The organism is Seleniivibrio woodruffii, from assembly GCF_029267515.1.
Taxonomy (GTDB): Bacteria; Chrysiogenota; Deferribacteres; order Deferribacterales; family Geovibrionaceae; genus Seleniivibrio; species Seleniivibrio woodruffii_A.
Window position 1 is genome coordinate 1 of the sequence record NZ_JAJUIS010000002.1, and the last position, 57,671, is coordinate 57,671.

Sequence of the window (57,671 nt, forward strand, 5' to 3'; positions counted from 1 at the left end):
TCTTGCTTGATTTATAACCAACGAAATAAAGACGTCCTGTCATTATTTCGTCAACGCTCCGGTCGGCAAGCCTCCCGTTGCTCACGCAAGCGGGTTTCTTCCTGAAACCTCAGATGTCTGCGCATATGGCAAACTGACTGTTTTTTTGTTATTAAATAGTCAAGTAAGATGTCTTGCTTGACATCTGTCTATCGGGTATATTAATTTTAGGCTTCGCATACGGGAAAGCCAATTTGGAGTATCTGCATGGCATCAAAAAAAGTCAAAAATTTCATTATCGACACAAACGTTATCCTCTATTCACCCAACTGTCTCGAAACTTTCGACAACAACAACATAATTCTCCCCGCCGTTGTTCTTGAGGAGGTTGATTCATTTAAGAAGAACGTTGACCTGAACGGATATAACGCACGCAGCTTTATCCGCATCGTTGAGAAGTACCGTGAAGAGAAAGAGGGCGATCTCCTGAAAGGAGTTAAACTGGATTCCGGCGGAAAGCTGACAATCCGCTTTCAGGATGAGAAGACAAGAAGCCTGATACCTGCCGGCTTTGACCTCAGCAAAAATGATAACATCATCCTTGCCACAGCTCTTCAGGTGAAGCAGGAGTCCAAACTTGAGACAATCATCGTTACAAAAGACGTTAACCTGCGCATCAAGGCAAACGCCGTCGGGCTGGATGCCGAAGATTACTATCATGAAAAGACCACGTCATTCATAGATCAGGCGGACGACACTCTTTTCGTTCCCGATGAATACATAAACACGCTCTATCAGGAGAAGGAACTGCCCGTTCCCGAAGGAGTGCACAGGCAGGACGGAGAAAATTTCGGTCCCCGTGTAAATGAGTATTTCATACTCAAAGGCGAGCTTAACCCCCAGAAAAGCGCACTTGTGCGCTACATCGGCAACGGAAACCCCATGGATGGAGCTTTCAGACTGCTCCACCAGAATGAACCGATACTCGGCGTTACCCCTGCCAACCGCAAACAGATATATCTGATGGATTCGCTCCTTGACCCCGACATTGACGTCGTTTTCGCTATCGGTATTGCCGGTACCGGAAAAACGCTTCTCGCGCTCTGCGCAGGGCTTCATTCCGTTCTTAACGACAAATACAAAAGACTGATAGTCACCCGCTCGCCCATTCCCATGGGCAGAGACCTCGGCTATCTGCCCGGAAATATCAACGAAAAGCTCGACCCGTGGCTCAAGCCCATCTATGACAATATGGAGTTCATTGTCTACATGATGGACAAGGGCAGGATTGAGGTGAAGGACGAATATCTGTCCAAAAACCAGATGCACGAGGCGACCATAGACTATCTGAAAGCATCAAAAATGCTTGAGATAGAGGCTCTTACATACATAAGAGGGCGTACGCTGATGGAGACCTATCTTGTTGTTGACGAGGCGCAGAACCTCAGCCCTCACGAGATAAAGACCATCATAACAAGAGCCGGCGTCAATGCCAAAATGGTGTTCACTGGTGACCTTAAACAGATCGATAACCCTTATCTGAACGAAAGGGACAACGGGCTTGTCAACGCATCGGAAAAATTCACCTATGCAAGATTTAAACACGCGTCTACCATATACCTTGATAAGGGCGAAAGAAGCAGACTGGCAACCATCGCTGCCGAGATACTGTAAAAAGAACATTATCACATGTTGCCAGAATCGGGAGCATGTGATAAAACTATTAAAATTGCGGCTTGAAGCGGATTTAGAGTCCGCCGGTTTTGGGGCTTACAAACAGTTTAATTTACGGAGTCGGAAATGGAAATCAAGGTTATCGACAACCACACGGTTGAAATTCTTGGGAATATCAAGTCCCTTGATCATTACAATGAGATCAAGATGACAATTCAGCAGCTTATCAGCAATGGGACTAAAAATCTTACTGTCAACGTTAAAGATTCTCTTTCCATGGTTTCATCCGTCATCGGCTTTTTTATTAAAATAATCAATGTGGACGGCGTTTCGCTTAATGTGAACGTTTGGGACGAAAGGCTCTATGCCCTGCTTGATCAGCTCAGCCTTATCGAACTTTTCCACGTCAGACAGATTAAATAAATCCCAAAGGGGAGGGCGACCTCCCCTTTTCTTTTTCATTTCTTAGACATAATCAGAGGTAAAAGTGTTAAGTGTTGAAAATTTGTCCAAAAGCTACGGAGCAAGGACATTATTTAAGGATATCAGTTTCAGAGTAAATTCCGGCGAGCGTGTGGGACTTGTCGGACGCAACGGACACGGAAAGACGACGCTTATGCGTATTCTGACCGGAGAACAGGAACAGGACGACGGTATAATCAATGTGCCGAGGAACTATACCCTCGGATATCTGCAACAGGTCATTGATTTTAAACATAAAACCGCGCGGGAAGAGGCTGCTTCCGGTCTTAAAGAGGCGGAGCGCGACGATGTCTGGAAGGCTGAAAAAATACTTTCAGGTCTTGGTTTTTCCGACGAGGACATGGATAAATCCCCCAACGAGTTTTCCGGCGGATATCAGGTGCGCCTTAATCTGGCGAAACTCCTTCTTTCCGAACCGGATATGCTGCTGCTCGACGAACCGACAAACTATCTGGACATCACATCTATCCGCTGGCTTGAGCAGTTTCTCATAAAGTGGAAGGGAGAGCTGATGCTTATCACCCACGACAGGGCTTTTATGGACAGGGTTGTGACACATACTCTCGGTATCCATCGTTTGCAGGTGCGCAAGATAAAGGGTGATACAGGTAAATTTTACGAGCAGATAGCCGCCGACGAGGAGATTTACGAAAAGACCCGCCAGAATGAAGAGTTGAAACGCAAAGAGGTTGAGCGCTTTGTTGAGCGTTTCAAGTCAAAGGCGAGCCTCGCCAGCCGTGTTCAATCCCGTGTTAAGATGCTTGAGAAAATGTCAAAAAAGGACAAACTGGACGAGATTGAAGACCTTGAATTCTGTTTCAACTACAGCGATATCCGTGCAAAAGAGCTTATAAACGTCAGGGACATCACATTTGGATATGACAAATCAAATCCTCTGATTAAAAATTTCAGCATTACGATAGGTTCCGGCGAAAAGATATGTATAATAGGTAAGAACGGCAAGGGTAAAACCACGCTTCTGAAAATGCTCTGCGGGATATCGGAGCCTGACAGCGGTGTAATATCGAACCATGCGCAGTTGAAACCTGCTGTATATGAACAGACGAACGTGCAGAGGCTGGGGCTTAATAACACCATAGAGCAGGAACTGATACAGGTTGACCCGTCCATAGACAGGCAGAGGGCGCGGGATGCCGCCGGAACCATGATGTTTTCCGGAGACGATGCGCTGAAAAAGATATCGGTGCTTTCCGGAGGGGAAAAGAGCCGCGTTATGCTTGCAAAGGCGATACTTGAGCCTGCGAACATACTGTTTCTGGACGAACCGACCAACCACCTTGATATGCAGTCGTGTGATTCGCTGCTGGAAGCCGTTGATCAGTTTAAGGGAACGGTGGTCATGGTTACCCACAACGAAATGTTTCTTAACGCCATTGCCGAGCGACTGATAGTGTTCCGCAACGACACTGTGGAGGTGTTCGAAGGCGGATACGAAGAGTTTCTTGAGAAAGTTGGCTGGGGCGAAGAGTTTTCTGATAAAACCTCGGCACAGGTTTCAGCCAACAGTAAAAAAGAACAAAGAAAACTCCGCTCGGAAATCATTGCGGAGAAAGGTAAAGTTCTGAAGCCTATTCAGGAGCGCCACGACAGTTTGGAAAAAGATATTGCATTTATTGAGAACAGGATAGAGATTTTAAACAGGGAGCTTATCGATGCTTCGTCAAATGGCGAACCGATGGAGATAGCGAGGCTTTCAAAGGAACTGGACGAGGCGAAAAAAAGCGCCGACGATATGGTTGAAAAGTTTCTGGAGACTGCCGAACAGCTTGAGACCCTTACCGCTCAATATGAGGAAAAATTAAATCAGCTTGGCTGAAACGGAGGATAAAATGGCTGACATTAAAGACCTTTTTTATCTGGGACTTGGTTCCGCACTTATTGCCAAAGAGAAGATTGAAGACGAAATAAAAGCGCTTGCCGAAAAGGGCAAGATAACAAAAGAACAGCAGGTTGAGTTCCTCGCAGAGGCAAGGAAAAGAGCGAAAGAGGAAGAGAAAGATTTCAGCGAGAAATTTAAAAAGGTTGTTAAGGAGGCTCTTTCCGAAATGGGGCTTGCCACCAAAGAGGATATCGAAGAACTCAAAAAGATGATAAACGAAAAATAAGTTGCGAAACTTTATCAGATACTATTCGCCGGTCAGGATATACCATGTTTTCAGAGTTATCCTGACCGTTTTCATGATTATCAGGGGAAACAAAAGTTTTATGTTCATAAAGCCTTTGTCACCTGAGAAACTCAAAACAAAGATAAACAGTCTCGGTGCGAGCTTTATAAAACTGGCTCAGGTGCTTGCCACGCGTGCTGATTTCTTTCCTGATAATTATCTTTTTTATCTCCGACAGCTTCATGACGAAATTCCTCCAATGTCCAAGGATGATTTTGAAAAGATATACGAACGTGCTTTCGGCGGGCGTGTGTGTTTCAGGGAGTTTGAAAAAAAGCCCATTGCAAGTGCATCCATAGGTCAGGTGCACAGAGCTATCCTTGTTGACGGTACGGAAGTTGCCGTAAAACTGCGCAGATACGATATCGAAAACGTTATCCGCGCAGATATCAATATCCTTGCGTTTTTCCAGAAACTGTTTAAACCCATGTTTTCAGAAAATACAAAAAACTCTCTGGAATCTGTGATTGCTGAGTTCAGCAGAATGATAATGAAAGAGGTTGATCTCAATATTGAGATGCTGAACCTTCAGAAATTTCATGAGCTTTACCCCGACAACGGGGTGAAATTCCCGATAGGGTATCCTGAGTGTTCATGCGCCGACGCCATGGTTATGTCGTTTGAGCGCGGTTACAGGTTTGACGATAAGGAGAATTTGAAAAAGCTGAATATCAGCTTCGAAAAACTTATGACGAAGCTGGTGAACTTCTATGTTGATCAGTCGTTTATCAAAGGCTTCTTCCATGCCGATCCTCACCCCGGAAACCTCCTTGTAACGGAGGAGGGCGAGCTTATACTGCTGGATTTCGGTATGGTTCAGAGGATACCTTCAAAGACGAGACAGAATATTATTTCGCTGGTGAAAGCCGCAAACGAAAGGGATTTTGAGGAATATATAAAGTGCGCCAAAAAACTGGGCATCATATCGGTTGACGCGGCGGAATTCGGTTTGCAGGATCTTGCGGAGCAGGTTTTCGACATACTTGACAATAACGCTCTCTCCGCACAGAGTATGCAGTCACTTGCCTATGCCCTTATGGACTCACTGAAATCAGTCCCCTATAAGCTGCCGCAGGAGGCGGTTTATCTTATGCGCATGAGTTCCATTATTGAGGGGCTTGGTACCAACTACATACATAATTTCAATGGTATCAAGGATATTCTGCCTATTCTGAAAGATCGTATGCCGGAGGCGCTTGGATTTACCGACGGGCTCTGGGAAACTGCGAAGCGGGAGACTCTGGAACTGCCGCTCACTCTGAAAAAGGTTAAAAAGGTTGTCAACGACCTCAGCGGGAACAACCTTGAGGTGCGTATATCTCCCGACGACAAAGAGGCTTTGAAGCTGGCGCTGAAAAAATATCTGCGTCCAATCTTTACAGGGGTACTTGTTATCATCACTGCATTTTTCGTTCAGGGTTCGGAAATCCACCACCACGAATACGTTTCGTATGTGTTGTACGGTGCTGGTGTTCTTAAAATTATCTTTTCTCTTTAATATACTATTTTCATTCCAGCTTTTGTGAACAATACCTTCTCGCCCAGTGCCGCTTTGATGGCAAATGAAGCGTCCAGCCCTGTGCAGTGTCCGGTTGCTATGATTTTTATGTCCTCGCAACGCAGAACGTTTATTACCTTTTGAGTGTAGCTGCCGTCTGAGCGGAAAAGGTGCAGTCCGCCGGTCAGAGACAGTATCTTTTTATCAGGGAACAGCTTCTTAGCAAAATTTATCAGGTTTTCCGGTCCGCAGTGGGTGCATCCCGTCACTATGTGTATGCCCTCGTCCTCACGGATTATCAGAAACTGCTCGTCGCGGAATCTGTCTTTTGCTGTTATGCCGTCAACTTCCGCGAACAATTTGCCGTCTGCGTCAAACTCTATGCTTCTTTCTATTACGCCTGAAAGAAATATATCAGGATAGATTTCAGTGATTTCCTTGTTGAGGTGAAGTCTGAATCTGCGTTCAATGTCGCCGCGGGTGCCGCCGAAGCCGATGAAATCATATTCGGTTTTACCGTTATCCAGTTTCAGGTGGTTTTCAAAGATGTATTTTGACGCGTAGATGTCACCTGAGATTGATGCGCACTCCGCAAGGTGTTTCGAAAGCCCGCCTGTGTGATCATAATGCCCGTGGGAAAGGACTATGCAGTCGGCGTAAGTGATATTCATCCTGCGGATGTTATTTATGAAGCCGTCTCCCTGTCCCGTGTCAAAGAGGATTGTCTTTCCTTTTGCCGTTATCAGACATGAGAAGCCGTGTTCCGCTAAAAGCCCTGTACTGTCAACGTAGTTGTCTGCAATAATTTTTATTTCCATTGGATATGATAGCACATGAAACCAAAATTATAACAGAAAAAATTTTTGATGATATGAAAAAAGGCGCCCGAAAGCGCCTTTTTAATATCTGTTTCGATTGGCTTATTAAGCGTCGAAGTAGAGTTTGAACTCGTAGGGGTGAGGTCTGCTGTCGATAGCAGATATCTCATTTGCTCTCTTGTACTCGATCCAACTGGAGATAACGTCCTCAGTGAAAACGTCGCCTTTAAGAAGGAAGTCGTGGTCTTTCTCAAGAGCGTTGATAGACTGAGAAAGTGAAGAGGGCATCTGGGGAATTGCAGACAGCTCGATAGGATCGAGGTCATACAGGTTTTTGTCCATAGGCTCGCCCGGATCGATTTTGTTCTGGATACCGTCAAGACCTGCAAGAAGCATAACGGAGAACGCAAGATAGGGGTTGCAAAGAGGATCGGGGAATCTGATCTCGATACGTTTAGCCTTGGGAGAGGGAGAGTACATGGGGATTCTGATTGAAGCTGATCTGTTTCTGGAAGAGTAAGCCAGAGAAACGGGTGCTTCGAATCCGGGTACAAGTCTTTTGTATGAGTTAGTTGTGGGGTTTGTAAAAGCAGCGATAGTATTAGCGTGTTTGATGATACCACCGATGTAGTACAGAGCCATTTCGCTCATTCCCGCATACTGCTCGCCTGCGAAAAGGGGTTTGCCGTCTTTCCAGAGTGACTGGTGAACGTGCATACCGGAACCGTTGTCGCCGTGGAGAGGTTTGGGCATGAATGTAGCAGTTCTGCCGTGAGCTTTTGCAACGTTTCTTACAACATATTTGTAAGTCATAAGCTGGTCAGCCATTTTAAGCATTTCTTCGAACTTCATGTCGATTTCGCACTGACCGCCTGTTGCAACTTCGTGGTGAGAGTTTTCGATAACGAGACCGAGTGACTCCATAGTCATAACCATTTCGTTACGAATGTCCCAAAGAGAGTCAACGGGAGGAGCGGGGAAATAGCCGCCTTTGTTGGCAACTTTGTATCCGAGGTTTTTGCCTTCTGCGCCTGTGTTCCAGTCGCCTTCTTCAGAATCGATGAAGAAGTATCCGGTGTTTCTTGTATAGTCGAACTGGATGTTGTCGAACAGGAAGAATTCAGCTTCGGGTCCGAAATATGCAGTGTCAGCGATACCTGTAGACTGAAGGTATTTAACGGCTTTTTTAGCTATGTTTCTGGGGTCTCTTGAGTAAGGCTCTTTGCTTATCGGGTCGAAAATGTTGCAGATCATATAAAGAATGGGAAGCTCTGCAAAGGGATCAATCTTAGCTGTTGAGGGATCCGGAACCATGATCATGTCGGAATTGTTGATAGCCTGCCATCCGCGGATGGAAGAACCATCAAAGCCCATTCCGTTTTCGAAGAAATCCTCGTCAACCATGTGAGCGGGGATAGTGGTATGCTGCCATGTGCCGAGGAAGTCAACAAACTTCATATCGACCATTTTGATACCGTTGTCTTTAATCATCTTGAGAACATCTTTCGGTGTCATATTGCCTCCTGGGAATATATATATGCTTGGGATTAAAGTGCGTTTTCGCCGGTTTCACCGGTACGGATACGGATAACTTCATCAATGGAGAAGATGAAAATCTTACCGTCGCCGATGCGACCTGTTTTTGCAGCTTCCTGAATAACTTCAACAGCCTGTGCCACAAGTTCGTCGGACACGACAACTTCTACCTTGATTTTGGGGATGAAGTCGATAACGTACTCGGCGCCTCTGTAAAGTTCTGTGTGACCTTTCTGTCTTCCGAAGCCTTTCACTTCGCTTATTGTAATACCTCTGATGCCGATCTCAGTTAATTTTTCTTTGACATCGTCCAGTTTAAAGGGTTTGATGACAGCTTCAATCTTTTTCACCTTATACCTCCGTTGTGAGCACATCAATAGAGAGCAATCGTTATGCCAAAGTATGAACCCTGCAAGGAAAGGGCTTTCATAGATATGACATTTCTCTGAATGGTCAATAAATAGGCGACTGCTGCCTAATTCTTAACCATGACAGACTTGATCAGCTCAATTCTGGTTGCTATATCATCTGTATTTTTGCCCTGTTTAATACGGGCATTTTTGATAATTATAAGGTCTCTCAGTAAATTAAGGCTCCAGCCGTGATATTTGTCTATAGCGAGAGCCTGTTCTGCAAGCTCTTCCGAACGTACAGGGCTGTCTATTATATAGCCAATGGCTGCATTTCTCAACAATCTTGTTTTTGTGATATCATCAAATTCAGATCTGTCTGCCAGATCCGCTATCTTTTCCCTGTCGGCTCCCTGAATACTTCTAAAAGGTTCGGGCAGTTTGTCTTTGTCGTATTTCTGACCGCTGAGGAAAAGCACGCTCTGCTGTTCTTCCGTGCACGCGGCGAGATCCGCATATTTTTTAGCCGTTTCCAGAACGGCAGGGTCGCCGTCCCCTTCTTCAAGAACGTATCTGCCTATATATATTCTTGAGAGGTTGCAGAGCGAGTCTACTTTTCTGAACTGCGCCTCAGCTTTATAAAAATAGCTTTCCGCCACCTTCGGTTCGCCTTTAAGATAGTTTTCCATATATACGTTAAAGAATCTGCTGCCGTAAAGGAAGTCGGGGGAGCTTTCGGGCTTCCCTGCACATGAATAAATCAGCGCTGAAAGTGTTAGTATGATGATAAGGTTTCTCACGGCAGTTTCACCTTTTCTTCCGCTTTTCTTGAGGTGGAACTGTTGAAAGGCCATTTCTCCTCAAGGTTCAGCAATATCCTGTTTGAGGTGTTCATGATATCGTCCGTCTGCTGACGAAGATCTTTAAGATTTGTTGTGGTTTCGGACACGTCGGTTGATATCTTGTTCGCGTTTTCAACAGTTTTCTGGAGTTTTGTAACAGTACTGTCTATATTGCGCGCCAGCTTTCCTATATCCTCCGCGCCCTCTTTAATGGCAATTATCCCCTGATCAAGGTGCTGGATTGCGGGTTGTGTCTCATCCACTCTGTTGTTTACGCCTGCCACCGCCGTGTCAACCTTGTTGGTTATCTCTATCAGGTTTTCCTGGGTGATGGCGAGCCTGTCCATTATGTCCTGAACTTCGTTTTTGAGATAGTCGGAGCGGGTGAGAAATCCCACCGAACCCTGTTTTTTGGAAACGTCACCGCCGAGGTCTCCAAGACCCTGCATGAGTTCCTCTATACTCTGTCGCTTGCTGGAAACGGAGGCGGTCACGTCGTCCACGTTGACAAGGATATTGCGCACGTTGTCCAGCATCGGTTCGAATTTTTTTATAATGTCGGCTATAGCCTGATCTCTGGTGAGTTTGTACGTCTGTCCGTCGTCTATCTCGTTTTTCGAGTCGATGCCGCCGGAAAGCACTATCGCGTTGGCGCCTATCACGCCCTGTGCCTGTATTTTCGCCTGTGATTCGGGTTTTACCCATTTTTTATAGCGTACCGGAATTTTTGCGCGCAGTTCAACAAGACCGTCGTCTCTGAGCTCGACGCTGTAAATTTTTGCTATCTGGAATCCGGAGTACATGACGGGCATACTTTTTGTAAGCCCTTCACCGGATTCGGAAATGAATACGATCTTGACCTTTGGTGTGAAAAAGTTCTGCGTTATAAGGAAACCTATGAGGAAAGCGAAAGACATTATAAGGGCTACGAAAATGAAAAGCCCTACTTTAAATTCGATATTTTTAAATCGAGGGTCACCCATGTGTCAAAATCCTTTTCTGTATAATCCTGCATGTCGTCAAACAGGTGTCTGTGGTTCTCATGGTCTATGATAACCGATTTTTTTAAATCTTCACAGCGCAAAAATTGATGAAATTTCTCTTCATATTCTGCGATGTACATTCTTCTGGGGCTGAAAAAAACAGTCCATTCCGCGCGCAGGTATTTCACCTGTAAGTACTTGACAATCATCTTCTGGAAATCGTTCAGCTGGTTGCTGCGGTAATGCATGATGTCCATTATTTCAAACTTTTCCATGTCTTTCCGGACTATGTCAAGAGCGGCATGATACGTTATCTTGTGGTGATATGTCAGCGGCAGGAGTATGTTTTCTATCACCGAAAGGTTGCCTATTATGGGGAAGAAGGAGGATACCAGACCAACCCGCTGGGTCTTTACGACTTCCATGAGCACGGACATCCATTCCTGCATCTTGTCTTCGTTGTCATAATATATGAGATAGTTGCTCATATGAACGTTCCTATCAGTTCAATAACGATTATTGCATAAAACAGCCGCTGCATACCTCTCAAAAGTGATATAGGTATTTCTGTGACTGCGTTTCCCGTTTCCAGAGCTGTGTATACCGGAATTGACATGAGAAAATAGCCTCCGAGAGCTATCTTTATAAAAAATGCCAATAGCGTGTCGATCGTGAAGGCGTCGAAGATTGTTCCTATCAGGAAATCGAATGATATATTAAGATTAAAACTTAGTATAAGGTATCCGCCTATAATCGATATATATATAAAAATCACAGACAGTGCGGACAGGCAGACTATGCCTGAGACTATCCTTGGAATGTAGAGATATACGAACGGGTTAATTGATAAAGACCTGAGCGTTTCTATCTCTCTATTCATCTTCATAAGCGAGATTTCGGCGGTTACCGCGGTGGATGTTCTGAGTGTCAGAAGTACCATTGTAACAAGGGGTGCAAGGTGCTTTATTGTGATGCTTACAAGTACCGACCCCACTGCATCCTGTGCTCCGAACTGCACCATGAACTGAGTGAGTCCGCCCACAAGCGCAAGACCTATCGCTACGGATACGATGGAGAACATAGGAAGTATCTGAACGCCTGTGAAATATATCTGACGAAGAAACACAAGCTGCACAGAGGGATAGAAGATATGAGGATTAAAACACCCTTTGAAAAAAGAGATTGTGAACCAGAAGTATCCGTAAAAAAAATGCATGGATGCGATAGCCTTCTGTCCCAGCGCTGTTATGAGTTTTTTCATAAAACAGATTATATATCATTCTTTTGCAGATTGGAATAAGAAATCTAGTTGACGGGGATATTGAAAAAATGTATAGTAAAACGGTCTTTTAACTTTTAATTACATCGAATAAGTTCAAAACTTATTTTTAATTATTACAGGAGTGAATGGTATGGCTGAAAACAAGAAAGTTATTATCGACGGCAACACCGCCGCAGCCCATGTCGCACATGCGACCAACGAGGTCATCGCTATCTATCCTATCACACCATCTTCGGTTATGGGAGAGATTTCTGATGAAAAGTCCGCAGTGGGGGAAAAGAACATCTGGGGTTCTGTACCCAGAGTTGTTGAACTTCAGTCTGAAGGCGGAGCATCCGGCGCTGTTCACGGTGCTCTTTCCGCAGGTGCTCTGACAACGACGTTCACCGCTTCACAGGGTCTTCTGCTGATGATCCCCAACATGTACAAAATAGCGGGCGAGCTTACACCCACTGTTTTCCATGTGTCCGCGCGTGCCCTTGCGACACACGCCCTTTCCATTTTCGGCGACCATTCAGACGTTATGGCCTGCCGTCAGACAGGCTGGGCAATGCTGGCGTCCAACAACCCTCAGGAGGTTATGGACTTCGCTCTCATTTCACAGGCTGCAGCGCTTGAGGGCAGAGTTCCTGTCCTGCACTTTTTCGACGGTTTCAGAACTTCACACGAACTTCGCACTACCATCGAGCTTACTCATGACGAAATGAAGCAGATGATCTGTGACGATCTTGTTATCGCACACAGAAAACGTGCCCTTAACCCCGATATGCCCACGATCAAAGGTACTTCACAAAACCCCGACGTTTTCTTCCAGGCGAAGGAAACCGTTAACAAATACTATCAGGATTTTTCAGCAGTAATGCAGAAACAGATGGACAAGTTTGCAAAAATGACCGGACGTGCATATAAACTTGTTGACTATTTCGGCGCTCCCGATGCCGAAAAAGTTCTGGTCATCATGGGTTCCGGTGCAGATGTTGCCGAAGAGGCGATTGAGTACATGAACGCTTGCGGCGAAAAAGTAGGTCTTGTTAAGATAAGACTTTACAGACCTTTCCCTCTGGAGCAGTTCATCGCTGCCCTCCCCAAAAAGGTTAAAAAGATAGCTGTTCTCGACAGAACAAAAGAACCCGGTTCAATCGGCGAGCCTATGTACCTTGACGTTCGTACAGCAATAGGCGAGGCTATGCAGAGAAAACTGTTCGTATTCGACGGATATCCCACAATCGTCGGCGGACGCTACGGTCTCGGTTCGAAAGAGTTTACCCCTGCAATGGTCAAGGCTGTTTTCGACAACCTTGACGCTAAAGAACCCGTCAACGGTTTCACAGTGGGCATCGTGGACGACGTTACCAATCTCAGCCTGAAACACGACGAAAACTGGCTTACTCCTCAGGACGATGTTTTCAACGCTATGTTCTTCGGTCTCGGTTCAGACGGTACTGTCGGCGCAAATAAAAACTCCGCTAAAATTATCGGTGACCTGACAGACAACACTGTTCAGGCTTACTTCGTATACGACTCAAAGAAAGCAGGTTCAATGACGACTTCACACCTGCGTTTCGGCAAGAGAAACATAAAAAGCTCCTATCTGGTTCAGAAGGCAGATTTTGTTGCTTGCCACAACTTCTCTTTCCTTGAGAAATACGACATGCTGAAATATCTGAAACCCGGCGGCACTTTCCTGCTTAACAGCCAGTATTCCGCCGAAGAGATATGGGCGCATATCCCCGAAGTCGTTCAGAAACAGATAGTCGCCAAACAGGCAAAAGTATACACCATCAACGCAGTTGATATCGCAGAGAAGATAGGTCTCGGCTCACGTTACAACGTTATCCTGCAGACTGCTTTCTTTAAAATATCCAACATCGTTGATTTCAACACCGTTACGGAAGCTATCAAAGGCGCCAACAAAAAAACTTACGGAAGATACGGCGATAAAGTTGTTAAGATGAACAACGACTCCGTTGACGCGGGTTCAACTGAACTGTTCGAAGTGAAATACCCAGGACAGGGCGGTTCTGCATCTGATGCGGCAATTGAGTTCCCCCTCATCAACAACTGTGTGACAGATTCTTCCGCCAGCGACTTTGTTAAAGGCACAACAAGTATGCTCGTTGCCATGAGAGGCGATGAAGTGACTGTCGGTCAGCTTCCTCAGGACGGTACGTTCCCCACAGGAACAGCGAAGTTCGAAAAACGCAACATCGCGGTACACATCCCTGAGTGGGACAGCGAGCTTTGCATCCAGTGCGGAATATGCTCATTCGTATGTCCTCACGCTGCCATCCGTACCATGGTATACCCCGCAGCTGAGCTTTCAAAAGCTCCCGCAGCGTTCAAATCCATGGATGCCAAAGGTAAAGAATTTGAAGGAATGAAATTCACAGTTCAGGTTGCTCCTGAGGACTGTACAGGCTGCGGCGCATGTGTTTACAACTGCCCCGCAAAAAGCAAGACAGATCCCGAACACAAAGCCATCAACATGAAACCTCAGCTTGCTTTGCGCGAACAGGAGATGAAAAACTTCGATTTCTTCCTGTCTCTGCCTGAGCTCCCCAATGAGAAATACAACAAAGCTACCCTTAAAGGTTCTCAGCTTTCTCCCCACATGTTTGAATTCTCCGGTGCATGTGCGGGCTGCGGCGAAACACCTTATATTAAACTGCTTGCACAGCTTTTCGGTGACAGAGCGCTCATCGCCAACGCCACAGGCTGTTCGTCAATATACGGCGGTAACCTGCCCACCACGCCTTATACTACAAGATGTGACGGAAGAGGTCCCGCATGGTCAAACTCTCTGTTTGAAGACAACGCAGAGTTCGGTTACGGTATGAGACTGACGGTTGACAAGTTCAACTCCATGGCTCTTGAGCTTCTGGACAGGCTTGCCGACAAACTTGACGCTAAACTTGTAGAGGCAATCAAAACTGCCGAGCAGAAAGACCAGCTCCAGATCGAAGCACAGAGAGCAAGAGTTGCCGAGCTTAAAGCGGCTCTTGAAAAAGTAGGCGGCGACGATGCGAAAAACCTTGCGTCAATAGCTGACTATCTGGTTAAAAAGTCCGTCTGGATAGTGGGCGGCGACGGCTGGGCGTATGACATCGGTTACGGCGGTCTTGACCACGTTCTCGCATCAACAGAGAACATCAACGTTCTGGTTCTGGATACTGAAGTGTATTCAAACACAGGCGGTCAGGCTTCCAAATCAACACCTATCGGTGCACAGGCTAAGTTCGCATTCTCCGGTAAAGCCGCTGAGAAGAAAGACCTTTCAATGATATGTATGACATACGGACACATTTACGTCGCAAGAGTGTCTCTGGCAAACCCCGCTCAGGTTATCAAGGCGTTTGTTGAGGCAGAGGCGCACGATGGTCCTTCTATAATCATCGCATACTCACACTGTATCGCCCACGGTATCGATATGACATCCGGTGTTGAGGCACAGAAAAAAGCGGTGGCTTCCGGCTACTGGCCTCTGTTCCGCTTTAACCCCGCTATGCGCGAAGAGGGCAAAAATCCTCTGTCAATCGACAGCAAAGAGCCTTCCATGGCGCTTAAAGACTTCATGGCGACAGAGAACAGATTCCGTGTCGTTCAGAAGATGTTCCCCGATAAGGCAGACGCCATCATTAAGTTTGCTGACAGAAAGTCACGCCAGAGACTTAAACTGTATCATGAACTTGCGAAGGTCGATTGCTCAATCGAAGAGAAATAATTTCATAATAATGTGAGACTGCCGCTGGCTTCCCCTCGCAGAGACGTTTATTCGTCTTTGCGGGGAGCGACGCGGCGGTCTCTTTTTCATTTCATTCTTAACCTGTCTTAATCATATCATCTTATCGTTTGCGCTATAATTCCCGCTATGAAGACAACGCTATGTTAATATAGTTATAGACAGGCGGATGCCTCGCGCACCGCCACTGTCTTCATAGAGGTGAAAGATGGAAAAAATCATAGAACGTATTAAAGAATATGAAGGATTCAGTGTAAAACCTTACCAGTGTCCGGCAAAAAAATGGACTGTCGGCTATGGCTATAACTACGAAGACCGCGGGTTCTCTGCAGCCGATATCACAGAGATACTTAAAAACGGTTTTACGGCGGAGTTTGCTGAAAAGCTGCTGAAACGGGATGTTGAAAAATGCCTGAAAGACGCGGAAGCACTGCCGTTTTACAGTGCTCTTAACGATGTACGACGTGCTGTGGTTGTGGATATGATATATCAGCTCGGCATCGGCGGTTTCAAAAAATTTAAAAAGATGCAGGAGAGGCTTTCCGCAGGCGATTATGCCGGAGCGGCAAGGGAGATGGCGAACAGCAAATGGTATGCGCAGTCGGGGCGCAGAAGCCGTACCAATGTGAAACAGATGGAAGAGGGTACTTGGCAGGAGGTGAAATAGATGACGGGAGTATTAACAAAGGCGGTTGTTGCCGCACTCAGCAGAGTGTTTTATGCTTTCATGACAGAGAGGATGCTTTCGATGGTTATCATTGAAGTGCTGAAAAAACTGTCGGATAAAACCACGAATACGCTGGACGATGAGATAGTTATGAAACTGGAGATGAATCTGAACGTTTAAACTCAATGAGACTGCCGCGGGCTGTGCCCTCGCAGAGACACTTATATGTCATCGCGAGGAGCGCAAGCGACGCGGCGATCTCATTAAAAACTTAGCTTTCTATATACTTTTCGGTCATTTCGTACATTGTCCATACACCGCAAGGACATACCCCTGCGCATATTCCGCAGCCGATACATTTTGCGGGATTGGATAAGTATTCAAATTTACCGTCAACCTCTTTACGGGTTATTGCCTGTTCGGGACAGACCTCAAGGCAGAATGAGCAGTCGCGGCAGAAACCGCAGCTCATACATCTTCCTGTTTCGTCTTCCGTTTCAAGCTCTTCTACCCTCTGGGGATTCATGGGGTGATAGTATGCGTCCTTCACCTTGTCCTGAGGAATGACGGGAGCTTTTTCGAATTTATCCAGTTTGCGTCCGTTGAGCAGTTTGTCCACGTTGATGGCGGCTTTTCGTCCGTCGCCGAGAGCGTGTGTGAACAGTCCCTGTTTGATGGCGTCTCCGGTGATGAACACTTTTTCGTCCGCTTCGCACTGGAAGTATTCGTTCATCTTAACAAGCCCTTTCTCGTTCAGCCATGACTTGTCTATGAATGAGAAATCCGGTCTGTCGCCCACAGCGATTATAACGGTGTCGGCAGGGATGAGCTTGCCGTCCTTTGTAACGACACCATCGTCAGTAACTTTCTGGGTGAAAACAGGCCAGAGTATCTTTGCGCCGAGGTGTCTTGCGTGTTCCATTTCCGCTTCAAAAGCGGCGGGTTTCTGGATATCGATGGCTGTAACCTCTTTCGCGCCCATTTCGTAAGCGCCGATAACAACGTCCATAGCCGCGTTGCCTGCACCTATGACGACCACCTTTTCACCCACAGCGGGTTTCTGTCCCTTGTTTATCTCTTTCAGGAAGTCCAGTCCCTTAACGAGTTTTTCGTGTCCTTCAAACGGGATAACAACGGGAATATGTGCTCCGACAGCGACTATTACCGCGCTGTAGTCTTTGCACAGTTTATCGAAGAGGTCTTTATCGACCTTTGAGTTTGTTTTAACGTTTACGCCTTTGTCGAGGATGCGTTTAAGCTCCGCGGCAAGTATCTCCTGTGCAAGACGTTCGTTGGGGATAACCTGTTTCAGCTTACCGCCGACAACGCTGTCCTGCTCGTATACGTCCACCTGATATCCTAGTTTGCGCAGGTGCCATGCGGCGGAAAGACCTGCGGAACCGGAACCGATTATGGCGACTTTCTCAGCTCTTTCGGGGGCATCGAAAACGATATCCGCCTCTTTACTGAGCTGTCCGAGCTGTTTTATCTTAACGGGGATATCCACTTTTTTGCGTGAACATATGTCCTGACAAAGGTTGGGGCATACCTGTCCGCAGACGGAAGCGGGGAAGGGGCTGTATTCCAGCACCAGTTCCAGAGCTTCTTTCACTTTCCCCTGACGCAGCAGAGCGATGCGCTTTTGCGTAGGTATGAATACGGGGCAGTTGTATTCACAGGGAGCTGAATATCTGGCGTTCTGCCATTCGGGATATTTCAGTCTCAGATCGCCTGTTTCAACATAGTTTGCCACATAGTAGTCTTCCTGCAGAAGGTCGCCGAAAATGCCGCCCTCAACCCACTGACCGAGACGGAAATCTCTAATGGACATGAGTGACTTGACCTTTTTCTCTTCAAAGGTCTTGGCGATTATCTTTTTCCATCCGCTCATGTCGGAGATGATGGAGAGAGCGTCTTTTCTGTCTATCTTTTCGAGGAACTCAGGGATACCTGCGAGCAGGAAATCCTTATCGCTTTCGTCCAGATCCATGAGCCATACGTCGTTGGAGAGTCCTTTTACGTTTCCTCTGAAATAGACGGTACCGCCAACCATACCGACGCAGCTTCTGTCGCCGAGAACGGATGCGGAATCTTCTGCGCCGAGACCGCAGACAACGGCAACGCCGCCGCCCATGAACTCGAAACTGAATGAGCCGACGGTTTTAAGTACCCAGAACTCCGGAGAGGGGAATTTTGGGTCGTGTTTCATAAGAGCGCCGGAACGTGTTCCGGTTCTGCCTGCGACATAAATTTTTCCTGATGCCGCGCAGTGTGCGGTTGTGTCGCCGCCGTCACCGTTAAGGATGATGGTTGCGCCCGCGTTCAGCCAGCCCACGTCTGCGGGTGCGGAACCGTTGATGATTATCTCTGTTCCGGGCATACCCATGGAGCCGACGCGCTGACCGGGGTTTTTAACTGTGAATTTCAGTGGTTTACCGTCTGATGTCCAGAGAGGACCGCCGATGTTGTGCTGACCGGAAGCGTCCACTTCAAATTCGGTGTAGCCGTCTTCCAGCTTTGCGTATACGTTTTTAAGAAGGTTCTGGGTGGAAACCCTTTTACCGTCTATTATTCCTTGAATTTTAACTGTTTCTTTGCTCATCTTCTCCCCTCCTTAACACGAATACTGGATGTTAAGTCTGTCAGCCACGGCTCTGTCAACCGAGATGAGGCAGTCGGAGCGTCCTACGGGCAGCGAGCTGTTGCCTATGGGGGCGAGCATCTTTTTAAGCTCGTTGTCGGTGGCTATGAAATAGTTGACTATCTGCTCAGCCGTCTTATCGATGTCGAGACGTTTGACCAGAGTGGGGTTCTGCGTACAGATACCGACGGGGCAGAGACCTGTGTTGCAGGCATTGCACTTGCCGTGGTCGTTTCCGACGCATCCGGCTATCTGGAGCATAAGTTTGCCTGTGAACACGCCGTTAGCACCCAGCGCCATCATTTTGAACGCGTCAGCGGCGAGGTTCCAGTTGGCACCAAGTCCGCCAGCCGCCCAAAGAGGTATCTGACCCTGTTTGCCCTGATGCACGGCGGCGTTGTAACAGTCGCGCAGTTTGGACACTATGGGGTGACCTGTGTGGTCGAGAGATATTTCGTTTGCCGCACCGGTTCCGCCTGCAAGACCGTCAACGAAGAAACCGCCGACGATGTTGTATGGGTCACGGAGCAGGTTGTTGTAGACAGATACGGAGGTGGCGCTTGCGGCAACCTTAATCGCCACGGGAACCTGAAACTTGAACGCGGAGTTCAGAGACAGGAACATTTTCTGAACGCTCTCCTCGATTGAGTAAAGCCCCTGATGGTTGGGGGGGCTGAGCAGGTCGGCTTTCGGAACGCCTCTGATCTCAGAGATGTGTGAAGCCACCTTTTTCGCTTGCAGCAGACCGCCGTCACCTGGTTTTGCACCCTGACCGATTTTGATAAGGATACCGCCGGGAAGCTCCTGCATATGGGGCATAGCGTTTATGATACGGTTCCAGCCGAAGTGACCGGAAGCTATCTGCAGTATTACATATTTAAGGTATCTGGATTTCAGCAGACGCACGGGCACGCCGCCTTCTCCGGAGCACATGCGCACTGGCAGTCCTACCTGTTCGTTGAGGTACGCAACGGCAATCGCCATCGCTTCCCACATACGCCATGAAAGAGCACCGATGGACATATCGCCCACGATGATGGGGTATATCCAGTTCACTTTCGGGGTGGCGCTGTTCATAACAAGTTTACCGTCAACTACGTCAAAAGGCATCTCGTCTGCGGGCAGTATGCGCCCGAAGGGTGCGAGCATGTCGAATGTGTGTCTGGAAGCATCCAGAGAGGGGTCGGTCATCTGAGAGATACGTCCGACCTTGATTTTATCCAGAGTGCGTTTCTCTGTGGCGAGGTTTGCACGTCCGCCTCTTTTATAGGGGTCGGCAAGTGTTGCACGGTATTTAACGCCGAATCTGGAATCTTCGTTGCGAACGGGTTTGATAGCCTCGTTTGGGCAGACCCTTTCGCAGATACCGCAGCCGCGGCAGAAGTTGTATTCGCCGACGCACTGTTTGATAACAGGCACGGTTTTGAACTGAACCTTGGGTTCCGGTGTGAAATGGTCGCTTATTACCTTTCTGCGTTTTTCAACGCCCGCCTCGATAGCTCTGAAGGGGCAGGCTGCGACGCATTTTCCGCAGAATGTGCATCTGTCGGTGTTATATTGTATCTGCCAGTCAAGATCGTCTCTTGAAATCTGGTTTACTTTCATTGTTGCCATCTTTCCACCTCCAGATTGTTGTTGATAACAACCATCTCCCTTTCGTTAGTGTAGATGTCCTGTGTCCAGTCGCGTTCTGGAAGGATTTCGTTCAGACCTGTCACCTCGGAGGATATAACCGCCGTGTCTGCCGTATGTCCTATAACAACGGGGCGCAGCTTTTTCGCATCGCAGGTGTTGAACATTGTTCCGTCCGGCAGCACCGCAATGATTGTGTTGGGACCGTTCAGCTCAAGGTTTCCGAGAACCGCACGGATGTTTTGCAGTATAGCGTGGTCTTCACGTTTTTCAGCATCATCATATGCAAGGGGCGTAATGGTGTGTTTGTAATACTGCAGAGGCCATTTCAGAATCTTGTGGATGTAGTGCAGTGTGTAAAGAAAACACTGTGAATCCGATTCGAAGCCGATATAGCCTTTGTAAAGGTTTTTCTGGAAGTTTTTATTCTTCTCATAAAAGGTGTTTTCGCCGTTTGCCAGTGCTGTATAGCCTTCAAGGAAGAAGGGGTGTGCGGCATAGCGTACGATGTCATAGTTTGTGTTCTGGCGGCACTGAGCGGTTATTATCTTCGCTGTGAAGTCCTCGTCGGGCTGCCAGAGGTTGAAATAGGTTCCGATGTCCGTGGGATCGCCTATTTCTTTAAGAGTAAGGACGTCCGGCCAGAACGAATAGACGTATCCGTCGTTCGTTTGTTCCAGAGCCTCCCTTATCTGCAGGCGGATATCCACGAGAAGTTCTTCCTTCTCGTGCGCCGGTGCGTACTTATAGCTTTTGGGATAGTGAAGAACCTGAAAGACATAATTAGGCATCGGTTCAATCTTCAGTCCCGCCTGTTCATTAATCTCCGGACTCCACTGCATGACACGGCTGAATCCCGCCTCATGCAGAATATCCTCTGCGATTTTAACACCCTCGTCAGTGCACGCCATAGAGAGGATGGGCAGTTCTTTGTAGTTGGCAAATCTGCCTCCGAGGTCCTGCATAACCATGGCGAAGCCTGAATTGTCATGCCCTTTCTGCTGAGATCTCATAAGATGAAGGGCTTTTGAGGGGTGTATGTAGTTTTTGGATTTAATTGCTCCTATTCTGCACATACTTTTCCTCCTTTATAACCTTATAAAATGAATAAAAATAAAAGTCAATAATTCTATAATTAGGAAACAGCTATCAAAAGACTAATAAAATAAGGTTGATATGCAAACGTGAGTATATGTTTGATTCGGGTTGTGCTGAATTGCTTATATATAAAGGTTTTTTTTAAGAGGGGCTAAACTTAGTTTAGAAGGCGTAAAAATGGAAATAGTTTGTTCTGATATAAATTTTTTTAATTTTGACTTTCAGATTTCCAATATACAGGCTAAAATAATACACATTCAACGAGGGATTATTTATGGAGAAGAAGAAGCCCGGATTCTCTCTGAAGGTAAATCAGGAGATAACAAACCTGTTTAAAAATTTCGGTAAACTGAAAAGATTTGCCGCAGGTGAATGTGTCATCCGTCAGGGTGAATACGCGAATCATGTGTATATTCTTTTGAGCGGAGAGGCTGAAGTTGTCCGCGTTGACAGGTTCGGCAACGAGAACAGGCTTGCTGTGCTCAGCGGAGGAGATATCGTCGGTGAGATGGGCGCTTTTCTGGAAAATAACCAGCGTTCCGCCACTGTTAAGGCTAAAAGCCAGACACTGATAGCCCTTGAATGTCCTAATCAAATGTTTATCCGCGGATTGTTCAGTACACATGAGCTGACATACCGTGTCATAAAAAATTATGCTGAAAGGCTTAATGACCTTAATATCTTAACCTCAGGTCATTTTCAATCACGCGTTATGCTTGTTGTCGGGCATCATATCGAACCTCTTATAGACTGGAACAGCAAGATTTGCGATGTTGTGCTGAATCTCAAAGAGCTTTTCGAGCGTTCAGGGCTGGAAACATGGAAAATAACCGATGCGGTATATAATTTCAAAACGCTGAGGGTATTTAATAAACTTGTTTTTCCCGCTGAAGTTAATATCGTGGAGGTGGATCCTGAAGGCTCCGGGCGCGATAACCTTGAAAAGACGGTGGACGTTCAGCAGACTGAACCGGGCAGGGTTATCATTGAAGTGGATACGGCACGCTTTAAGGAACAGATGAAAAGGCTTTCCTACTGCTGATGCCGTATTATGTTGACAAAAACTATCCTATCATCTACCTTTGCTTTCCCAAAGAGCATTTCCAGAGGAATAATGGTCACAGTTGAATTTCCGGACGGTACTGTCCGTCAGTCGGAAAAGAACAGAATTAAAGATATACTGAGAGATATCGGTCAGAACGAACACGCCGTGCTGGTTGTTATAGACGGCTGTCTTGTCACTCCGGATGTGTGCGTTAAGAACGGTACGGAGATAAAACTTATTTCAGTGGTGAGCGGCGGCTGATGAAGTGCATCAAGTGCGAGGAGAACGCTGTCATAAGCCTTTCCAGGCACAATGCGGGGTTCTGTAAAGAGCATTTCACTGAGTATTTCCACAGACAGGTGGAGGCGGCTATAAAGGAATATGCCATGCTGAAAACGTCTGACCGCATCATGGTCTGCGTTTCCGGCGGGAAGGACAGTCTTGTCCTCTGGCATATCCTCAACCTTATGGGCTATAAGACCGCAGGAATGTACGTCAGCCTCGGCATCGGTGAATATTCGCTGAAATCCAAGGCAAAAGTTGTCGCTTTTGCTGAAAAACACGGACTTGAAGCAATAATCATTGATCTCGACGAAGAGGGCTGCCCAATACCTCTTCTTGCGGCGAGGACAAGGCGCAACGCTTGCTCCGTTTGCGGGCAGGTGAAGAGACACTATTTTAACAAGGTTGCTCTGGACGGAGGTTTTACCGTCGCAGCCACAGGACATAACCTCGACGACGAGGCAGCGCGCCTGTTTGGAAACGTTCTGCGTTGGGACACCAAACACCTTGCGAAGATGAGCCCTGTTTTGCCGGAAGAGGGCGAGACCATAAAACGTAAAGTCAAACCGCTGATACGCCTCCCTGAAAGAGAGGTGGCGGCATACGCTTTTCTGAATGGAATAGACTATATACCTGATGAATGTCCCAAAAGCCGCGGTGCGTCTTCGCTTAAATATAAAGAGGTGCTGAACGAACTGGAGGCAAGCTCCCCCGGAACGAAACACTTTTTTTACGGCGAGTTTTTCAGGGCGGCAGCTGACAAATTCCCCTATGTTACCAATGAAGAAGATAAAGATAATTTAAAAAAATGTATAAAATGCGGAGCGGAGTCATACCTTGATGTGTGTTCCTTTTGCAGATTAACGGAGAAACTTAATGGCTAAGATAGGATTTGGCTCACTTGCATTTGTTATTGACGAAGTGAGAGGCAAGCGCCACCTGCTGAGGATGAAAGAGGGCGTGCGTTTCAGCACCCAGTTCGGCTATATCGACCACGAAGACATCATCGCTGCTGGTGACGGCGGAGTTGCATATACCCAGAAGGGAGTTGCATACCGCGTATTTTACCCGACATACAGCGATTATGTTATGAACATCAAACGCCGCGCGCAGATAATTTATCCCAAAGACAGCGCCGCAATCATTATGTCAGGCGACATCCACGGTGACCAGCGTGTTCTGGAATCCGGTATCGGTCAGGGTGCTATGTCAATCGCATTGCTCCATGCCCTCGGCGGCAAAGGACAGCTCACAAGCTATGAACTGCGTGAGGATTTCGCCATGGACGCGGCAAAATTCATAGGCGAATATTACGGTGAGGCTCCGAACCATTCAATAGAGATAAGAAGCGTTTACGACGGCATAGACGGCGAGTTCGACCGGATAGTCCTTGACCTGCCTGAACCCTGGCACGTTGTTAAACATTGCGACAAAGGGCTTGTTAACGGCGGACTTATCGTGTGCTATCTGCCGACGATATTGCAGGCTGTCAACCTTGTGGAACATCTGAAAGCCAGCGGATATTTCGAAGAGATTGAGACATTTGAGATAACCAAGCGCCCTTGGAAAATAGACGGACGTTCTGTTCGCCCTGAGATGTGGACATACAACCACAGCGCGTTTCTTATTAAGGCGCGTAAGGTTGTTCCAATGCCCGTCCGCGAAATAAACAGAGACGAAGTCAGCGATAAATATACAGAGCATTCAGAACCTATGGAGTATACTGACCTGAACTGAGAAAAAAGTCGGTGAAATCATAGTATAATTGACTGCTGCTGCTGTAGTAATTGCTGGTTGTGAATCCGTATCTGAAATAGTCCAGAGTACCTGCGTAGGTCGTATTGTCTGGGAAACAATCCTTCAGCAGAGGGTCTCCCGTGGGGTATGCTGTACCGTTTATCAGTTTGTCATAAACGTAGTGGGCTGTTTGGTCTGTCATAGCCGCTTTCAGTATACTGTTACTGTTCAGTTCCGTCATATTGTATTTCCACACATAAACACAGGTGTAGTTGCTGCTTCCCGAAAGTCCTGTGCATGCTGTGCCGCTGCTGTTGCATCCTCCTATGGCTTCAAGTCTGACGCCCATCTTTTCTCCTTTGTCGTAGCTGTTTACGATAGGAGCGTCTGAATTGTTATAATAACATCCGAAACCCTTCACTCCTGAATTTATGCCATTAGAGCCGCATCTGTCATTGTAGGTCGTAGCATAGATTCTGGTTCCCGACAGTGTGTCGTGAACGTTATCTCCGTAAGCGGTGAACGTGTCGTTGTTATTGAAATTGCCTTTGTTGTCCCACGTTCCGTCATAATTATTTATGTTAGCGTATGAAACAATAGCCATGTGGTTATTGTTGATGTCGTTTTTACCGTCATTCTGGAGATCGAACTCGATGGCGAAGCTGTTGCCCGCTTTAATCCCTTTATGGTCACCGCCGCTTCCTCCGTACCCCAGCCCTGCATCGCCGGAACCGGTCATTTTAACTGTCGAAGTATAGGATGTGCCTGCAACGTAACTTTTTATTATTGTGAATGTGAACCCTAGGGCCTGCTGCCATGCGGACGGGTTTCTGTAATATTCCACGGTGAAATAAGTAGAGATAAGTCCCTTATTGCCGAACTTGGGACAAGCCGAAGCTGATGTCGGGTTAGCACTGCAATTGTACAGAACGCTTATCACACGCGTGTTGGAGTTCTGAACCAGTTTTATCTGGTCTGAATTAACAATTGCCGTGTTGGAGTCTGCAACACCGCCGCTTGTTGTGTCGTTTGCAACGAAGCTGTTGCCGCCTGTTGAAACTACGTCGACATAATTGTTGCTGCCGTTGCCGCCACTTTCGGGCGCTGCCATGGCAACCTCGAATTCCCTGAGTATTTGCAGGTTATAATTTTTTGTAATTGTTATTCCGTTTGCGTCTTCAAGCCGAACTTTTATCAGTGCGGAACCGCTGTCTGATTCAGCTATTTCGAGCGGGTCGGCGGCAGAATGAAGAGTAATTGTGTTGTTAGTGACTCCGTTTGCGGATGTGCAGTCTCCAATATTCTTTATTTCGTGTGATGTATCGCCTGTGCCTGTTCCGAAATACATCTGGTCTTTGACGGTTTCAGAGTTGTCTGACTCAACACACCATTTGTAAGGGCTTGTGCCTCCTTTGGGGGTGAGTTTGAAACTGTAGGTGTTTGACACTATCGCGTCGGGCAGTTTATTCTGCTCTATACTCAGCGAACCGTCGCAGCCTGCCATAGCCTGTAACGTGCCCAGATTCATCCAGCCCACAACATCGTCGTTGCCGTTATTGAATGTGTATGTGTTGTCCGACTCGGTGTATTGCTGCTGTCCGTCCTCTCCGGTGCTGATAACAAGGAACGCTATGTTGTTTTCCGTGACCGCACCGTTTATGCTCATATCTGTGGTTTGCACGGAGCAAATATCTGTGTCTTCAAGGTTTTCGGCTGCTTCGTATACAAGAGCTCTTCCGAACGTATCGCTTGTTTGAGAAGTTGCTCTGTCAAGTGTTGCAGGCAATCGCCTCCCTTTTACGGTATACGCCGCAATATCCTTAACTATCAGAGCTATATTGTTTCTTGTGGCTGTTTGTTTGTTATTGTTGAAAGCGCCGAAAAGGATTTTCATTGCTCCGGCGGAGAGCACGCCGACAATGATAAGCACGATGGCAAGTTCAAGCAGTGTAAATCCTTTTTTGTTCATGTGTGTTCCAAATACCTTATATGTATTGAATTATATACCAAGTCAGGCTTTTTTTTAAGAGAAAATTATATTATTATATTGTTATGAAGATAAACGATAAAGGTTTTTCACTTATAGAGATGGCTATTGTGCTTGTGATATTCGGACTTGTTCTTGCGTCCGCATCATCTATCCTTACGCTTTTCGTCAACCGAGGCGGCGCGGAAAAAACAAGGCAGATGATGGTATCGGATAAAAACGCACTGGTTAGCTATGCGCAGACAAATAAAGAATTGCCTGATGATAATGACGCATTAACTGATAATGATTTCAGCGACGCTGTTTCTTATCCCGCCGACAGCAACAATCAGAACTTTTTTTATTATTCCGACCCTAATCTTTTGAAGTCCACATGGGGTCTGACTAATGCTGCTTTTGCCAATATAAGCATAATTTGCGGTTTAAGCTCCACCAATACTTCCGTCAAATTGTGTGAAAACAAAGCCTGTACTTCCCCTACTTCAACAATAAGCAATGTTGCTTTCGTAATCGTCAGCAACGGAGAGAATAAAATCAGACAGACAGCCGTCAGCGGTAACGTGATAAACGTATACCCGCAGGGGACAGACCTTGTAGGGACTAATGATAGCGATGTTTCCACCACAAAAATGAAATACGACGACATTGTTGACTGGATATCCCTTGATGAATTGCGTTCAAAGGTCGGCTGCGACGGGGAGAGCATCAAATTTATGACTCAGACTCTTCCCTATGCGAAAAAAGGAACTGCCTACTCCGTGCGTCTTTATGTTGACGGCGGTATTCCGTATGCAGGAACAGGCAACGTAGCCCAATACGGGTTCAAAATAACAGATGTTGATGATAACGCCGAACTCAGGACGGATGGGCTGAAATTTTACTTTTCTGACAGTGATGCAAACGAGTTGCTTACCACCGCTTCAACATTCAGTCAGGGTTCTTTTGTGCGAATTGCAGGAAACAGCTCGAATTTTTCTCAGCAAGTGTATAAAATAACTATAGAGGTGCAGGACAGAACAATGGCAGCTAGTAGCACTCACTACACCAGAACATTTATAATAAACGCGACAAACTGACATGATAGAAAAAATAACACCTTCAAACGTAACATCAATATCCGCAGGCAGAAAGCAGAACATACAGAATACCGCTGTGTCCGACGTGCGCACGGAAGAAACCGAAACGTCCTCTTCCGAAACACAGCAGACAGCTGCACAGATCAGAAACAGGCTGGATTCTCCATATTTGCAGGCGCGTGACGTTCAGGCGAATATCAGTTTTCAGCAGTCAAGAAACTATGCTCTGCTGGACGTTAACAGCAAGCTGCACGACCTGCGCAGCCTTGCTTTGCAGTATACTAACAACAATCTTTCACTCCCGGAGCAGGACGCGATTGTTGCGAAAGCCGAACAGGCGCTCTATGCCATTGATCAGACTGCCGCATCTTCCCAGTTTCTCGGAACAAAAGTGATAAGTGACGCTGATTCACGGGAACTTGGGCTTGAAGTGATAAACCTTGAAACTGGCGACCCGGTGGGGCAGATTAACAGCGCAATGAAAAAAGTGGCGGCAAAACTAGCCATGAACAGTGCCCAGAGCGACACGGCGGATATCCGGCTTGAAAATATTAAAAAGTCTGCCGCAGATATTATCTCCGAGTTTCAGGCGGAACAAACGGCGAGAAGCATTATGAACGCCATACAAAACGCCTCGCCGGACGATATGTATTCCGGTCTTGAATCCTCTAAAACTGCTGAACTCCTTGGAATCTGACAAATATCAAATTAATCTGACATTTCTCCGCCCGTTCTGTTGTTTCCGCTTTGTCCCATGATATAATTGATATATCGCATCCGACATTTCAGGAGGGTGACCTATGGACATTCGAAAAATACGGAACATCGCTTTTATTTCTCACGGAGGTGCGGGCAAGACGAGTCTGGTTGAGGCCATTCTTTTCAACGCCAAGGCAACGAACAGAATAGGAAGTGTGGAAAACGGTACCAGTGTCATGGACTTTGACCCTGTTGAGATCGAAAGACACCTTTCCCTGCACGCAAAAGTCTGCTCAATCGAGTGGATGGAAACCCTTATCAACATCGTGGACACACCCGGATATGCAAACTTCCTGCACGAAACAAGGGCAGGTCTGTCCGCTGTTGGCGGCGCAGTGGTGATAGCTTCCGCTATCACCGGCGTTAAAGCTGAAACCCAGAGAGTATGGAAATTCGCAGAGGAGTTTGACCTCGCTAAACTTATATTTGTCAATAAAATGGACAAAGATCGTGCGGATTTCTTCCGCGCGCTTGGTGATATCGAGAAATCATTCAAGATAGACCCGCTGCCTCTTTTCCTGCCCATCGGAAAAGAAGCGGATTTCAAGGGTATAATCGACCTTGTTAAAATGAAAGCATACATCTATCCTGCGGAACCAACTGCGGCTTATCAGATTGAGGAAATTCCCGCAGACCTGCTGCCGGAAGCTGAAAAGTACAGAGTGAAGCTCCTTGAAGCGGTGAGTGAAACCGACGACGACCTCATAGAAAAATATCTGGAAGAAGGCGACCTCTCCGAGGAAGAGATTACCAGAGGGTTGCGCGAAGGTACAATTGCCAAAAGATTTATTCCCGTAATATGCGGTTCCGCTGTTAAAAATATCGGCAGCAAACTGCTTCTGGAAGCTATCATAAAATACCTGCCGTCTCCCGTTGAGCGCGAACACAGGATTGCCACCATGGAAGAGACAGGCGAAGAAATATTCGTTGACCCAGCAAGCAAGGAGTTTTCTGCATACGTCTTCAAGACGTTCATAGACCCTTTTGCCGGCAAGCTCACTATCTTCCGCGTATATTCCGGCGAGATAGTTAACGACAGTGAAGTTTATAATACCAATGCAGGAAAAAAAGAGAAAATAACCCAACTCTATCTTCTTCAGGGCAAAAACCACGTTAAAGTGGATAAGCTCACCGCAGGCCAGATAGGCATGGTGAACAAGCTGAAATATACGGAAACTTTCGATACTCTGTGCGACCCGAAACGCAAACTGGCTTTCCCGAAATATCAGCTTGCCGAACCTGTTCTGGCATATTCCATCAAACCTAAGTCGAAAGACGACGAGGACAAGGTTTCAATGGGCGTTCACAGGCTCATGGAAGAGGACGTTGGGCTGCGTGTGGACAGGGACGAGCGCACTGGCGACCTGCTTGTTAAGGGTATGGGACAGATGCACATCGAGGTAGTTGTTGAAAAGCTGAAAGACAAGTTCGGAGTAAGCGTGGAGCTTAAATCTCCTAAGGTGCCCTATATGGAGACAATACGCAAACCTGCCAAGGGACAGGGAAAATATAAGAAACAGTCCGGCGGTCGCGGGCAGTACGGCGACGTATTTATCGAACTGCACCCAAACAGCGGCAACGGATTTGAATTTGTTAACAATATAGTTGGCGGTTCCGTTCCGCGACAGTACATCCCCGCGGTTGAGAAAGGTATCATAGAAGCGGCGGAAGAGGGCGTTCTCGGCGGTTTCCCGATGATAGATTTCAAGGCGGTTCTCTACGACGGATCATACCATACGGTGGATTCTTCTGAGATGGCATTTGCAATAGCTGGCTCGATGGCATTTAAAAAGGTTGCATTGGATGCCAAACCTGTGTTACTTGAACCTATTATGAATCTGGACGTTTTCGTGCCCGATGATATGACGGGTGCTGTGATAGGTGATCTGAACTCAAGACGCGGACGCATTGTCAACGTTGAGCCGGAGACAAACGGTCAGCACATCAGATCGCAGGTGCCTATGTCTGAGGTATTGAAATATGCTCCGGATTTGCGTAGTATGACAGGCGGACATGGTATGTTCACCATGGAGTTCTCTCATTATGAAGAACTGCCGTCCCACCTTGTTGACAAGGTGGTCACAGAAAATAAAGGGGCTTAATCCGGTTAGATGAATGAAATAAACCTGCTGAAATATCACAACAGGAGCGCCAGAGAGATACACATGCTCCTGAAAGGGGAGCTGAGAGACGATTTTTTCAGCCGTGTGGTCTTCAGCGGAAAGGATAAGGCGGGCGGCAGACGTCAGGGTCTGTCCCTGCCTTTTATAATCCTCGCAGCATTCATATGCTCGCTTTCCCCGTCTTTTGTCATATATACCAAATATATCAAACAGCAGGAAATAACAGTCCCCGCCATAGACAAAACATTGAAGAATATAATGCCTTCACACGATATTCCCCAAAAAACCGAGAAACCTGACCCCATGGTTCTCGAAGGGTATTCGAAAATAGGCGTACTGGAAGAGGGAGTACAGGAAGGGCAGCAGGGCGTTTTGATCGTTTCCGATTATGTCCCGCCACAGGAAGAGAAAGAAGACAAACCGGAAGAAAAAATTTCACCGATAACGAACATGGGCGAACCTCCGAAACGTATCCCGCAGAGAAACGTTGAACTTCTGCCCATCTATTCCGGTAACTATAAGATTCTGTTCACAGGTATCGACGCCCAGGCGACAAAGGACGTTAAAATACTTGCCGATAATAACGACCTCAATATGACAAGGATAGGTTCCGAGCGGAGAGAAAACAAAAAATGGCATGTATATAAATTTGATAGCCGTTCATCACTCGTTATTTCGGGTAGGAAGGTCAGATATATAAAAAGCTATGACGACAGCGGTTCCGCTATGGTTTTTCTGCAGGCGAATAATATAAAAGGTCTAATAGCACCAGAAACTTCCAAAACCGATCTGTATGACATTGAAGTGTGCTGCACCAGCCAGGAACTGGCGCAGAAACTGGCAAATGCAAGCGGTATCGGACCCACAAAATATAAAATCTTAAATGAGAACGATAAAAACCGTTGACGACAGGAATTTAAGCAGATACACTCAATAGTAGCGTGGAGGTTTATATGACTAAAGCTGATATTGTTGAGTTGATTCACGAGCGCCTCGGACTTACTAAAAAAGATATCGCAAAGGTTGTCGATGAACTTTTTACTGAGGTCCGCACAAAAATCCTCGAAAAAACTAACGTTAAAATTTCCGGTTTCGGCAACTTCGAAGTTAAAAAAAGAGGACGCAGAATAGGTCGTAACCCCAAGACTGGTATCGAAACTGTTATCGAGCCCAGAACTGTTGTTGTCTTTCGCCCCAGCCAGATATTTAAAGACGAGGTAAATGACTAAGCTCTATTACAAAATAGGCGAAGTCTGCGAAATTACCGGTCTCAGACCATCTGTTTTACGTTTTTGGGAAAAAGAGTTTAAACAGCTTCGACCTTCAAAATCAGGCGGCGGTCAGCGGTTTTATACCGAGAAGCACGTTGAGCTTGTGCGTATGCTCATGAAGATGCTGTATGAAGAAAAATACACCATCGAAGGGGCAAAGAAAAAGCTCAAAGGCTTAGGCGGTGAAGATGAACCGTGCGACAAAACAGAAAGTGAAGCTGTTAAAGCCGAACTCATTGATATACTTAAATTTTTAAACTCCTGACAAGTTCAGGAGTTTTTTGTTTTTTTCCTTTCTTGCTTTTATCCCGTTTTTCTGTATAGTCCTATCTCCGGAGATTAAAGATGAAATTTGATAAAAAAAGCGAAATCCTTATTACATGCCCTAAAGAGATACCGCAGTATCTTGAAAAAGAACTGAAAGCGCTCGGTTTTCCCGTGCTTTACACCAGAAAGGCTGCCGTTGCAACTGAGGGAACACTCAACGACTGCATCTATCTGAATATGCACATCCGCACCGGGCACCGCGTTCTCTGGTGTCTGGACAAATACAGAATACAAAACCCTGACGTTCTCTATAAAAACGGGCGTAAACTGCCATGGGAAGAGATTATTCCTCAGAAGGGATATTTCAGCGTTTCCGCATCCGTTCTGAACGATACTATTAAAGATACGCGATTTGCATCTTATAAACTTAAAGATGCCATAGTTGACCGTATGCGCGAGAAAACTGGCAACAGACCTGATTCGGGACCAATGGAGGACAGGACTGTAATCTTTCTTTACTGGAAAGAAAACGACTGTGCCGTTTATCTTGATACGTCAGGCGAACCGCTTTCTAAGAGGGGATACAGAACAAATCCCAACAAAGCGCCCATGCAGGAGACTTTGGCAGCGGCTGTGCTTATGGCTACCGGATACGACGGCTCCACGCCGTTCGTCAATCCAATGTGCGGAAGCGGCACCATAAGCATTGAAGCGGCGATGATAGCCACAAATACGCCAGCAGGCGCATACAGAAAGAACTTCGGTTTCATGCACATCGTCGGATATGACCCGCAAGAATATGAAAAGGTACGCACGAAAGCCATGGATGGAGTGCGCAAAAAACCGGATATCAAGATTCAGGCATCAGACATCAGCCGCGACGCTATTATAGCTGCGCAGACCAATATAAAAAACGCTGGTTTTGACAACATAATACACGTCCAGCGCTGTGATTTCAGAGAAAGCCACCTGCCCAAAAGCGGTAACTTCATTCTTGTGGTAAACCCTGAATACGGTATGCGCCTTGGCGACCAGCAGGCGCTTGAACCTATATACGAAGCTCTTGGCGATTTCTTCAAACAGAAGTGCAAGGGCAGCAGATGCTTTATATTCACGGGCAACCTTGACCTTGCTAAAAAGGTCGGGCTGAAAGCATCCCGCAGACACGTCTTCCACAACTCAAATATCGAGTGCCGCCTCATGGAATATGAGATGTATGAAGGCACGAAGAGAGTGAAGGCTGACGAGGAAACATCAGGATAAAAATTTTGTCATTGCGTGGAGTTTTGTGGACGAAGCAATCTTGAAATAAAGACTGCTTCACCTTAGGTTCGCTGTGACATAGTCTTGGTTGAAAAGTGACCGAGCAGTTGTGGCAATCTCGTTAAAAACTGCTATAATAGAATAAATAACACCGAGAGGCTATGTATGTTCTGGACAGGATCTATACTGTTTTTTATCTCTATTCTGCTCGGATTCAAATTCAAATTCTTTCAGCTTGTGGCGCTTGTGATAGTGTTGATATACGTTATTCTTGTGCCTTACTATTTCCTTATCATGAAGACTTGCCGCAACTGCGGACAGAAGAACCCGCCGTTCAGAAAAAAATGCTCATGCTGCGGCGAGGAGAACTGGAGACAGCGCTGAAAATCGGTTGACCTCTTTTCTGTGCGGGCATACAATCCCTGATGCAGAAAGTTGAGAACATCGTCAGCTACATCAAACAATCCCGTTTTGGTGAATATGTCAGTTTTAATAAGGTATTCGATGCGAAAGATGCTGAGACGGTTCCTCTCGGCGTGATAAAATCTGACATAATACGGGATGCACTCGCCGACACAGGCATAGAATCGCTCTACACCCATCAGGCGGAGAGCTACGAAGCTGTGTGGCGCGGAGAAAACGTTCTTATAACCACCCCCACAGCTTCGGGCAAGTCCCTCTGCTACAATTTGCCTGTCATCGAAGATATTTACCACAACAGAAACGTTACCGCTCTGTATCTGTTCCCGCTGAAAGCGCTGGGCAGAGACCAGATGCGCAGTCTGGACAATTTTTTAAGCCATATTCCCCTTGGTGCAGGTATTAAAACAGCCGTCGTTGACGGAGATACTGACAAGAAACTGCGCCGTAAAATACAGAAAGACAGACCGAACATAATATTCAGCAACCCCGACATCATTCATTATTCCGTCCTGCCGAAACGGGACGAGTGGAGCGATTTTCTTTCGGGGCTGAAATACATAATAGTTGACGAACTCCACACCTATCGCGGTGTGTTCGGCAACCATGTCTATAATCTTTTCGCGCGGTTCATGCGCCTCTTTCCAGACGTTCAGATAATTTCCTGTTCCGCCACCATAGGCAACCCGCTGGAATTGGCGGAGACTATGTTCGGGCGGAAATTCACCCACATAGACAAAAACGGTGCGCCGCAGGGCAGACGCCATTTTATGCTGATAAGTCCAGATATCCCCCTTGTTACCATGAGCAGTTTTCTGCTGAAAACCAATATAGAATCGGGATTGAAGACCATCTGTTTTACGAAATCCAGAAAGCAGACCGAGCGGATATTTGCTAATCTGCTGAACTCAGACAGTTCATACGCAAAAATTGTTTCCTCCTATAGGGCAGGGTTTCTGCCGGAAGAGCGAAGGGAGATAGAGAAAGACCTTGCCGAGGGACGTTTAAAAGCTGTGGTATCGACTTCTGCGTTCGAACTGGGCATAGACATAGGCGGGGTGGACTGTACGCTTCTGGCTGGCTATCCTGGGTCTCTGATGAGCCTCTGGCAGAGAGCCGGAAGGAGCGGACGGCGCGGCACTGACAGTCTGATAATTATGATAGCCGGCAACGACGCTCTCGATCAATACTATGTTAAACATCCGGAAAAGCTCTATGAATCGGCTTTTGAGAACGTCGTGCTTGACACGGAGAACGAGAACGTGAACAAGGCGCATATCAAATGCGCGGCGTATGAGAAGCCGATATCCGTTCATGAGGAATACTACGCGAAAAACCGTGTACTGATAGACAGGATGGCGCTTGAAAGCAGTCTGTTTGTGAACGGCGAGGGCACTGAGTTCTTTACGCTGGCTAAGTTTCCTTATATGGAAGTTGACCTCCGCATGGCAGGAGACAGCTACACCATCCACTGCAATAACACTCTCATTGCCACAGCATCCGGCAGACGCGCCTATATGGAGAATTTCGAAGGCGCAATATATATGCACCGCGGTAACAACTTCATCATAAAGTCCGTGGACAAGGCGAAACGCGAGATACACGCGGAGCCGTTCAGGGGCAACTATTACACCATGCCCAACACCGTTAAGCAGACCATGGTTGAAAAGACCATCCGCGAAACTGTTATAAAGGGCATAAGCGGCGCTTTCTGCGGTTTGAAGGTCACGGAACAGCTCGTTGGATTTTCGAAGATATCCACCCGCACAGGGGAGAAGATAGCCGATACGGAACTTGAAGAGGTGCCGATTCAGTTTGTCACCAAAGGGCTGTATGTTCTGATACCGGACGCTGTTAAACGCTCGGTTGAGGATGCTGGTTACAACTTCATGGGCAGTATCCACGCTTTCGAGCACGCCATGATATCGGTGATACCGACGTTTTGTCTGGCGGCGCGTGACGACGTTGGCGGTATATCCTACCCGTTTCATCCGCAGCTCCAAAGCTCAGCAGTGTTTATGTACGATGGTTATCCGGGCGGCATAGGTATAAACGAGCGGGTTTTCGGGATAATCGACAAGCTGATGGAAAGGACTCTTGAACTGGTGCGCGGCTGCGACTGCGAAAGCGGATGCCCCGCGTGCATATATTCCCCCAAATGCGGAAGCGGGAACTATCCGCTGGACAAGCAGGGCGCTGTGCATATTATGGAAATGCTTCTGAAAGGCGGATTTGAGATGAAAACAACAGAAATCAACGAAACACCGAGAACCGATACTCTGGTTTACGATATAGAGACGAAATACTCCGCGGACGATGTCGGCGGCTGGAAAAATGCCGACAGGATGGGCATATCCGTGGCGGTGATATATTCGTTTGAAAAGGATGCCTACGAAACTTACATAGAAGGGCAGGAAGAGGCGTTCATTCAGAGGCTTGAAGGTGCGAAGGTCATAATAGGATTCAACAATATCGGTTTCGACAATAAAGTTATCACAGGCTACCGCAAACCCGATTTCACGAAAACCATAGTTTTCGATATGCTGGCTGATGTTCTGAACACCACCGGACGCAGGTTTTCACTGGATAATCTCGCAGGTGCATCCATAGGCGCGCAGAAGAGTGCCGACGGGCTTCAGGCGCTTGAGTGGTACAAACAGGGCAGAATAGACCTGATAGCCGAATACTGCAAAAAGGACGTTGAGGTAACAAAAAACCTCCTGCTCCACGGAATGGAGGGAGGTTTTGTTAACGCTGTTCTCAAAGAAGGGGCGGTTATCCGCATCCCGGTAAGCTGGGATTCCTTACGACGTCTTTAATCCTTTCTCTTTGCTGAAAACCATTACCTGCGCGATGTTATAAACGTGGTCGGCAGCTTTTTCAAGGTTGTTGACTATGTCAACGAAGATAAGACCTGAGTTGATGTTGCATTTGCCTTCGTTAAGTCTGTGCATGTGGTTGTTTTTGAACTTTTTGCGCAGACTGTCCACAAGCTCCTCATCGTTAAGATCAATCTCTTTTATGTCGTCGTCCGTACCGTAGTGGGCGATTGTTGCCACTGCGAATCTTTCAACCACATCAAACATATATTTGATCTCGCGGTCAGCCTCTTCGGAAAACGCCATATTCTTGCGGAGCATCCTGTCGGTGAATTTAGCTATGTTGTCCGCGTTGTCGCCGAGCTTTTCAAGGTTTTGTATGACGTGTGTGAGTTCTTCGATTGTTTTTGCTGTGGATGCGCTTATGTTCTGTCTGGAAAGGAGTGATAGGAATTCGTTGAATTCCGTTTCATACTGGTCCAGTTTAAACTCCATGTGCTTTATGTCGGACACCTTTGATATTTTGGTATTGTATGATTCTCTTGAGAGTCGGAGCATATCGAGGGATATCTTCGACATGTTCACAACCTCTTTCTTTGCCTGCGCGACGGCTATGGAGGGTGTCTTGAGCATGTTTGCATCCAAACGGAGAAGTTTGGTCATAGTGTTCTGTTCGGGTTTGATTATCCTTTCGCAGAGTTTGGCAAGCTGCGGCAGGAAGGGCAGGAACACTATAGTGTTTATAATGTTGAAAGACGTATGCAGGTTTGCGATATGTCTTGCTATGTTTGGTTTTGACCCGTCAGCAGCGATAAAGTCAACCGCTCCTGGGGTTACGGCATCCACAAAGTGTATGAGAACCGGAAGCAGAACAAGCATGTAGCAGACGCCTATTAAGTTGAACATGAAATGTCCGAGAGCTGCCTGTTTCGCTGTCCTGTTTGCGCTGATCGCTGCAAGGTTGGCAGTTATGGTTGTTCCGATGTTTTCGCCGAGCACAAGAGCTGATGCAGCCGTGAAATCCACGATACCGGTTGTCGCAAGGGCTATGGTGATACCGACCGTTGCGGAACTGCTCTGAACTATCATTGTGAGCGCGGCGCCTGCAAAACATGCAGCTATCGGGTTTCTGGAGAAGAAAACAAACATATCTGTGAACCATTTAAGGTCTTTAAGAGGTGCAAAGGAATGGGTCATTGTTTCCATTCCGAAGAAAAGAAGACCGAAACCGAGGACTATCTCTCCGTAATATTTCAGCTTCGCATTTGAGCTGAACATTGCAAATACGACACCTATACCTATGCAGGGCATAGCCAGGGCTGTGACTTTAAATGCAATCAACTGTGCGGTTATCGTTGTTCCTATATTTGCCCCGAAAACAACGCTTAATGCCTGCATGAGGTTCATAAGCCCGGCATTTACGAAACCTACCACCATAACGGTTGTTGCTGAAGAACTTTGAATAACTGTTGTAACTATGGCTCCGACAAAGGTGCCTACGAATCTGTTTGATGTGAATTTTTCGATTATTCTTTTAAGACCGTCCCCCGCACTTTTCTGAAGCCCTTCAGACATGAGCTTCATACCGTACAGGAACATACCCAGTCCGCCCATTGTGCCGAACAGGATTTCCACCCATAGGGAGTCAAACATATACCACCGCCGCTGTTTTTTAAGTCAGCGACAGAATACCTAAATGTTAAAAAAATGCAAGACAAAAGTCAGAGATTTGTTATGTTAAATTTTTGTCAAATCAGGCATTATCCAGATTTTTCTCCTTTTCTTCAAGGACTACCGTAAAAGTATTGCCGTTTTTTCTGTTTGTTTTGACGAATACTTTCCCGTCATAAAGACCGACAATATGCTTAACGATGGAAAGTCCGAGACCGGTGCCTGTGGAGTTCTGGTTTTTGGATTTGTCCATTGTATAGAAGCGTTCAAAAATTCTTTGCTGCTCTTCAACGGGGATTGCGGGACCTTCGTCTGCAACGTTCAGAGTTATCTTTCCTTCCGCCTGTTCAAGGCTCACAGAGATATTGTTTCCGGTTGAGTATTTGACTGCGTTGTCCACCAGATTTGTAACTACGCTCATAAGGTGTTCGCGCAGGATATAAACGTCTGATGCGTTCGTTTCAAATGTGATGTTCTGGGGTCTGTCATTGTAATATGCTTCTATCTCTTCTCGCAGTTCAGTAAGATTCGTCGGTTCTTCAAGGTGTATCTCTTCGCGGAGCATCTCAAGCCTGTGGAGCTTGAGGATATCGTTAATAAGCAGGTTAAGCCTGTTTGAACTGCTGTAGATTATATTTATGAATTTGTCGTGGAACTTCTTGTCCATGTCAGGGTCGTTCATGATGGTTTCTGAATAGCCCATTATCATTGCAAGAGGTGTTTTAAGCTCGTGGGTTATGTTTCCTATCAGCTCAGTTTTAAATTGCTCGTATTCGGCGCGCTCTGTCACATCAAAAAAAGCGACCAGCTTTTCGTTGTCGAAAACTCTCATATAAACTTCGTATACCCGCCCTCTGAGGTTCTTTTGAAGCCTTTTGTAATCGGCACTTGTCAGGATGTCGGTGAGGAATGAGAGGGCTTCCATGTCGTTCGTCTGCTTAATTATGTTCTGTCCCTCTTTAAGATTGAAACCGAGATACTGTGCTGCCCTCTGGTTAAAGTGCAGAACAGAGTCCTTGCTGTCCAGAAGGATGATTCCCTCTTCAAGTATGCCGAAGATATGATTGAGTTTCTGCTTTTCATGCTCAAGCTGTTTTGTTTTCTGGAGCATAGAGTTGTATATTCTGTAGATTACGCTTACCAGTTTTGTGAGTGTTTTGTCGCTGAAAGAGGGGAAGTAAACCTTTGTTTCGCCCGCCTCGATTCTGTCCGCCACAAGAGAAAGCTGATGGATTGGGTTGCTTATGCGTCTTGCCAGATAGAGAGAGATCAGCCCCACTGTGATGAAAAGAAAAATGTAGGTAGTGACGTTCTGTTTAAGCTGTTTCGACTGGATGGCGGTGATGTCCGCCATGGGGTATGAAACGCGCACAACCAGATTGTCGTTATATTTGACCGCATAGTAGTTCATGGATTCTTCAGTCGTTGTGCTTCTTCTTATGGAGCTTCCGGAACCTTTTTCAAATGCTTCAACAATTTCCGGTCTTGCTGCATGGTTTTCCATCTTTTGAACGTGGGGAAGGTCGTAGTATGAATCGTCAATTACCGTACCGTCTCTTTTTATGATGGTTACTCGTATATTGGTGTTTTTTGAAAGTTCCGCGAGTTTTGCGTGTATCTGCGGGTCGAAGCTGTCCGTGAAATGATATCCTTTAAGTATTTCCGCTTTGTTTTCCATTTCTGAATGAAATTTTGCCGATTCCGCCTGAAGCGTAACGTTATTGCTCACTTTCCATCCGAAACCGAGTATTATGGCAACGGGAATGTAAATTATCAGAAATACTTTAAGGTATGATCTCATATGTCTGCTCTGTATCCTATTTTCGGTACTGATTTGATGAATGAACCTTTATCGCCGAGTTTTTTGCGGAGAGATGAAACGTGCGTATCCACAGTTCTTGTGTACACGTCGGACTCATATCCCCATACGGCGTTGAGTATCTGGTTTCTGGTGAAGACCCTTTTCGGGTGTTTCAGGAGCATCAGGAGCAGTTCGTACTCTTTGTTGGTAAGGCTTACGTCCTCTCCGTCAACAGTAACCGTATAATTGCCTGTGTCGATATTGATGCCGTTTATGGATATCACTTTCGATTTTATGGCGGGGTTTCTGCGCAGGATAGCGTTTATCTTTGCAATGAGTATCTTTATGCTGAACGGCTTCGTAAGGTAGTCGTCGGCACCCATCTCAAGTCCGTTGATGATATCCTGTTCTGTGTTCTTCGCCGAAATGATGATTATCGGTACGCCGGAGAACTTTTTGTTGTTGCGCACTATCTGGAGAAACTGCATCCCTTTCAGACCGGGGAGCATAAGGTCGAGGAGAATTATATCCACGTCGTTGTTTTCGAGGTGGATGAGACCTTCGTTAGCGTTGTCAAAACAGATGGTCTCGCAGTTCTCTTTCGAAAGGTTATAGGAGATGAGATCTCTTATCTCCTCGTGGTCTTCGATGACAAGGACTTTTATCATGCTTCCTCCTCTTCAACGTTGATTACGGTGTGGCGGATTATTTTGCCTTCAACCATATAATAGACCATTTCCGCAATGTTTGTCGCGTGATCAGCTATCCTTTCCAGCCTGCGTGAGATGTTCAGCAGGGAAAGCACTGTGTGCAGCTTGCTGACATCCTCCATGGTGTATGTCAGAAGCTCTCTCATGACCTGATCGTTGAGCTGGTCTATCATGTCGTCGCGTTTAATGACGTCGAACGCCATTTTTGTGTCGGAGTTGAAAAATGCTTCCAGAGCATCGTGTATCATGCCTGTAGCTATATCCGCCATCTTGGGTATGTCGATGTAGGGTTTGAGCTGTGGCATCTCTGAAAGTTTAATGGAGTCGCGGCATATGCTGACCGCATGGTCGCCCACACGTTCAATATCGGTGATTATTCGTGTCGCCGTGATGATGTATCTGAGGTCAACCGCTTTCGGTTCGAAAAGCGCCAGCATTTTTACACAGTGTTCGTCGATGTCAACGTCCAGCCTGTCGAGTCTTTCGTCAATCTCTATAACGGAAAGAGCGAGATCCTGATCGCGGTTAACAAGAGATTTTATGGATTCCGCAACCATTTTTGTGGCTGTGGTAGCCATTTCCGCGAGCATACCTTTGAGCTGGATGTATTCTTTTTCGTGTCTGAATGCTGTCATATTTTCTCACCTCATTAATACCGAAGGCGTTTGTGTTTCTGCCAGTATAACATTAATTACGGCAAATTGAACCCTTTCGGCTTCTGCACAACAATAATTAAGTTGTGTAAGATGTCTGTGAAACTAATGTCAAAGAAATGTAAAATTATTGGTTTTGTGTCAGAAAGTGTGTGTTTTGTTCAGAACGGTGATGTGTTCGGCAACCGCTTTTCCAAGTATGGAGAGAAGAAGCTGAACTTCTCTTTCGGTGAGCGTCTTTGATTCAGTCATAAGCCTTATCTCATCAAATATTTTGTCAGGATTCTGGGTGTTGAGGCACCCGAAGGTTTCAAGAAACAGCCGCATCTTGCCTATAAGAGCGTCGGTGAGCTTTCTGTCGGCGTATTTAACGTCATTATGCGGTGTCCTGTCAGGAGTGTTCTTTATCTCCCAGAGAACGACCAGAACTGCCTGTGCAAGGTTCATGCTGGGGAACACATCAGATGTGTCGAGGCTGACAAATCTGTGACATGCGGAAAGCTGCGTGTTTGAGAGTCCCGCTTTTTCGTTTCCGAAAAGCAGTCCGGCTGTCATACCTTTTGATGTGATATCTGCGAGTGTGTTTTTAAGTTCAGAAAGGGGGATATGCAACCCTTCAGTTGCTGGGGTGCGCATACTGATCCCGATTATCTTGTCGGAACCTGACAGAAGGTCGTCAAAATCTTTAGCATGGCTGGCGTTTTGGAGGATATTATCCGCTGCCAGAGCGTATTTAAGCGCTGTGGGATGGAGTTTGTCCAGTCTTCCGTAATATGAGAGATCGGAAAAACCTGTGTTTGCCATTGCGCGGGCTATAAAGCCCATGTTGACAGCGCCCTCCGGATTGGCGAGCAGAACCCTTATCCCTTCCAAATCAGCTTGTCCTGTTGGAAATTCTCAGTATTCTTTCGTAGTTTGTCATAACTGCTCTGTAATACTTTTCCGAAACGTTTCCGCCGCTGCGTATCTGTTTCTGCAGATTCCCCGGACCCATGTTATAGGCTATCAGGGCGTATTTCTGATTATCGTATTTGTTCAGCAGGTATGCAAGATAGCTTATCCCCACGCGGATGTTCTTTTGAGGATCGAAAAGGTCGGAACGGTTTTCAAGGTTGATGTTGTCGTGCATGTCGGAAACGTAGAAGGCTGTGCCGGGGAGAACCTGCATAAAGCCCACCGCTCCCTTGTTTGAAACGACGTGTCTGCGGAATGAACTCTCTGTCTTGATAACCGCCAGAACCAGATAGGGGTCGATGCCCTTTTCAAAGGATTCCGAAGCTATAAGATATGCGAAGTCCATATAGTTCATACCGCCTGTGTTGGGACGGTATATTTCCAGTACATTTTTGATATCCATAACCAGAGCGGCGAACGAAAGTCTGCGTTTTTCGTTTTCCAGACTGTTTGAAAACTGCCTGTAACTCTCTGAATCGATGTTGTTTTCTGAGCTTATTCTGTCAACTGTTGAGCTGATTGCGGTGAGATAGACCACGTTCATAATAAGAAATCCGAAAACAACAATTGTTATGGACACAAAGAGTGCTGCCAGAGTATTCTGTGCCCTATTAGTAATTCGTATGTTTAACATGATTCCCGGTATTTTTGTGTTTTGAGCATATTGATGAGAACAAAATATTAGCCGGAGAGGCAAAAGTAAAGGGAAATTTTCCAGATTTAGGCAGGACGCAGATGTACAGGTACCCCAAGTTATTGAGAGGAAAGTTCATAAAAAGATATAAAAGATTTTTCGCTGACGTGCTTCTGGAGGGCGAGGTTGTCACGGCGCATAACCCGAACACCGGCACCATGAAGTGTATTGTTCAGGAGGGCAGGGACGTTATCCTCTCCGTTTCTGACAACCCCAACCGCAAACTTAAATATACTCTGGAAGGCTTTCTGGTGGACGGCAAATGGGTGCTGACCAACACGATATTGATGAATTCAGTGGTTAAGCGCGGGATTCTGGATAACGAAGTGGAAGAGCTTAAAGACTGTACCTTTCTGAAAAGCGAATATAAATTCGGAGACGGGCGCATAGACTTCTACGGTGAGCGGGCAGGTGGCAGATTCCTTGCCGAGGTGAAGAACGCCACGCTTTTCGACGATGAATACTGTATGTTTCCGGATGCAGTGACCGAACGGGGACGCAAGCATATCGGACTGCTGCTGGATGCCATGGAGCAAGGGTACACTCCGTATATGGTATATGTGTGCCAGATTGACAGACCGCTTTTCCGCGCCGCGCACGAGATAGACCCTAAATATTCGGAGGCGCTTGATGATGCCTGCGGCAAAGGGCTGAATGTGATAACTGTAATGACTGATTTCGATATCGGAAAGGGAGAGGTCAGGCTCGCTAAAGGGGGAGTTTTCAGAGCAGACCGATGAGGCGCGTAAGATATCCTTCGTCGTCCGTCTGTCCGGTCTTCACCATATAGTCAAGCTCGGCAAACACTCCGAAAAGGTTTATAAGCTCCTGCTGCTTCCACGCTTTCGCACCGGTCTTTATCCTGTCCAGCAGAAAGAAGCGGTTTTCCTTCACCATGTCTTTTGAAACCTGCATACCGTAAACGTCGCGCATCCGCTTGAACAGCAGGTTTATCAGTATCCTCAGGTTCTCGCCGGACTCTATGAATTCTGTCAGCAGAACGAAACACTCCTTCCGCTTCCTGTATGTGAAATTATCTATGAAAACGAAGATGTTGTCCTGACGCTTCGCCGTGATGGCTTTCAGTATGTCCGACTGAGTTTCAGGCTTTTTATAAGCAAAAAATGCGGTGAGTTTGTCAACTTCACTATTTATCATGGACAGGTTGCCGTCGAAAAGCTCGTTTATCTGACCTGCCGCGGAAGTGTCTATTTTGAAACCGGCATCGGAGAACATTCGGATGACTTTGCCGGTGATATCCTGTTTTTTGCTCTCTTCTACAAGAAGGTTGAAGCCAGCGGCGGCAAGCGCCTCCGATAGTTTCTTATCGGTTTTGGTCTCTTCCGTCATTATTATAATGGATGATTCGATGCAGTTTGCGCAGCTTTTTACAAAGGCTGCCTTGTCCTTAACGTCGTTGAAAGATTTTACTACCGCGGCTTTGGATTCGCTGAAAAGGGGAGCGGAACTGATGAAACCGAAAAATGAACCGCCGGAGAGTTCTTCGGGGTTGAAGGTTTCCGTTTCGCAGTCCTCTATCTTTTCCAGTATTTTTTTCGACTGCTCGTCCTGAAAAAAGCTGCTTCCGGCTATATACCAGAAGGGTTTACCTGAGGTTTTCGAACTCATATCTGAAATCTTCCAGAGCGGTTCTCACAGCCTGACGTATAGCGTCGTTTCTGTTCGCCAGAGAGCTGGAAAGTGATGATGTCTGGCTGTAGGTCACTGTTGAGGCTAAGCTGCGTGCATATTTGTCTCCGCCGTTTTTGTCTTTGACAACCACGTTGACAACCACTGACAGGTCGAAGGTTGCTGTCTGACCGGATGTGAGCTTAACCGCAGAGGCTGACGTGACGTCAGTCAGCGTGATATAGCCTACGTTTTCAGTTGTGTCCTTTCTGCCAAGTGCGTTTATGGAAGCGAAATATGACTTCACCTCGTTTGTGAAAAGCTGATCGACGTCAACCTCTTTGGAGGTGTTCTCTATGGATGCGGGGTATATGGCAAACGAAGCCTTTCTTCCCGTAAGGGCTATCTTATAGCCGCATCCGTAAACAAAAAGCGTTATCAGAAGTACGGAAAGAAGGGCTTTCTTTTTCATGTTATTTCACCACGAAGTTAACCAGTTTGTTGGGGACGTATATCTTTTTCACAAAAGTTACGCCTTCGGTATATTTTGCCACGTTTTCGTTGGCAAGGGCAATCTCAAATACGTCATCCTGTTTCATATCTCTGGATACGTTGATCTGTCCTCTGAGTTTGCCGTTGACCTGAACCGCCACGACAATATCGTCTTTAACGGTGTGCGAAGCGTCAAATTTTACCCAATCAGCTCTGGATACAAGTCCTTCCATACCTGTTATTTCCCACAGCTCTTCGCAGAGGTGGGGTGTGAAAGGTGCAAGGAGTTTTATGAGCGTCACCAGACACTCCTTAAAGAGTGCTTTATGTTCGTCCTTAATCTGCGGCTCGGCGGAATAGAGGCTGTTGACAAACTCCATCATTGCAGCAACCGCTGTGTTGAGCTGGTAACGTTCGATATCCTCTGTCACCTTTTTAACGGTGGAGTGGAGAGCGAACAGCAGCTCTTTTGTGAGAGCATCGTCTGCGGTGCCGGCGTGTTCGGCTTTTATAAGCTCAAGGTTGTTGAAAACAAGCCTGTAGACCCTGTTCAGGAATCTGAAAGAGCCTTCAACGCCGGAATCGCTCCACTCAAGCTCTCTTTCGGGGGGGCTTGCAAAGAGAATGAACAGCCTTGCGGTGTCCGCGCCATATGTCTGTATGAGTTTATTGGGGTCGATAACGTTCTTTTTGGATTTGGACATCTTTTCAACGCGTCCGATGGTGACGTCTGCTCCGCATTTTGCGCATTTGCCGTCTTTTGACTCTTCGGGGAAGAGCCAGCCGTCGTTAGGGCATTTGTACGTTTCTTTGCAGACCATCCCCTGGGTAAGGAGTCTCTTGAACGGTTCGTCGATGGAGACGTAGCCGAGGTCGCGCAGCACTTTAGTGTAAAAGCGTGCATAGAGCAGGTGGAGGATGGCGTGTTCGATACCGCCTATGTACTGGTCAACATTCATCCAGTAGTTTGCGTCGTCCTTGTTAAATGGTGCAGTGTCGCATTTCGGTGAAGTGTATCTGAGGAAATACCATGAGGATTCCATAAAGGTATCCATGGTGTCGGTTTCGCGTCTTGCCGGTTTGCCGCATTTGGGGCATGTGGTGTTTACGAAAGATTCAACCTTGTCCAGCGGGTTTCCGCGCATTTCGGGGTTAAAATCCACATCCGGCAGTTTTACCGGAAGCTGGTCGAAGGGTACGGGTACGCTTCCGCAGCAGTCGCACTGGATGAAGGGGATCGGTGCGCCCCAGTATCTCTGACGGGATATCTGCCAGTCGCGCAGACGATAGTTCACTGTGCTTTTGCCGAGATTATGGCTGTCCAGATAGTCCACTATCGCTTTTTTCGCGGATTCGTTGTCCGTTCCGTCGAAACAGTCGGAGTTTACAAGTTTTCCAGCGCCTGTGTAGGCTTCGGTCATTGTATCAAGCTCAAGCCCGTCTTTGGGCATGATAACTATTTTAAGTTCGCAGTTGTATTTCTTTGCAAATTCAAAGTCTCTCTGGTCGTGTGCGGGAACAGCCATAACGGCTCCAGTTCCGTAGTCCATGAGAACGAAGTTAGCAAGGAAGATGGGCATGTGGTATCCGTTGACAGGGTTTATGGCGTATCTTCCTGTGAAGACGCCTTTTTTCTCTTTATCGTCCGCCATACGGTTTATTTTGTCGTCTTTCAGGATGGAGTCGATAAACTCAAGTCCCTCTTTCTCCTGTTCCGTTCCGGCGAGGAGTGATTTTGCCATAGGGTGTTCGGGGGCAAGGGACATGAAAGTTGCTCCGAAGAGCGTATCGGGGCGTGTTGTGAACACGGTTATTTTTTCGTCGGAGTGGGTGAGGGCAAAGTTTATCTCGGCACCGTATGACTTGCCTATCCAGTTCTGCTGCATTGTGAGAACTTTTGAAGGCCAGCCGTCCATTGTGCCTGTACATTCGAGAAGTTCATCTGCGTAATCGGTTATTTTCAGATACCAGCCGTCAAGCTCCTTAATGCGTACCTCGTGACCGCAGCGCCAGCATTTGCCGTCCTCAACCTGTTCGTTGGCAAGAACTGTGTTGCAGTCGTCGCACCAGTTAAGCAGTGATTTCTTTTTATATACCAGTTCTTTTTCATACATCTGTATGAAAACCGTCTGCTCCCATCTGTAATATTCCGGTTCACAGGTTGCGACTTCCCTGTCCCAGTCATATGAGAGACCGAGCTTTTTAAGCTGAGCCTTCATATAGCTGATGTTGGATTTTGTCCATACTGCGGGATGTGTGGAGTTTTCTATTGCTGCGTTTTCTGCGGGAAGACCGAACGCATCCCACCCCATGGGGTGAAGCACGTTGAACCCCTGCATGAATTTATAACGGGAGATAACGTCGCCTATTGCATAGTTACGGACGTGCCCCATGTGTATTTTGCCCGAAGGGTACGGAAACATCTCCAGACAATAGAACTTCTCTTTATTTTTATCTGTTTCGACCTTGAAAAGTTTTTTATCTTCCCAGATCTTCTGCCATTTTTCTTCGATTTCCAAAGGGGTGTATTTCATTTAAGAGCCTCCGATTGCTGAGAGTAAAAGCTATCAAAAATAGGTTAATATATCAAGAATTATTGAGGTGTAATTTAAATGACATTTTTTTTCTTTTGCGTGTGAACAAAAACTGTTATAATACATAAAATATCAAACAGGGCTGCTTTAATGATTACCGAAAACGGTTTTATTGAACTCGCGTACTCCCTTGTGAGGATTCGCGATCTTGACGAATTGCTTGATACTATGCTCGGAAGAATCAGAAATATGCTTTCTGCGGATGCCGGCAGTATTTTCATTTATGACGAAGATCACGACGAACTGATTTTCAGTTATACCCAGAATGATTCCATTGACCTCCCGTTTAAGAAATTCCGCATGAAGGCGAATGAACAGAGCATCGCAGGGTTCTGCGCAGTCCGCAACAGTCTGATAAAGCTGGATGACGTTTACAACCTTGATACGAAATTTCCGTTTAAATTTAACAGCAGTTTTGACGAAATGTCCGGCTACCGCACAAAATCCATGCTGGTTTTCCCGATTAACGACATAAACGGAAGGCTGATAGGTATTTTACAGCTTATAAATAAAAAGATTAAGGATGTTCCCGTTAATAATGAAACTGTTGAGGAGGCTGTATCAGCCTTTAATGCGCAGGATGAAACCACAGCACATTCTCTTAGCGGAATAGTCGGCATGGCTCTTGAGAACGCGCTTCTTTACGACAGCATCGAGTCGATGTGGGAGGGCTTCATTCAGGCGTGCATGACGGCGATAGACTCCCGCGACCCTGTTACAGGCGGACACAGTGAACGCGTGACCACACTCACCATGGCAATTGCAGAAGCGATGAGCGACGACACGGAAACATTTCCGAACTTCGTTCTTACACCTGAGCAGCTTCGCTCGCTTAAATATTCGTGTATGCTCCATGATTTCGGAAAACTGGTTATCAGCGAGAATATACTGCAGAAAGCTGATAAGCTGTATCCCGGAATGATGGATGTCATAAGATACCGTTTCGGTATGGCAAAAGCAGTGGCAAGGGCGGAGGGAAAACCACAGGAAGTTCTTGCTGAGCTGGACACTCTGCTTGAAAAGGTCTATATGGCGAATATTCCCACTGTTCTGGATGAAGACACGGCAGCCGGAATAGACAAATGTCTCAATTATATATTCGAAGACATCGATGGTCATAAACACCAGCTTCTCACTGAAAAGGAATATAACTATCTCAGTATAAAACGCGGCTCTCTTACACCCAGCGAAAGGGATATCATTGAAAGCCACGTCAAGCATACATATGAGTTTCTCAGCAAGATTCCATGGACAAAGGAACTTAAACAGGTGCCCACTGTTGCTGCTATGCACCATGAAAAACTGAACGGTAACGGATATCCGTTCGCTCTGCGCGGAGATGAAATATCCGCACAGGGACGGATAATGGCAATAGCCGATATTTATGATGCACTTACGGCACAGGACAGACCGTATAAAAAAGCTATGCCCGTTGAAAAAGCATGTGCTATACTCATGGAGGAAGCAGAACGAAACGTTCTGGATATTGACATTGTCAAATTCTTCATTAAATATGAGATATACAAATGCCTTGACAGGAGGGTGAATTGAAAACGCTATTAGTTGTGGATGACGACGAAAACATAAGGCTTATTCTGCGTGAAGAGTTCTGTTTTGCAGGCTTTAACGTTGTTACCGCAGTTGACGGAGAGGAAGGACTTGTGGCTTTCAACGAGCAGGCAATAGACATCGTTATCCTTGACTTGGACATGCCTAAGTTAACCGGGGAAGAGGTTGCCATGAAACTGAAAAATCAGGCGCCGGAAGTCCCCGTTATCATCTATACAGGAAATCCCGAAAGACTGGAACAGCATATCGGGCTTAAATATAACGCCGTGGTTCTTAAATCAAGCGGCATAGAAGAGCTGGTCACAAAGGTTACAGAACTGGCAAATGTTTGATATTGCCCTGTATGAAAGTTTCCGCGGGAAATCCGGCGGAATAATCGCACTTGATTGTGTCGATTCAACAAACGCTTATGCGGTTTCCGGCAGTTTTCCTGCGTTCACCGTTATAACAGCCGAAGAACAGACCGCCGGACGCGGGCGCAGCGGGCGCAAATGGCACGGCGCAAAAGGTCTTAATCTTTATTTTTCAATAGTTCTAAGCGGAATTGAACCGCAGAAACTCCTCCCTATGAACATCTTTGCAGGATACATCCTTGCCGATACCCTTCAAGATATCGCCGATGTCAGGATAAAATGGCCCAACGATCTGATAGCTGGCGGGAAAAAGCTGGCGGGTATACTCATGGAAACGTCATTTTCAGGTGGAAATCTGGAAAAGGCAGTGCTGGGAATCGGTCTTAATATCAATATTGACGAACTGCCGGAAGAGATTTCACAGATGGCTACATCTCTTAAAATCTTAACAGGGAGAAATTTTGTCAGGGAAGAACTCTTAGCCTTATTTATGAACAATCTTGAGGGGAAATACGACGATTTTATAACAGGGCGGATAAATTTAGTAAAACTTTGGTCTGATTACTCCGCTTTTCTTGACAAAAAGATTTCTATACATAAAGATGGAGTTAAAACTCAATACACCGAAAGGGGTATTGATCAGTTCGGCTGTCTCAGGGCGGAAAATTCCCTCGGAAAGCTGGAAACTATCGTAACCGGAGATATCGGATATGATTTTTGCCGTTGATATTGGCAACACCAACATTGTAATAGGCATTTTTGAAAAGGGCAGCAATAACATTGTCTGCAATTTTCGCGTTCAGTCGAGCACAAGCAGAACAACAGACGAATACGCAGCAATAATAATGAGACTGATGGAGAGTGAGGGTGTTAAGCCTGAGGACATCTCCGGAGTTATAGTTGCGAGTGTCGTCCCAAGACTTATCTTCACATTCACAAAATTCGCAAGAAAATATCTTGATAAAGAGGCTCTGGTGATAGCTCCCGGAGTTAAAACAGGTATATCCATTAAGATGGAAAACCCGAAAGAGGTCGGTGCGGACAGAATCGTCAATGCTGTCGCCGCCAAGGTAAAATACGGTTATCCGGCGATAGTCGTTGATTTCGGTACGGCGACAACGTTCGATGTTATCAGCCGTCAGGGTGACTACATCGGCGGAGTGATCTGTCCCGGAATAAAGCTGTCCTCCCAGATACTCCACTCGAACACGGCAAAACTGCCGGAAGTGGAGATTGAGCGGGTGGACACCATCATAGGAAAGAATACTATTCATTCAATACAGTCCGGCATCTACTACGGTTATCTGGAGATGGTGGACGGCATTATCCGCAGGATACTTGCCGAGGAGTTCGAGGGCGAGGTGATCCCTGTCATCTCCACCGGAGGACTAGGCAGTGTTTTTGCCGGCGAAAGCAGGTATATAAAGCGGTATGAACCTAATCTGACTCTTGAGGGTCTGAAGATTATCTACGAAAAAAATATTTAACGGCTTAATATCGGGCCGATGGCGGGGAAAATGAGCAAACTCGGATCATTAATGAAAGAGACCAGAGAAGCGCAGGGACTAAGTTACGAAAAAGTCACTCAGGATACCAGAATGAGTGAGGATATAATAAAACAGCTCGAAGACGGCGGTTTCGCCGACCTTCCTTCATATAACCACGCAAAAAACTTCGTGAGAAACTATGCTGAATATCTCGGAATGGACACAGATGAAGTTTTTAACCTGCTTCAGGACGAGTGTACCCGTGAAAACTTCACCAAAGAACCCCAGATTGTTTTCAGCCACGAATTTCCACCCAAAGAGGAGCTGCAGGAGACCTCCGCGACGATGAAATACATCCTGCCGGTTGTGGTTGTTGCTCTGGTAATCTTTGCCGGAACAAAACTTTTTCTCTCTGTTAAAGGTGATAAGAAAGCTCCCGAATCAGTTGCCGTTGAACAGCAGGTTCCGCAGCAGCAGGCAGAGCCTCAGGCTCCCGCTCAGGAGGATACAACCTTTAACACTGTTGACCCCAAAACAGTTGAAAAGACCATAGAAGAGGTCAACGCTGCCGAAGAAAAAGCTCAGGCTGACGCTGACGCAGAGGTTAAACCGGAGGACGCTGCAAAAACAGCCGAAACCGGAACAGCCGAAACTACTGACAAAGATAAGAAAGATGAAAAGACAAAAGAAAATAAAGCGGTCAAAACAGGCAACCTTGCTGTTCTCAACTTTGCGGACGTTTGCTGGGTCCACGTTAAATCCGACACCGGCGAAGAGCTTGATTTCATAGCAAGCAGAGGCAGCCAGAAAGAGATATCCTTCAAACAATACTTTATTTTAGACGTTGGCAATGCTGCAGTGGCATCTGTGAACTTCAACGGCAAAACCATTGCAGGTCTTGGCGGGTATAAACAGCCTGCAAAAGGGCTGAAATTTGAGCCGAATGAATCAGGTGCGCTCAAATATACCGTTGTAAAATAAGTCTTGAAATAATCCGACATCAGCTTATTCTATTAAAGACAAGAAAGGTGTTTTTATGCGTCAATTTTCCGTATCTGTTTATGCTAATGAAAATCTCATTCTTTCCGAAGTGCTTGGGAAACTGGAGGATGAATTTCCGTTAACAAGTATTTCAGTTTACGGCAACAGTCTCGCAAACACGACCCTAACAACTGCGACAAATGAATACGATGTTTTTCCCGCCGGAATGATCAAGGGCGACGATATCCTCCTTGTCCTTTCCGATCCGAAAGAGGACATTGAAATACTGAAACAGTTCGAAGGGGACATTGTGGATTTCACAGGTGCTATGACAGGTGAGGACGTTTATCGTGTTGAAGAACCCATAGCCTACCTTATAAACGCAGTGCAGATTAAGCCGGAGGATATGGAGGCGGTTGCACTTCTGCCGGCGGCTGTGTTCGGAAAAAGCGGTGTGGACGACATGATCAGCCAGACAAGAGAGCTTTTCACTTTTAGCAATTCCGAAACAAAGATTTTTGAGGAAAGACTTCCTTTCAATCTGTTTTTTTCGGATGCGGGCACAGGTTTTCTTGCCGGTTTCAGACAGAAGATAACGGCTGAAACAGGCGTGGATGTGGACATTAGAATGGGAGCAATTTCAACCGGATTTGTTCTTGACTTATATTTTAAAAAAGATGTAAATAAGGACTTCGGATATATTACTGAATCAGTAGGATTTGTCCCGACAATGGCGGATGTGTGCGCAAGAAAGCGCCCTGTCACGGTTTTCAGGTCTAAAAACAGAATCAGCATAGCCGGAGACTACATAAACATAATCGGTTCGCAGATAACCGACGCATTCAAAGACATCATTGGAGAATAAACATGATATATCTCGACAATGTTGCAGGAACCAAACCTGACGCAAGAGTGGTTGAAAAAATGCTTTCATTTTACACAGAGCATTACGGGAACCCCTCCGCGCATTTCTATCCCATCGGTCGGGAGGCTTTCGAGGCTATGGAAGCGGCAAGGGGAGAGGTTGCCTCTTTTATAAATGCGAAAGCGGAGGAGATCGTTTTCACCTCCTGCGGAACAGAGTCCAATAACCTTGCTGTCAAAGGATTTCTGAAAAATCCGAAAAACAGCGGTAAACATGTCATTATCAGCGAGATTGAGCATTTTTCAGTGGATTCCACGGTTACAAAGCTCATTAACGACGGATACCAGATAACAAAGCTGAAAGTTGACGATTCAGGACTCGTTAACCCTGACGACCTGAAAAATGCCATCAGAAAGGACACTGCGCTGGTTTCCATTCAGCACACCAATCCTGAGATAGGCACAATACAATATACCGACAGACTCGGTGCGGTATGCCGCGAAGCGGGAGTTGCGTTCCATGTGGATGCCATTGCCGCTGCTGGTTTCTCAGAGCTGGATGTAAAATCACTTAACTGCGATATGCTCTCCATCGCGTCACAGAATTTCTATGGTCCCAGAGGCGCAGCCGCTCTTTACATCCGCGAGGGTGTGAAGGTAAGCGGTCTCATGGACGGCGGACATCAGGAGCGAGGCTACAGAAGCGGATCTGAGAACGTTCCTGCGATCGTTGGTATGGGCGAGGCAGCGCGGATAGCGAAAGCTGAGATGGGCATCTGGGTTCCTGAACTCGTAAGACTGCAGAAACAGCTTTGGGACGGACTCGGCGGGATGTTCGATTTCCTGCATTTCACAGGGAACAAAGACAGACGCAGACCCGGACACGTCAGCTTCTGGATTGAATACATTGAAGGCGAATCGCTGCTTATGTGGCTTTCGCTTAAAGGATTTGCATGTGCAAGCGGTTCCGCCTGCTCGTCAAATATACTTGCGGAAGATGAGGAAGACCTCGCGGCTTCATACGTTCTTACGGCTGTTGGGGTTCCCAGCGACATATGTGCAGGTTCCCTCGGTATGTCCATGTCAAAATACAACACACAAGACGACATTGATAATGTGCTGAAAGTTATGCCCGAAACGGTGCAGAGACTTTGCGAGATGTCGCCGATGTACAACAGAAAATAGAGCTTCTTAAAACAGGAGGAGAACAATGGCTAAAGGACCTTACAGCGATAAAGTTATGGATCATTTCATGAACCCCAGAAACATGGGTGAAATATCAGACGCAAACGGCGTCGGCGAAGTGGGAAACCCCGCTTGCGGCGACGTTATGAAAATATTCCTGAAAATCAACGACGATCAGGTTTGCGAAGACGTTAAATTCAAAACATTCGGCTGCGGCGCGGCTATCGCTTCCAGCTCTATGGCTACTGAGCTTATGATAGGTAAAAAGGTTGAAGAGCTTCTTGCTCTCACAAATCAGGCTATCGTAGATGCTCTTGACGGACTGCCCCCCGCTAAGATACACTGTTCTGTGATGGCTGAGGAAGCTATCGAGGAAGCACTTAAAAACTATTTCAAATCCAAAGGACAGGATCCTGCGATAGTTGATGAGATGAAAGCGAAAATTAAAAAAGAGAATTAATACGGAGGATATACGATGAGCCTTAGAGAAAAAGTTGAAGAAGTTCTGGATCAGGTTAGACCCACTCTTCAGGCGGACGGCGGAGACATCACTCTCCTTGACGTTTCCGAAGACGGCATTGTTAAAGTTCAGCTCACAGGAGCTTGCGGTTCCTGCCCCTTCAGCACAATGACACTGAAACACGGTGTTGAAGCAAGACTGAAGGATATGATTCCTGAAGTTAAAGAGGTTCTTTCAATATAACTAAAGGCGGTCAAATTGACCGCCTTTCTTATTTTATCGTTTATATGCTGCGCATTACTGCGTCAGCCTTTCCTCAGAACTGTTCACATACTCATATGTATGCTCGCAGCCCGTTCGTCAATTCTTCCTTGTTCTGCTTGCATCTAAACAATAAAGTTCCATCTGCTGCGCGTTATTGCGTCAGCTGACGCCTGATTAATCTTAAAGTTTGTGCAGAAGCGCCTTGAGTATATCACCCAGAGAAACAAGACCCACAAGTTTCCCCTCTTCGTCTACAACGGGGAGTCTGTGGCGGAATTTTTCCAGAATCACAGTGGCTGCCTCTTCAACAGTGGCGTCGGGTCCTATGGTCACAGCGGGCATGTGCATAACACGTTTGACAGGCTCGGCGGTCAGTTCTCTCACATCCACAAGTGGGATGTACTGAGCCTCATTAAGAATGTCAGGCAGCGCCTTTGCAATATCTGCTTCGCTGAAGGTGCCGAGCACCTTATTGTTTTTGTCCACTACAGGCAGACCGGAAAAATTTTTCTTTCTGATGCGGAGGATTACTTCCTTAATAGTTTCATCCGGACCGGCTGTCACCACATTTGTGGTCATAATATCACGAACTTTCATCATCACTCCTGTGTTACATCTGCATAGCAATTTCTTTAAGTATATCGCGCAGTATCACCCCGTCGGGAGACTTTGGTATCATCCGCGTGAACCTGATATCGCCAGGCATAGCAATTTCGCCAATTTCATTAAGTATTGTTTCTTTTATTTCCCTGATAATCTGGTCGTTGTAACTTTCGTCTTTCTTATCCTTCAGCACGCAGAATGCGATGAGCTTTTCGCCCCGTTTTTCATCAACAACGTTGATTATGGCACATTCTTTTACTTTAGGATATTTTCTGACGGCATCTTCGATCTCCAACAGGCTCATTCTTTTCCCTCCGATGTGGAACACATCATCTAAACGACCTGTGAGGACCATATTAAAATTATCGTCATACTGCCCGCCATCACCAGTACTGAAATATGGTTTCGACTGGGCATCTTTTTTCCAATACAGTTTTTCAAATAAACCGGATTGTCCGAAAACAGACTTCGCAAGTGGTGCGAAAGGACCGTTTAATACAATTTCACCTTGAGTATTGCCTATATCTATAACATTTTTTGAAGTTTTGTCCAGTAAAACCGCGGGTACTCCAGGCAAATGTTTTCCTACAGTTCCATATTCGACGTCGTTATATCCTGCTATTGAAGCGAAAATAGCTCCTCCTGCCTCTGTCATTGAATAGATGTCAAATATGACTGCGCGGCTGGAACAGAGTTTTACAGAGACCCACTCTAAAACTTCCTCACGCATTTTTTCTCCTCCGGTGGCCACCATTTCAAGTGCGTGAAGATCTCTGAATATCTTTTTTTTCTGACTTGCGTTCATTAGTGATTGCAGTGCGGAGGGCGTTGTGTACAGTTTATTAACGCTGTATTTGCTGCATGTGTCGAAGAAGTTTTTAGCGTTGTCTATGCTGATGGTGTCTTCGCAGACAAGCACTGTCTGCCCCGCCATGAGCGGTCCGTACACCTGATATGAGTGTCCGGTTATCCATGATATATCGGCTGTACACCAGTAGGTGTCTGTATCTTTTTTATCAAACAGCATAAGATAGGACAGGTACGCCCATAGCATATACCCGCCGTAGGAGTATGAGAGAGCCTTCGGTTCGCCCATAGCAGTTGAAGTATAAAGCATGAACATCGTATCTTCTGCGTGCACCGGTACAATCTTCAGCTCTGATGCGTCGCTGTGAACCTCGTCTGAGATAAGGTCGTGATACCAGAGGTCTCGCAGCGGCTTCATATGGACACGTTTTCCTGTTCTGGTAACGACAATGCAGTATTTGGGGTTGTGGCTGCACTTTGCAAGCGCGTTGTCCAGTTTCTCTTTCATATTGACGTGTCCTCCGGTGACGGACTCGTCGGAAGTTACAATTATTGATGGTTTACAATCGCTTATTCTGTCTGCGAGTGATTCGGCGGAATAGCTGGCATGGTAGAGTACATGCACAGCGCCTATGCTTGAGCAGGCAAGCATAAAAACGATAAGCTCAGGCATGTTCGGCATATGGATGAGTATCCTGTCGCCTTTCTTAATACCAAGTTTCATCAGTGCCGCGGAGCATTTTATCACTTCGGAATAGAGAGACTGGTATGTGTGTACGCTCTGGGTTCCGTCGCTGCCGACCCAGATGATTGCCGCTTTGTTTTTTGCGTGTGTTTTAAGATGCTTTATTAAAATATTTTTTATGGGGCACAGTTTCCCTCCTTTAAAGAAGGTATAGCCGCCTGTTAGATCCGGTGATACAGCGTGTTTGAATTTTTCTTCCCATATGAGAAAACGCGTGCCGAGATATTCATACATTTCGTTATAATCTGTGAACGACTCAATGCGTTTGAGTTCGTGAAAGGACAGCTCAGATCTGTCGAAGTGTGCGAAATTGGCTTTAAGTTTTTCTATATGCTTGCTCATGCTAGGCTCCGCAGGCGTGATTTTAATATAACATTATTTCGGATGGCAATAATAAAAGCAAACATATTTTTTATTTTTGTGAGCATGTTCTTATAATAGCACAAGAGCTGAAAAAAAGAAGGCAGACTTTAAAGTCTGCCTGAAAGATTTTTATTTAAGATATAACGTTATCTCACCCGTTATAGGCTCGATGTCCACATGTCCGACAGGCATATCGCGGTTGAGAAAGCTGTCCTCCTGTATAGGAGTGAAGGCGTATTCCAGTTTAACAGAGTCAATATCGTCTTTGGGAAGAACAACAGAGAACTCTTTGGCGCTTCTGTTTTTCAGGTTGCCGAGGCTTTTATAGGTATAAT

Annotated in this window: 54 protein-coding genes (1 of these 54 running past the window's edge); 31 read left to right on the forward strand and 23 right to left on the reverse strand. The window is 46.4% G+C overall.

Annotation, left to right across the window (positions count from 1 at the left end; translation table 11 throughout):
• Window positions 1–246 precede the first annotated feature (246 nt).
• From Q7P67_RS02555 to Q7P67_RS02575, 5 genes are all read left to right on the forward strand, one after another.
• Window positions 247–1,653: a PhoH family protein gene (locus tag Q7P67_RS02555; RefSeq protein WP_303850319.1), complete on the forward strand. Its 1,407-nt coding sequence runs from the start codon at window positions 247–249 to the stop codon at window positions 1,651–1,653.
• Between the two features lie 126 nt (window positions 1,654–1,779).
• On the forward strand, window positions 1,780–2,076 hold the full coding sequence (locus tag Q7P67_RS02560; protein WP_132873403.1) for a hypothetical protein: 297 nt from the start codon (window positions 1,780–1,782) through the stop codon (window positions 2,074–2,076).
• A gap of 64 nt (window positions 2,077–2,140) precedes the next feature.
• Complete coding sequence (locus Q7P67_RS02565; protein ID WP_303850320.1) at window positions 2,141–3,973, forward strand: ABC-F family ATP-binding cassette domain-containing protein; 1,833 nt, start codon at window positions 2,141–2,143, stop codon at window positions 3,971–3,973.
• Window positions 3,974–3,986: 13 nt separating this feature from the next.
• Window positions 3,987–4,262 (forward strand): phasin family protein, encoded by a 276-nt coding sequence (locus tag Q7P67_RS02570; RefSeq protein ID WP_303850321.1) that lies wholly within the window; start codon window positions 3,987–3,989, stop codon window positions 4,260–4,262.
• Window position 4,263: 1 nt separating this feature from the next.
• Window positions 4,264–5,820 carry an AarF/ABC1/UbiB kinase family protein gene (locus Q7P67_RS02575; RefSeq protein WP_303850322.1) on the forward strand — a complete coding sequence of 519 codons (1,557 nt, stop codon included), beginning with the start codon at window positions 4,264–4,266 and terminating at the stop codon, window positions 5,818–5,820.
• Here Q7P67_RS02575 and Q7P67_RS02580 read toward each other — a convergent pair.
• The 7 genes from Q7P67_RS02580 to Q7P67_RS02610 all read right to left on the reverse strand — a co-directional run bounded on the left by Q7P67_RS02580 (window position 5,817) and on the right by Q7P67_RS02610 (window position 11,610).
• Window positions 5,817–6,638 carry an MBL fold metallo-hydrolase gene (locus Q7P67_RS02580; protein ID WP_303850323.1) on the reverse strand — a complete coding sequence of 274 codons (822 nt, stop codon included), beginning with the start codon at window positions 6,636–6,638 and terminating at the stop codon, window positions 5,817–5,819. The genes Q7P67_RS02575 and Q7P67_RS02580 overlap by 4 nt on opposite strands.
• A 105-nt stretch (window positions 6,639–6,743) precedes the next feature.
• Window positions 6,744–8,153 (reverse strand): type I glutamate--ammonia ligase, encoded by a 1,410-nt coding sequence (gene glnA / locus Q7P67_RS02585; RefSeq protein ID WP_303850324.1) that lies wholly within the window; start codon window positions 8,151–8,153, stop codon window positions 6,744–6,746.
• Window positions 8,154–8,185: 32 nt separating this feature from the next.
• Complete coding sequence (locus Q7P67_RS02590; protein ID WP_132873414.1) at window positions 8,186–8,524, reverse strand: P-II family nitrogen regulator; 339 nt, start codon at window positions 8,522–8,524, stop codon at window positions 8,186–8,188.
• A gap of 125 nt (window positions 8,525–8,649) precedes the next feature.
• Window positions 8,650–9,324 carry a hypothetical protein gene (locus Q7P67_RS02595; RefSeq protein ID WP_303850325.1) on the reverse strand — a complete coding sequence of 225 codons (675 nt, stop codon included), beginning with the start codon at window positions 9,322–9,324 and terminating at the stop codon, window positions 8,650–8,652.
• Window positions 9,321–10,349 (reverse strand): MlaD family protein, encoded by a 1,029-nt coding sequence (locus Q7P67_RS02600; RefSeq protein ID WP_303850326.1) that lies wholly within the window; start codon window positions 10,347–10,349, stop codon window positions 9,321–9,323. Before Q7P67_RS02600 ends, Q7P67_RS02595 begins: the two co-directional genes overlap by 4 nt.
• Window positions 10,310–10,837 (reverse strand): hypothetical protein, encoded by a 528-nt coding sequence (locus tag Q7P67_RS02605; protein WP_303850327.1) that lies wholly within the window; start codon window positions 10,835–10,837, stop codon window positions 10,310–10,312. Before Q7P67_RS02605 ends, Q7P67_RS02600 begins: the two co-directional genes overlap by 40 nt.
• Complete coding sequence (locus Q7P67_RS02610; RefSeq protein WP_303850328.1) at window positions 10,834–11,610, reverse strand: ABC transporter permease; 777 nt, start codon at window positions 11,608–11,610, stop codon at window positions 10,834–10,836. The genes Q7P67_RS02605 and Q7P67_RS02610 overlap by 4 nt, the downstream gene beginning before the upstream one ends.
• A 151-nt stretch (window positions 11,611–11,761) precedes the next feature.
• Between Q7P67_RS02610 and nifJ the strand changes: the two genes are divergently transcribed.
• From nifJ to Q7P67_RS02625, 3 genes are all read left to right on the forward strand, one after another.
• On the forward strand, window positions 11,762–15,352 hold the full coding sequence (gene nifJ / locus Q7P67_RS02615; protein WP_303850329.1) for a pyruvate:ferredoxin (flavodoxin) oxidoreductase: 3,591 nt from the start codon (window positions 11,762–11,764) through the stop codon (window positions 15,350–15,352).
• A 226-nt stretch (window positions 15,353–15,578) separates the two neighbouring features.
• Window positions 15,579–16,037 (forward strand): glycoside hydrolase family protein, encoded by a 459-nt coding sequence (locus tag Q7P67_RS02620; protein WP_303850330.1) that lies wholly within the window; start codon window positions 15,579–15,581, stop codon window positions 16,035–16,037.
• A complete protein-coding gene (locus Q7P67_RS02625; RefSeq protein WP_303850331.1) occupies window positions 16,038–16,217 on the forward strand; it encodes a hypothetical protein in 180 nt (59 codons plus the stop codon).
• Between the two features lie 91 nt (window positions 16,218–16,308).
• On the opposite strand, the gene Q7P67_RS02630 is transcribed toward Q7P67_RS02625, so the two are convergent.
• From Q7P67_RS02630 to Q7P67_RS02640, 3 genes are read right to left on the reverse strand one after another with little or no spacing between them, the layout of a single operon-like run.
• Complete coding sequence (locus tag Q7P67_RS02630; RefSeq protein ID WP_303850332.1) at window positions 16,309–18,639, reverse strand: FAD-dependent oxidoreductase; 2,331 nt, start codon at window positions 18,637–18,639, stop codon at window positions 16,309–16,311.
• A 12-nt stretch (window positions 18,640–18,651) separates the two neighbouring features.
• Window positions 18,652–20,292 (reverse strand): glutamate synthase-related protein, encoded by a 1,641-nt coding sequence (locus Q7P67_RS02635; RefSeq protein ID WP_303850333.1) that lies wholly within the window; start codon window positions 20,290–20,292, stop codon window positions 18,652–18,654.
• Complete coding sequence (locus Q7P67_RS02640) at window positions 20,280–21,386, reverse strand: glutamate synthase (protein ID WP_303850334.1); 1,107 nt, start codon at window positions 21,384–21,386, stop codon at window positions 20,280–20,282. Before Q7P67_RS02640 ends, Q7P67_RS02635 begins: the two co-directional genes overlap by 13 nt.
• Before the next feature lie 296 nt (window positions 21,387–21,682).
• Here Q7P67_RS02640 and Q7P67_RS02645 point away from each other — a divergent pair, with 296 nt between their 5' ends.
• From Q7P67_RS02645 to Q7P67_RS02660, 4 genes are all read left to right on the forward strand, one after another.
• On the forward strand, window positions 21,683–22,450 hold the full coding sequence (locus Q7P67_RS02645; protein ID WP_303850335.1) for a cyclic nucleotide-binding domain-containing protein: 768 nt from the start codon (window positions 21,683–21,685) through the stop codon (window positions 22,448–22,450).
• Window positions 22,451–22,522: 72 nt separating this feature from the next.
• Window positions 22,523–22,714, forward strand: a complete 192-nt coding sequence (locus tag Q7P67_RS02650; protein ID WP_303850336.1) for a MoaD/ThiS family protein — start codon at window positions 22,523–22,525, stop codon at window positions 22,712–22,714.
• Complete coding sequence (locus tag Q7P67_RS02655; protein ID WP_303850337.1) at window positions 22,714–23,619, forward strand: ATP-binding protein; 906 nt, start codon at window positions 22,714–22,716, stop codon at window positions 23,617–23,619. Before Q7P67_RS02650 ends, Q7P67_RS02655 begins: the two co-directional genes overlap by 1 nt.
• On the forward strand, window positions 23,612–24,472 hold the full coding sequence (locus Q7P67_RS02660; protein ID WP_303850338.1) for a tRNA (adenine-N1)-methyltransferase: 861 nt from the start codon (window positions 23,612–23,614) through the stop codon (window positions 24,470–24,472). Before Q7P67_RS02655 ends, Q7P67_RS02660 begins: the two co-directional genes overlap by 8 nt.
• On the opposite strand, the gene Q7P67_RS02665 is transcribed toward Q7P67_RS02660, so the two are convergent.
• A complete protein-coding gene (locus Q7P67_RS02665; RefSeq protein ID WP_303850339.1) occupies window positions 24,447–26,441 on the reverse strand; it encodes a prepilin-type N-terminal cleavage/methylation domain-containing protein in 1,995 nt (664 codons plus the stop codon). The two genes, Q7P67_RS02660 and Q7P67_RS02665, sit on opposite strands and share 26 nt — an antisense overlap.
• Window positions 26,442–26,524: 83 nt before the next feature.
• Between Q7P67_RS02665 and Q7P67_RS02670 the strand changes: the two genes are divergently transcribed.
• The 9 genes from Q7P67_RS02670 (at window position 26,525) to Q7P67_RS02710 (ending at window position 36,457) form a co-directional block, all read left to right on the forward strand.
• Window positions 26,525–27,535 carry a type II secretion system protein gene (locus Q7P67_RS02670; protein WP_303850340.1) on the forward strand — a complete coding sequence of 337 codons (1,011 nt, stop codon included), beginning with the start codon at window positions 26,525–26,527 and terminating at the stop codon, window positions 27,533–27,535.
• Between the two features lies 1 nt (window position 27,536).
• Window positions 27,537–28,232, forward strand: coding sequence for a hypothetical protein (locus tag Q7P67_RS02675; RefSeq protein WP_303850341.1), 696 nt, complete (start codon window positions 27,537–27,539; stop codon window positions 28,230–28,232).
• Between the two features lie 103 nt (window positions 28,233–28,335).
• Window positions 28,336–30,396: an elongation factor G gene (gene fusA / locus Q7P67_RS02680; protein ID WP_303850342.1), complete on the forward strand. Its 2,061-nt coding sequence runs from the start codon at window positions 28,336–28,338 to the stop codon at window positions 30,394–30,396.
• Window positions 30,397–30,405: 9 nt separating this feature from the next.
• Window positions 30,406–31,323, forward strand: coding sequence for a hypothetical protein (locus Q7P67_RS02685; RefSeq protein ID WP_303850343.1), 918 nt, complete (start codon window positions 30,406–30,408; stop codon window positions 31,321–31,323).
• A gap of 47 nt (window positions 31,324–31,370) precedes the next feature.
• Entirely contained in the window at window positions 31,371–31,646 is a 276-nt protein-coding gene (locus Q7P67_RS02690) for an integration host factor subunit alpha (protein WP_132873451.1), read from the forward strand.
• On the forward strand, window positions 31,639–31,953 hold the full coding sequence (locus Q7P67_RS02695) for a MerR family transcriptional regulator (protein WP_303850344.1): 315 nt from the start codon (window positions 31,639–31,641) through the stop codon (window positions 31,951–31,953). Before Q7P67_RS02690 ends, Q7P67_RS02695 begins: the two co-directional genes overlap by 8 nt.
• 80 nt (window positions 31,954–32,033) lie before the next feature.
• Window positions 32,034–33,218, forward strand: coding sequence for a class I SAM-dependent RNA methyltransferase (locus tag Q7P67_RS02700; RefSeq protein ID WP_303850345.1), 1,185 nt, complete (start codon window positions 32,034–32,036; stop codon window positions 33,216–33,218).
• A gap of 165 nt (window positions 33,219–33,383) precedes the next feature.
• Entirely contained in the window at window positions 33,384–33,602 is a 219-nt protein-coding gene (locus tag Q7P67_RS02705; protein WP_303850346.1) for a hypothetical protein, read from the forward strand.
• A gap of 41 nt (window positions 33,603–33,643) precedes the next feature.
• Window positions 33,644–36,457 carry a DEAD/DEAH box helicase gene (locus tag Q7P67_RS02710; protein WP_303850347.1) on the forward strand — a complete coding sequence of 938 codons (2,814 nt, stop codon included), beginning with the start codon at window positions 33,644–33,646 and terminating at the stop codon, window positions 36,455–36,457.
• Here Q7P67_RS02710 and Q7P67_RS02715 read toward each other — a convergent pair.
• The 6 genes from Q7P67_RS02715 to Q7P67_RS02740 all read right to left on the reverse strand — a co-directional run bounded on the left by Q7P67_RS02715 (window position 36,443) and on the right by Q7P67_RS02740 (window position 42,880).
• The gene (locus Q7P67_RS02715; protein ID WP_303850348.1) at window positions 36,443–38,110 is read right to left on the reverse strand and encodes a Na/Pi cotransporter family protein; all 1,668 of its coding nucleotides are present in this window, start codon (window positions 38,108–38,110) and stop codon (window positions 36,443–36,445) included. The two genes, Q7P67_RS02710 and Q7P67_RS02715, sit on opposite strands and share 15 nt — an antisense overlap.
• Window positions 38,111–38,210: 100 nt before the next feature.
• Window positions 38,211–39,929 carry an ATP-binding protein gene (locus tag Q7P67_RS02720; protein WP_303850349.1) on the reverse strand — a complete coding sequence of 573 codons (1,719 nt, stop codon included), beginning with the start codon at window positions 39,927–39,929 and terminating at the stop codon, window positions 38,211–38,213.
• Window positions 39,926–40,597: a response regulator transcription factor gene (locus tag Q7P67_RS02725; protein WP_303850350.1), complete on the reverse strand. Its 672-nt coding sequence runs from the start codon at window positions 40,595–40,597 to the stop codon at window positions 39,926–39,928. Before Q7P67_RS02725 ends, Q7P67_RS02720 begins: the two co-directional genes overlap by 4 nt.
• A complete protein-coding gene (phoU, locus tag Q7P67_RS02730; protein WP_303850351.1) occupies window positions 40,594–41,274 on the reverse strand; it encodes a phosphate signaling complex protein PhoU in 681 nt (226 codons plus the stop codon). Before phoU ends, Q7P67_RS02725 begins: the two co-directional genes overlap by 4 nt.
• Before the next feature lie 159 nt (window positions 41,275–41,433).
• Entirely contained in the window at window positions 41,434–42,165 is a 732-nt protein-coding gene (locus Q7P67_RS02735) for an RNA methyltransferase (protein ID WP_303850352.1), read from the reverse strand.
• Window position 42,166: 1 nt separating this feature from the next.
• Window positions 42,167–42,880 (reverse strand): lytic transglycosylase domain-containing protein, encoded by a 714-nt coding sequence (locus tag Q7P67_RS02740; RefSeq protein ID WP_303850353.1) that lies wholly within the window; start codon window positions 42,878–42,880, stop codon window positions 42,167–42,169.
• Window positions 42,881–42,981: 101 nt separating this feature from the next.
• On the opposite strand from Q7P67_RS02740, the gene sfsA reads away from it, so the two are divergent.
• Window positions 42,982–43,680 carry a DNA/RNA nuclease SfsA gene (sfsA, locus tag Q7P67_RS02745; protein WP_303850354.1) on the forward strand — a complete coding sequence of 233 codons (699 nt, stop codon included), beginning with the start codon at window positions 42,982–42,984 and terminating at the stop codon, window positions 43,678–43,680.
• On the opposite strand, the gene holA is transcribed toward sfsA, so the two are convergent.
• From holA to leuS, 3 genes are read right to left on the reverse strand one after another with little or no spacing between them, the layout of a single operon-like run.
• Window positions 43,664–44,569: a DNA polymerase III subunit delta gene (gene holA / locus Q7P67_RS02750; RefSeq protein WP_303850355.1), complete on the reverse strand. Its 906-nt coding sequence runs from the start codon at window positions 44,567–44,569 to the stop codon at window positions 43,664–43,666. The two genes, sfsA and holA, sit on opposite strands and share 17 nt — an antisense overlap.
• A complete protein-coding gene (gene lptE / locus Q7P67_RS02755) occupies window positions 44,547–45,041 on the reverse strand; it encodes an LPS assembly lipoprotein LptE (RefSeq protein WP_303850356.1) in 495 nt (164 codons plus the stop codon). The genes holA and lptE overlap by 23 nt, the downstream gene beginning before the upstream one ends.
• A 1-nt stretch (window position 45,042) precedes the next feature.
• Window positions 45,043–47,595 (reverse strand): leucine--tRNA ligase, encoded by a 2,553-nt coding sequence (leuS, locus tag Q7P67_RS02760; protein WP_303850357.1) that lies wholly within the window; start codon window positions 47,593–47,595, stop codon window positions 45,043–45,045.
• 150 nt (window positions 47,596–47,745) lie between these two features.
• On the opposite strand from leuS, the gene Q7P67_RS02765 reads away from it, so the two are divergent.
• Genes Q7P67_RS02765 through Q7P67_RS02805 form a run of 9 tightly spaced genes read left to right on the forward strand, consistent with a single transcriptional unit; the run spans window position 47,746 to window position 54,797 of the window.
• The gene (locus Q7P67_RS02765) at window positions 47,746–49,206 is read left to right on the forward strand and encodes an HD domain-containing phosphohydrolase (RefSeq protein WP_303850358.1); all 1,461 of its coding nucleotides are present in this window, start codon (window positions 47,746–47,748) and stop codon (window positions 49,204–49,206) included.
• Window positions 49,203–49,556, forward strand: coding sequence for a response regulator (locus Q7P67_RS02770; RefSeq protein ID WP_303850359.1), 354 nt, complete (start codon window positions 49,203–49,205; stop codon window positions 49,554–49,556). Before Q7P67_RS02765 ends, Q7P67_RS02770 begins: the two co-directional genes overlap by 4 nt.
• Window positions 49,549–50,304, forward strand: coding sequence for a biotin--[acetyl-CoA-carboxylase] ligase (locus tag Q7P67_RS02775; protein WP_303850360.1), 756 nt, complete (start codon window positions 49,549–49,551; stop codon window positions 50,302–50,304). The genes Q7P67_RS02770 and Q7P67_RS02775 overlap by 8 nt, the downstream gene beginning before the upstream one ends.
• Window positions 50,288–51,064, forward strand: coding sequence for a type III pantothenate kinase (locus Q7P67_RS02780; protein ID WP_303850361.1), 777 nt, complete (start codon window positions 50,288–50,290; stop codon window positions 51,062–51,064). Before Q7P67_RS02775 ends, Q7P67_RS02780 begins: the two co-directional genes overlap by 17 nt.
• A gap of 30 nt (window positions 51,065–51,094) precedes the next feature.
• Window positions 51,095–52,045, forward strand: coding sequence for a helix-turn-helix domain-containing protein (locus tag Q7P67_RS02785; RefSeq protein ID WP_303850362.1), 951 nt, complete (start codon window positions 51,095–51,097; stop codon window positions 52,043–52,045).
• 55 nt (window positions 52,046–52,100) lie between these two features.
• Window positions 52,101–52,910 carry a hypothetical protein gene (locus tag Q7P67_RS02790; RefSeq protein WP_303850363.1) on the forward strand — a complete coding sequence of 270 codons (810 nt, stop codon included), beginning with the start codon at window positions 52,101–52,103 and terminating at the stop codon, window positions 52,908–52,910.
• Window positions 52,911–52,912: 2 nt separating this feature from the next.
• Window positions 52,913–54,094, forward strand: a complete 1,182-nt coding sequence (locus Q7P67_RS02795) for a cysteine desulfurase family protein (RefSeq protein ID WP_303850364.1) — start codon at window positions 52,913–52,915, stop codon at window positions 54,092–54,094.
• A gap of 25 nt (window positions 54,095–54,119) precedes the next feature.
• Window positions 54,120–54,554, forward strand: coding sequence for a Fe-S cluster assembly scaffold protein NifU (nifU, locus tag Q7P67_RS02800; RefSeq protein WP_303850365.1), 435 nt, complete (start codon window positions 54,120–54,122; stop codon window positions 54,552–54,554).
• Window positions 54,555–54,569: 15 nt separating this feature from the next.
• On the forward strand, window positions 54,570–54,797 hold the full coding sequence (locus Q7P67_RS02805) for a NifU family protein (RefSeq protein WP_303850366.1): 228 nt from the start codon (window positions 54,570–54,572) through the stop codon (window positions 54,795–54,797).
• Window positions 54,798–54,998: 201 nt separating this feature from the next.
• On the opposite strand, the gene Q7P67_RS02810 is transcribed toward Q7P67_RS02805, so the two are convergent.
• From Q7P67_RS02810 to Q7P67_RS02820, 3 genes are all read right to left on the reverse strand, one after another.
• Window positions 54,999–55,418 carry an HPP family protein gene (locus Q7P67_RS02810; RefSeq protein WP_303850367.1) on the reverse strand — a complete coding sequence of 140 codons (420 nt, stop codon included), beginning with the start codon at window positions 55,416–55,418 and terminating at the stop codon, window positions 54,999–55,001.
• A 10-nt stretch (window positions 55,419–55,428) separates the two neighbouring features.
• A complete protein-coding gene (locus tag Q7P67_RS02815) occupies window positions 55,429–57,315 on the reverse strand; it encodes an acyl-CoA synthetase (RefSeq protein WP_303850368.1) in 1,887 nt (628 codons plus the stop codon).
• A 150-nt stretch (window positions 57,316–57,465) separates the two neighbouring features.
• A protein-coding gene (locus tag Q7P67_RS02820) for a hypothetical protein (RefSeq protein WP_303850369.1) crosses the window boundary here: on the reverse strand, window positions 57,466–57,671 show its 3' end. It continues 265 nt past the right edge of the window; 206 of the gene's 471 nt are visible here — the last part of the coding sequence; its start codon lies beyond the right edge, outside the window — the gene reads right to left on this strand; it ends in the stop codon at window positions 57,466–57,468.

What these genes read in the sequence shown, in the direction of transcription:
- Q7P67_RS02555 (WP_303850319.1), top strand. Translation starts at nt 247, where the DNA reads ATGGCATCAAAAAAAGTCAAAAATTTCATTATCGACACAAACGTTATC.
- Q7P67_RS02560 (WP_132873403.1), top strand. Translation starts at nt 1,780, where the DNA reads ATGGAAATCAAGGTTATCGACAACCACACGGTTGAAATTCTTGGGAAT.
- Q7P67_RS02570 (WP_303850321.1), top strand. Translation starts at nt 3,987, where the DNA reads ATGGCTGACATTAAAGACCTTTTTTATCTGGGACTTGGTTCCGCACTT.
- Q7P67_RS02580 (WP_303850323.1), bottom strand. Translation starts at nt 6,638, where the DNA reads ATGGAAATAAAAATTATTGCAGACAACTACGTTGACAGTACAGGGCTT.
- glnA (WP_303850324.1), bottom strand. Translation starts at nt 8,153, where the DNA reads ATGACACCGAAAGATGTTCTCAAGATGATTAAAGACAACGGTATCAAA.
- Q7P67_RS02600 (WP_303850326.1), bottom strand. Translation starts at nt 10,349, where the DNA reads ATGGGTGACCCTCGATTTAAAAATATCGAATTTAAAGTAGGGCTTTTC.
- Q7P67_RS02605 (WP_303850327.1), bottom strand. Translation starts at nt 10,837, where the DNA reads ATGAGCAACTATCTCATATATTATGACAACGAAGACAAGATGCAGGAA.
- Q7P67_RS02610 (WP_303850328.1), bottom strand. Translation starts at nt 11,610, where the DNA reads ATGAAAAAACTCATAACAGCGCTGGGACAGAAGGCTATCGCATCCATG.
- nifJ (WP_303850329.1), top strand. Translation starts at nt 11,762, where the DNA reads ATGGCTGAAAACAAGAAAGTTATTATCGACGGCAACACCGCCGCAGCC.
- Q7P67_RS02620 (WP_303850330.1), top strand. Translation starts at nt 15,579, where the DNA reads ATGGAAAAAATCATAGAACGTATTAAAGAATATGAAGGATTCAGTGTA.
- Q7P67_RS02625 (WP_303850331.1), top strand. Translation starts at nt 16,038, where the DNA reads ATGACGGGAGTATTAACAAAGGCGGTTGTTGCCGCACTCAGCAGAGTG.
- Q7P67_RS02630 (WP_303850332.1), bottom strand. Translation starts at nt 18,639, where the DNA reads ATGAGCAAAGAAACAGTTAAAATTCAAGGAATAATAGACGGTAAAAGG.
- Q7P67_RS02635 (WP_303850333.1), bottom strand. Translation starts at nt 20,292, where the DNA reads ATGGCAACAATGAAAGTAAACCAGATTTCAAGAGACGATCTTGACTGG.
- Q7P67_RS02640 (WP_303850334.1), bottom strand. Translation starts at nt 21,386, where the DNA reads ATGTGCAGAATAGGAGCAATTAAATCCAAAAACTACATACACCCCTCA.
- Q7P67_RS02645 (WP_303850335.1), top strand. Translation starts at nt 21,683, where the DNA reads ATGGAGAAGAAGAAGCCCGGATTCTCTCTGAAGGTAAATCAGGAGATA.
- Q7P67_RS02650 (WP_303850336.1), top strand. Translation starts at nt 22,523, where the DNA reads ATGGTCACAGTTGAATTTCCGGACGGTACTGTCCGTCAGTCGGAAAAG.
- Q7P67_RS02655 (WP_303850337.1), top strand. Translation starts at nt 22,714, where the DNA reads ATGAAGTGCATCAAGTGCGAGGAGAACGCTGTCATAAGCCTTTCCAGG.
- Q7P67_RS02660 (WP_303850338.1), top strand. Translation starts at nt 23,612, where the DNA reads ATGGCTAAGATAGGATTTGGCTCACTTGCATTTGTTATTGACGAAGTG.
- Q7P67_RS02665 (WP_303850339.1), bottom strand. Translation starts at nt 26,441, where the DNA reads ATGAACAAAAAAGGATTTACACTGCTTGAACTTGCCATCGTGCTTATC.
- Q7P67_RS02670 (WP_303850340.1), top strand. Translation starts at nt 26,525, where the DNA reads ATGAAGATAAACGATAAAGGTTTTTCACTTATAGAGATGGCTATTGTG.
- Q7P67_RS02675 (WP_303850341.1), top strand. Translation starts at nt 27,537, where the DNA reads ATGATAGAAAAAATAACACCTTCAAACGTAACATCAATATCCGCAGGC.
- fusA (WP_303850342.1), top strand. Translation starts at nt 28,336, where the DNA reads ATGGACATTCGAAAAATACGGAACATCGCTTTTATTTCTCACGGAGGT.
- Q7P67_RS02685 (WP_303850343.1), top strand. Translation starts at nt 30,406, where the DNA reads ATGAATGAAATAAACCTGCTGAAATATCACAACAGGAGCGCCAGAGAG.
- Q7P67_RS02690 (WP_132873451.1), top strand. Translation starts at nt 31,371, where the DNA reads ATGACTAAAGCTGATATTGTTGAGTTGATTCACGAGCGCCTCGGACTT.
- Q7P67_RS02695 (WP_303850344.1), top strand. Translation starts at nt 31,639, where the DNA reads ATGACTAAGCTCTATTACAAAATAGGCGAAGTCTGCGAAATTACCGGT.
- Q7P67_RS02700 (WP_303850345.1), top strand. Translation starts at nt 32,034, where the DNA reads ATGAAATTTGATAAAAAAAGCGAAATCCTTATTACATGCCCTAAAGAG.
- Q7P67_RS02705 (WP_303850346.1), top strand. Translation starts at nt 33,384, where the DNA reads ATGTTCTGGACAGGATCTATACTGTTTTTTATCTCTATTCTGCTCGGA.
- Q7P67_RS02710 (WP_303850347.1), top strand. Translation starts at nt 33,644, where the DNA reads ATGCAGAAAGTTGAGAACATCGTCAGCTACATCAAACAATCCCGTTTT.
- Q7P67_RS02715 (WP_303850348.1), bottom strand. Translation starts at nt 38,110, where the DNA reads ATGTTTGACTCCCTATGGGTGGAAATCCTGTTCGGCACAATGGGCGGA.
- Q7P67_RS02720 (WP_303850349.1), bottom strand. Translation starts at nt 39,929, where the DNA reads ATGAGATCATACCTTAAAGTATTTCTGATAATTTACATTCCCGTTGCC.
- Q7P67_RS02725 (WP_303850350.1), bottom strand. Translation starts at nt 40,597, where the DNA reads ATGATAAAAGTCCTTGTCATCGAAGACCACGAGGAGATAAGAGATCTC.
- phoU (WP_303850351.1), bottom strand. Translation starts at nt 41,274, where the DNA reads ATGACAGCATTCAGACACGAAAAAGAATACATCCAGCTCAAAGGTATG.
- Q7P67_RS02740 (WP_303850353.1), bottom strand. Translation starts at nt 42,880, where the DNA reads ATGTTAAACATACGAATTACTAATAGGGCACAGAATACTCTGGCAGCA.
- sfsA (WP_303850354.1), top strand. Translation starts at nt 42,982, where the DNA reads ATGTACAGGTACCCCAAGTTATTGAGAGGAAAGTTCATAAAAAGATAT.
- holA (WP_303850355.1), bottom strand. Translation starts at nt 44,569, where the DNA reads ATGAGTTCGAAAACCTCAGGTAAACCCTTCTGGTATATAGCCGGAAGC.
- lptE (WP_303850356.1), bottom strand. Translation starts at nt 45,041, where the DNA reads ATGAAAAAGAAAGCCCTTCTTTCCGTACTTCTGATAACGCTTTTTGTT.
- leuS (WP_303850357.1), bottom strand. Translation starts at nt 47,595, where the DNA reads ATGAAATACACCCCTTTGGAAATCGAAGAAAAATGGCAGAAGATCTGG.
- Q7P67_RS02765 (WP_303850358.1), top strand. Translation starts at nt 47,746, where the DNA reads ATGATTACCGAAAACGGTTTTATTGAACTCGCGTACTCCCTTGTGAGG.
- Q7P67_RS02775 (WP_303850360.1), top strand. Translation starts at nt 49,549, where the DNA reads ATGTTTGATATTGCCCTGTATGAAAGTTTCCGCGGGAAATCCGGCGGA.
- Q7P67_RS02780 (WP_303850361.1), top strand. Translation starts at nt 50,288, where the DNA reads ATGATTTTTGCCGTTGATATTGGCAACACCAACATTGTAATAGGCATT.
- Q7P67_RS02785 (WP_303850362.1), top strand. Translation starts at nt 51,095, where the DNA reads ATGAGCAAACTCGGATCATTAATGAAAGAGACCAGAGAAGCGCAGGGA.
- Q7P67_RS02790 (WP_303850363.1), top strand. Translation starts at nt 52,101, where the DNA reads ATGCGTCAATTTTCCGTATCTGTTTATGCTAATGAAAATCTCATTCTT.
- Q7P67_RS02795 (WP_303850364.1), top strand. Translation starts at nt 52,913, where the DNA reads ATGATATATCTCGACAATGTTGCAGGAACCAAACCTGACGCAAGAGTG.
- nifU (WP_303850365.1), top strand. Translation starts at nt 54,120, where the DNA reads ATGGCTAAAGGACCTTACAGCGATAAAGTTATGGATCATTTCATGAAC.
- Q7P67_RS02805 (WP_303850366.1), top strand. Translation starts at nt 54,570, where the DNA reads ATGAGCCTTAGAGAAAAAGTTGAAGAAGTTCTGGATCAGGTTAGACCC.
- Q7P67_RS02810 (WP_303850367.1), bottom strand. Translation starts at nt 55,418, where the DNA reads ATGATGAAAGTTCGTGATATTATGACCACAAATGTGGTGACAGCCGGT.
- Q7P67_RS02815 (WP_303850368.1), bottom strand. Translation starts at nt 57,315, where the DNA reads ATGAGCAAGCATATAGAAAAACTTAAAGCCAATTTCGCACACTTCGAC.